Annotated in this window: 38 protein-coding genes and 8 pseudogenes; 25 read left to right on the top strand and 21 right to left on the bottom strand. The window is 58.6% G+C overall.

What is annotated here, in order from left to right; translation table 11 throughout:
* Nucleotides 1–191: 191 nt before the first annotated feature.
* The 4 genes from ACWGS9_RS28660 to ACWGS9_RS28675 form a co-directional block, all read right to left on the bottom strand.
* Entirely contained in the window at nt 192–656 is a 465-nt protein-coding gene (locus tag ACWGS9_RS28660) for a RidA family protein (protein WP_454508401.1), read from the bottom strand.
* Nucleotides 657–766: 110 nt separating this feature from the next.
* Nucleotides 767–1,999 (bottom strand): pyridoxal-phosphate dependent enzyme, encoded by a 1,233-nt coding sequence (locus ACWGS9_RS28665; protein WP_454508402.1) that lies wholly within the window; start codon nt 1,997–1,999, stop codon nt 767–769.
* Nucleotides 2,000–2,072: 73 nt separating this feature from the next.
* A complete protein-coding gene (locus ACWGS9_RS28670; RefSeq protein WP_454508403.1) occupies nt 2,073–3,212 on the bottom strand; it encodes a M20 family metallopeptidase in 1,140 nt (379 codons plus the stop codon).
* Nucleotides 3,213–3,236: 24 nt separating this feature from the next.
* Nucleotides 3,237–4,382: a M24 family metallopeptidase gene (locus ACWGS9_RS28675; protein ID WP_454508404.1), complete on the bottom strand. Its 1,146-nt coding sequence runs from the start codon at nt 4,380–4,382 to the stop codon at nt 3,237–3,239.
* Between the two features lie 1,119 nt (nt 4,383–5,501).
* Here ACWGS9_RS28675 and ACWGS9_RS28680 point away from each other — a divergent pair.
* From ACWGS9_RS28680 to ACWGS9_RS28705, 6 genes and pseudogenes are all read left to right on the top strand, one after another.
* Nucleotides 5,502–6,074: a helix-turn-helix domain-containing protein gene (locus tag ACWGS9_RS28680; protein ID WP_454508405.1), complete on the top strand. Its 573-nt coding sequence runs from the start codon at nt 5,502–5,504 to the stop codon at nt 6,072–6,074.
* A 370-nt stretch (nt 6,075–6,444) separates the two neighbouring features.
* Nucleotides 6,445–7,017 (top strand): annotated as a pseudogene (locus tag ACWGS9_RS28685) (plasmid pRiA4b ORF-3 family protein); the annotation flags it as partial.
* Between the two features lie 64 nt (nt 7,018–7,081).
* Nucleotides 7,082–7,315, top strand: a complete 234-nt coding sequence (locus ACWGS9_RS28690) for a hypothetical protein (RefSeq protein ID WP_454508406.1) — start codon at nt 7,082–7,084, stop codon at nt 7,313–7,315.
* An 86-nt stretch (nt 7,316–7,401) separates the two neighbouring features.
* Complete coding sequence (locus ACWGS9_RS28695; RefSeq protein ID WP_454508407.1) at nt 7,402–7,656, top strand: hypothetical protein; 255 nt, start codon at nt 7,402–7,404, stop codon at nt 7,654–7,656.
* Nucleotides 7,653–8,129: a hypothetical protein gene (locus ACWGS9_RS28700; RefSeq protein ID WP_454508408.1), complete on the top strand. Its 477-nt coding sequence runs from the start codon at nt 7,653–7,655 to the stop codon at nt 8,127–8,129. The genes ACWGS9_RS28695 and ACWGS9_RS28700 overlap by 4 nt, the downstream gene beginning before the upstream one ends.
* Nucleotides 8,130–8,145: 16 nt before the next feature.
* Nucleotides 8,146–8,454 (top strand): hypothetical protein, encoded by a 309-nt coding sequence (locus ACWGS9_RS28705; protein WP_454508437.1) that lies wholly within the window; start codon nt 8,146–8,148, stop codon nt 8,452–8,454.
* 24 nt (nt 8,455–8,478) lie between these two features.
* Here ACWGS9_RS28705 and ACWGS9_RS28710 read toward each other — a convergent pair.
* Nucleotides 8,479–8,900 (bottom strand): annotated as a pseudogene (locus ACWGS9_RS28710) (IS66 family transposase); the annotation flags it as partial.
* Between the two features lie 3 nt (nt 8,901–8,903).
* Complete coding sequence (locus tag ACWGS9_RS28715) at nt 8,904–9,194, bottom strand: hypothetical protein (protein WP_454508409.1); 291 nt, start codon at nt 9,192–9,194, stop codon at nt 8,904–8,906.
* On the opposite strand from ACWGS9_RS28715, the gene ACWGS9_RS28720 reads away from it, so the two are divergent.
* Nucleotides 9,184–10,083 carry an HNH endonuclease gene (locus ACWGS9_RS28720; protein WP_454508410.1) on the top strand — a complete coding sequence of 300 codons (900 nt, stop codon included), beginning with the start codon at nt 9,184–9,186 and terminating at the stop codon, nt 10,081–10,083. The two genes, ACWGS9_RS28715 and ACWGS9_RS28720, sit on opposite strands and share 11 nt — an antisense overlap.
* A gap of 74 nt (nt 10,084–10,157) precedes the next feature.
* Here the strand turns inward: ACWGS9_RS28720 and ACWGS9_RS28725 are convergent, their stop codons facing one another.
* Nucleotides 10,158–10,724 (bottom strand): T4SS efffector SepA family protein, encoded by a 567-nt coding sequence (locus ACWGS9_RS28725; protein ID WP_454508411.1) that lies wholly within the window; start codon nt 10,722–10,724, stop codon nt 10,158–10,160.
* A 430-nt stretch (nt 10,725–11,154) separates the two neighbouring features.
* Between ACWGS9_RS28725 and ACWGS9_RS28730 the strand changes: the two genes are divergently transcribed.
* Both ACWGS9_RS28730 and ACWGS9_RS28735 read left to right on the top strand, forming a co-directional pair.
* Complete coding sequence (locus ACWGS9_RS28730; RefSeq protein ID WP_454508412.1) at nt 11,155–12,141, top strand: hypothetical protein; 987 nt, start codon at nt 11,155–11,157, stop codon at nt 12,139–12,141.
* 8 nt (nt 12,142–12,149) lie between these two features.
* Nucleotides 12,150–14,165, top strand: a complete 2,016-nt coding sequence (locus ACWGS9_RS28735; protein ID WP_454508413.1) for an Eco57I restriction-modification methylase domain-containing protein — start codon at nt 12,150–12,152, stop codon at nt 14,163–14,165.
* A gap of 143 nt (nt 14,166–14,308) precedes the next feature.
* Here ACWGS9_RS28735 and ACWGS9_RS28740 read toward each other — a convergent pair whose 3' ends face one another.
* From ACWGS9_RS28740 to ACWGS9_RS28760, 5 genes and pseudogenes are all read right to left on the bottom strand, one after another.
* Nucleotides 14,309–14,971, bottom strand: a complete 663-nt coding sequence (locus tag ACWGS9_RS28740) for a hypothetical protein (protein ID WP_454508414.1) — start codon at nt 14,969–14,971, stop codon at nt 14,309–14,311.
* Nucleotides 14,955–17,918, bottom strand: coding sequence for an HsdM family class I SAM-dependent methyltransferase (locus ACWGS9_RS28745; protein WP_454508415.1), 2,964 nt, complete (start codon nt 17,916–17,918; stop codon nt 14,955–14,957). Before ACWGS9_RS28745 ends, ACWGS9_RS28740 begins: the two co-directional genes overlap by 17 nt.
* 116 nt (nt 17,919–18,034) lie before the next feature.
* Nucleotides 18,035–18,568 carry a MerR family transcriptional regulator gene (locus ACWGS9_RS28750; RefSeq protein ID WP_454508416.1) on the bottom strand — a complete coding sequence of 178 codons (534 nt, stop codon included), beginning with the start codon at nt 18,566–18,568 and terminating at the stop codon, nt 18,035–18,037.
* Between the two features lie 280 nt (nt 18,569–18,848).
* Nucleotides 18,849–19,481, bottom strand: a complete 633-nt coding sequence (gene scpB, locus ACWGS9_RS28755; protein ID WP_454508417.1) for an SMC-Scp complex subunit ScpB — start codon at nt 19,479–19,481, stop codon at nt 18,849–18,851.
* 3 nt (nt 19,482–19,484) lie between these two features.
* Nucleotides 19,485–20,439, bottom strand: a pseudogene (locus tag ACWGS9_RS28760) (DUF1403 family protein).
* A 1,210-nt stretch (nt 20,440–21,649) separates the two neighbouring features.
* Here ACWGS9_RS28760 and ACWGS9_RS28765 point away from each other — a divergent pair.
* From ACWGS9_RS28765 to tnpB, 3 genes are all read left to right on the top strand, one after another.
* A complete protein-coding gene (locus tag ACWGS9_RS28765; RefSeq protein ID WP_454508418.1) occupies nt 21,650–22,654 on the top strand; it encodes an IS110 family RNA-guided transposase in 1,005 nt (334 codons plus the stop codon).
* A gap of 95 nt (nt 22,655–22,749) precedes the next feature.
* A complete protein-coding gene (locus ACWGS9_RS28770; protein ID WP_454508419.1) occupies nt 22,750–23,040 on the top strand; it encodes a transposase in 291 nt (96 codons plus the stop codon).
* Nucleotides 23,037–23,246 carry an IS66 family insertion sequence element accessory protein TnpB gene (gene tnpB, locus ACWGS9_RS28775; RefSeq protein WP_454508420.1) on the top strand — a complete coding sequence of 70 codons (210 nt, stop codon included), beginning with the start codon at nt 23,037–23,039 and terminating at the stop codon, nt 23,244–23,246. Before ACWGS9_RS28770 ends, tnpB begins: the two co-directional genes overlap by 4 nt.
* 6 nt (nt 23,247–23,252) lie before the next feature.
* Here the strand turns inward: tnpB and ACWGS9_RS28780 are convergent, their stop codons facing one another.
* From ACWGS9_RS28780 to ACWGS9_RS28790, 3 genes and pseudogenes are all read right to left on the bottom strand, one after another.
* Entirely contained in the window at nt 23,253–24,872 is a 1,620-nt protein-coding gene (locus ACWGS9_RS28780; protein ID WP_454508421.1) for a recombinase family protein, read from the bottom strand.
* Nucleotides 24,832–25,371 (bottom strand): recombinase family protein, encoded by a 540-nt coding sequence (locus ACWGS9_RS28785; protein WP_454508436.1) that lies wholly within the window; start codon nt 25,369–25,371, stop codon nt 24,832–24,834. The genes ACWGS9_RS28780 and ACWGS9_RS28785 overlap by 41 nt, the downstream gene beginning before the upstream one ends.
* Nucleotides 25,268–26,242: pseudogene (locus ACWGS9_RS28790) on the bottom strand (recombinase family protein); the annotation flags it as partial. The gene ACWGS9_RS28785 and the pseudogene ACWGS9_RS28790, both read right to left, overlap by 104 nt.
* Before the next feature lie 133 nt (nt 26,243–26,375).
* Between ACWGS9_RS28790 and ACWGS9_RS28795 the strand changes: the two are divergent.
* The 9 genes and pseudogenes from ACWGS9_RS28795 to ACWGS9_RS28835 all read left to right on the top strand — a co-directional run bounded on the left by ACWGS9_RS28795 (nt 26,376) and on the right by ACWGS9_RS28835 (nt 33,441).
* Complete coding sequence (locus tag ACWGS9_RS28795; RefSeq protein ID WP_454508438.1) at nt 26,376–26,768, top strand: hypothetical protein; 393 nt, start codon at nt 26,376–26,378, stop codon at nt 26,766–26,768.
* Nucleotides 26,690–26,920: pseudogene (locus ACWGS9_RS28800) on the top strand (transposase domain-containing protein); the annotation flags it as partial. The gene ACWGS9_RS28795 and the pseudogene ACWGS9_RS28800, both read left to right, overlap by 79 nt.
* Complete coding sequence (locus ACWGS9_RS28805; RefSeq protein WP_454508422.1) at nt 26,872–27,156, top strand: hypothetical protein; 285 nt, start codon at nt 26,872–26,874, stop codon at nt 27,154–27,156. The pseudogene ACWGS9_RS28800 and the gene ACWGS9_RS28805, both read left to right, overlap by 49 nt.
* 613 nt (nt 27,157–27,769) lie before the next feature.
* Complete coding sequence (locus tag ACWGS9_RS28810; RefSeq protein WP_454508423.1) at nt 27,770–27,898, top strand: hypothetical protein; 129 nt, start codon at nt 27,770–27,772, stop codon at nt 27,896–27,898.
* A gap of 260 nt (nt 27,899–28,158) precedes the next feature.
* Nucleotides 28,159–29,466: a lysine N(6)-hydroxylase/L-ornithine N(5)-oxygenase family protein gene (locus ACWGS9_RS28815; protein WP_454508424.1), complete on the top strand. Its 1,308-nt coding sequence runs from the start codon at nt 28,159–28,161 to the stop codon at nt 29,464–29,466.
* Nucleotides 29,463–30,707 (top strand): MFS transporter, encoded by a 1,245-nt coding sequence (locus ACWGS9_RS28820; RefSeq protein WP_454508425.1) that lies wholly within the window; start codon nt 29,463–29,465, stop codon nt 30,705–30,707. The genes ACWGS9_RS28815 and ACWGS9_RS28820 overlap by 4 nt, the downstream gene beginning before the upstream one ends.
* A 21-nt stretch (nt 30,708–30,728) precedes the next feature.
* The gene (locus ACWGS9_RS28825) at nt 30,729–31,508 is read left to right on the top strand and encodes a phytanoyl-CoA dioxygenase family protein (RefSeq protein WP_454508426.1); all 780 of its coding nucleotides are present in this window, start codon (nt 30,729–30,731) and stop codon (nt 31,506–31,508) included.
* 21 nt (nt 31,509–31,529) lie between these two features.
* Nucleotides 31,530–31,859, top strand: a complete 330-nt coding sequence (locus tag ACWGS9_RS28830; RefSeq protein ID WP_454508427.1) for a cupin domain-containing protein — start codon at nt 31,530–31,532, stop codon at nt 31,857–31,859.
* Between the two features lies 1 nt (nt 31,860).
* A complete protein-coding gene (locus ACWGS9_RS28835; RefSeq protein ID WP_454508428.1) occupies nt 31,861–33,441 on the top strand; it encodes a class I tRNA ligase family protein in 1,581 nt (526 codons plus the stop codon).
* 160 nt (nt 33,442–33,601) lie between these two features.
* On the opposite strand, the pseudogene ACWGS9_RS28840 reads toward ACWGS9_RS28835, so the two are convergent.
* Nucleotides 33,602–33,799, bottom strand: a pseudogene (locus ACWGS9_RS28840) (hypothetical protein); the annotation flags it as partial.
* Nucleotides 33,800–33,877: 78 nt separating this feature from the next.
* Nucleotides 33,878–34,741, bottom strand: coding sequence for an IS66 family transposase (locus ACWGS9_RS28845; RefSeq protein ID WP_454508429.1), 864 nt, complete (start codon nt 34,739–34,741; stop codon nt 33,878–33,880).
* On the opposite strand from ACWGS9_RS28845, the gene ACWGS9_RS28850 reads away from it, so the two are divergent.
* Nucleotides 34,740–35,747 carry an IS110 family RNA-guided transposase gene (locus tag ACWGS9_RS28850; protein ID WP_454508430.1) on the top strand — a complete coding sequence of 336 codons (1,008 nt, stop codon included), beginning with the start codon at nt 34,740–34,742 and terminating at the stop codon, nt 35,745–35,747. The genes ACWGS9_RS28845 and ACWGS9_RS28850 overlap by 2 nt on opposite strands.
* 244 nt (nt 35,748–35,991) lie before the next feature.
* Here the strand turns inward: ACWGS9_RS28850 and ACWGS9_RS28855 are convergent.
* From ACWGS9_RS28855 to ACWGS9_RS28865, 3 genes and pseudogenes are all read right to left on the bottom strand, one after another.
* A pseudogene (locus tag ACWGS9_RS28855) lies at nt 35,992–36,120 on the bottom strand (IS66 family transposase); the annotation flags it as partial.
* A gap of 11 nt (nt 36,121–36,131) precedes the next feature.
* Nucleotides 36,132–36,450 (bottom strand): annotated as a pseudogene (locus tag ACWGS9_RS28860) (site-specific integrase); the annotation flags it as partial.
* A gap of 288 nt (nt 36,451–36,738) precedes the next feature.
* Nucleotides 36,739–37,161 carry a hypothetical protein gene (locus ACWGS9_RS28865; protein WP_454508431.1) on the bottom strand — a complete coding sequence of 141 codons (423 nt, stop codon included), beginning with the start codon at nt 37,159–37,161 and terminating at the stop codon, nt 36,739–36,741.
* 476 nt (nt 37,162–37,637) lie between these two features.
* On the opposite strand from ACWGS9_RS28865, the gene repA reads away from it, so the two are divergent.
* From repA to repC, 3 genes are all read left to right on the top strand, one after another.
* Nucleotides 37,638–38,882 (top strand): plasmid partitioning protein RepA, encoded by a 1,245-nt coding sequence (repA, locus tag ACWGS9_RS28870; protein ID WP_454508432.1) that lies wholly within the window; start codon nt 37,638–37,640, stop codon nt 38,880–38,882.
* 29 nt (nt 38,883–38,911) lie between these two features.
* Nucleotides 38,912–39,898, top strand: coding sequence for a plasmid partitioning protein RepB (repB, locus tag ACWGS9_RS28875; RefSeq protein ID WP_454508433.1), 987 nt, complete (start codon nt 38,912–38,914; stop codon nt 39,896–39,898).
* A 153-nt stretch (nt 39,899–40,051) separates the two neighbouring features.
* Entirely contained in the window at nt 40,052–41,251 is a 1,200-nt protein-coding gene (gene repC / locus ACWGS9_RS28880; RefSeq protein ID WP_454508434.1) for a plasmid replication protein RepC, read from the top strand.
* A gap of 456 nt (nt 41,252–41,707) precedes the next feature.
* On the opposite strand, the gene ACWGS9_RS28885 is transcribed toward repC, so the two are convergent.
* Nucleotides 41,708–42,456: site-specific integrase (locus tag ACWGS9_RS28885; RefSeq protein WP_454508435.1), on the bottom strand; the 749-nt coding region annotated here is incomplete at its 5' end.

The following is a 42,456-nucleotide window of genomic DNA, read 5'->3' on the forward strand; positions in this document are numbered from 1 at the left end:
TCCTGCAATGCCAAACCCGCGATCTTCCTCATTCAACAAGTCAGATCAACGGCTTGCGCATAGTTCACGGGCGACTATTTAGAGTAGCTGCTCTTGAACCCCTGGCTTATTGGCCCAACACTCATTGCGCTGTCGGTGCCAGTGGAAACGGCAGCAACCATGCCATCTGCGCGCGGCGTATGTCCTACTTTCTAGCTGATTTCTGCAAGCGCTTCGATTTCCACCGCCATCCCTGAAGGGAGGGCATGCGTGCCGGACGCAATCCGGATGTGCTTTCCGGCGTCACCCAAAATTTCGCAAAACAGGTCGGAAGCCGCGTTCAGCACCCGTGAGTGATTTCCGAAACTTGTTGTACAGCGCACCAGGCCGGCAATCCGAACCATCTGCCTTACCCTACCCAGGTCTCCGTCACATGCTTGGCGGAGTTGGCCCAATACATTGATGGCGCAAATCCTAGCGGCCTTCTTGCCATCCTCAAGAGTCAAATCGTGACCGACGACCCCTCTATATAGGAGTTGCCCATCTTTCCTGGGCCCTTGTCCGGCGACAAAGATCAAGGAGCCCGCACGGACGTAAGATAGGTAATTGCCTTGAGGCGGATTGACCGTCGGAATTGTTATCCCGAGGGCGGCCAATCGGGCATCAATCGGATTCATGTGACTTCGCACCTGACTCGGATCCAGTTCCCGCTATCGCCATCTCGGCCCCGCCAGAACGATCCACAACGTGCCCCGATACTCGCATCAGGAGACATCTACCTGCGCAGCTATCCCCAGCCGTCCAGTAATGCATCGAGCGCTTCCGTTCGGGCCGGTATCGACAATGCAGGCACACCAAGCGAAGCGACTTCCTGCGGCCATTTGATGCCAGCTGAGGTTAAGACAACGACCGTGATGGCGTCTGCAGGTATACGGCCTTCCGTAAGCAGGCGCCGTGCCGCAGCAAGCGGGACGCACGATGACGACTCCGCTATTAGACCGACAGAAGCATAAAGCCGCATGGCATCCTTGATCTCGGCATCGCTGGGGGAACATGCGAACCCCCCCGAACCCCGCACTGCCCGTAACGCGTGATCGCTGCAAACGCCCGCTCCGATCGAGATCGCCATCGTCTGCGCAGCTTCGATCTTTTCGACATGCTTGGAATCGGCTGCGAGCGCGCGCGCAAGTGGGTTCGCGCTTGCGGACTCACACCCCACAAGCCTTGGAATACGGTCGATAATGCCGAGCTCCCGCAGTTCGAGAAAACCCTTGTAAGTCCCATAGATATCGTCGCCGCTGCCAACCGGGATCAGCATATAGTCCGGCACGCGGCGGTGCATTGCGATCGCTATTTCGAATGCAATCGATTTGTAGCCTTGCAATCCGAACGGATTGCTGATCGGCGTCGGCAGCGAGCTTTTTGACGGATACCAACCCTTCTCCGTCACAAGATAAGAGAGGAGGTCAGCGCATGCGCGCCAGTCAGCGAAGACTGCGCGCCCATCATACGCCTTGACCATCTGACTGTAGATATCGGGCGTTTCATGTGGCAAGAATATGATGTTGCGCAAGCCGCCAGCCGACGCATAGGCCGAGGCCGAGGCACCGTGATTGCCGGTCGAGACCGCAGTTAAATGGCTGAAGCCGAATTCACGCGCCAAGCTTGTATTTACAGCGTTCAACCGATCTTTGAAGGACCAAGTTGGATTGGACGCTTCGTTCTTGATCAGGAGGTTTGGCATTCCGACCAAGGCATTCAGCCGCGAGTGACGCAAGAGGGGCGTGCCGCCTTCACCTAGCGTTACAAAATTGTCCGCGTTCTGAACCGCGAAAAATGGTGCGAATCTCGAAATATCTCCGCCCGAGCATTCAAAAGCGCTTGGTGGCACGTGTTTAATCGCTTCTCGGAGATCGACGTCTACGTCAAGCGGCGCGTGACAGGCATCGCAGGGGGTGAAGCGCGGCTTGAACGGATACTGTACGCCGCAGGATCGGCAAATGAGGATGCGGTCGACCATTTGAGTTTCTCAACGCGTTTGCCTAAGCTGACCAGCGATGCCCGAAGAGTTCCTCAGAGCTGTGCGAAGTCGCCTAGTATTTCTGCATGATTCTTCGGTAGATTTCTGAGGCTTTTTCAACCTCATCCAGATCAACATACTCGTCAACTGTATGTGCCTGAGCAGAACACCCGGGGCCCAGTACGATGCACTTTGCTCCGGCCAACTGGAGTTGGCTTGCGTCCGTGCCCCAAGGTGCTCCACGGAACGACCCACCTGTGCCTGCAATGTCACGGCACGCATCCGCAGCTACTTCTGCGATGCGCGATCCGATGGCCTCCTCAAGCGGAGGATCCTCGACAGCAGGAAGTATCGAACGCACCTGCAGGCCTTGATACTTCTGCCGTAAAGCGCTGAGAACCTTTTCCACCTCCGCGATCGCACCAGCCGGAGTCTCTTGTGGGACCAATCTGCGGTCCAGAAAAATCTCGCAGCGTGCGGGCACCGTACAAATATCGCTCCCACCTTGAATCAGGCTGATTGTTAACGACGGCGACCCAACTAGCGAGTGCTCGAAGCTCCCACGCAACTTGTCGCCGAGGCGTACAATCTCCGGAATAACGTTTGCCATGGCTGCTATTGCGTTCACGCCAAGCTCAGGTTTTGAGCTATGCGCTGCACGACCAACGGTTTCGATGCGCCAACGCACGGATCCCTTGTGCGCAACCACTATCTCAAGGTTGGTCGGCTCGCCCGCAACCGCGGCTTCGAAGCCGATCCCCGACTGTGCCAATGCTCGAGCCCCGGCCTTTTGATACTCCTCGTCAACGGTCCCGGCTACAAACACCGTAGCTCTCGGCTTATCTTTGCTCACGGTTACAAGAGCATGCAACATTGCAGCCAATGATGACTTCGTGTCGCAGGTTCCCCGCCCATACATGCGGCGGCCGTCTCGTTCCGCGGAAAATGGATCTCGCTGCCATCCCTCGGCCGGAACAGTGTCTAGATGGGCGTCGAAGAGAATGCGCTTATCCGGATCGGTGCCGCGCACCCAAGCGATAACGTTATCGCGTCCCTCGCTGACGGGCTGGAGCTTGAATTCAATTCCTTGGTCGCCACAAAATTTCGCGACGTAAGCAGCGACGGCTGCCTCACCGCTGCCCTTAAAAGAAAGGTTCGGATTGATACTTTCAACTCGAACCAACTCGGCAAGCAAATCCGACACATCGTACATGAGTAATCCCCCGATCTTATCCACTCAACCAGTGACGGGAATTGTCTCAGGCGCAGGAGTGCTCAAAAACTCGTAACCACTGTCGGTAACGGCGATTACTTCCTCAAGCTGAAAGCAGCCGAAAGGATGAACGATCCGGGGTTCAATATGCAAGACCATTCCAGGCTCGATTGTTGTAGAATCTTCTGATCGAATGGAGGGCGGCTCCGTTACATCAAGCCCGGACCCATGACCTATGCGCCCAGGACCCTTGAACGCGTTCTTCGCTATTTCAGAAATTGCAGCCAATGGAAGACCTGGCTTGACGGCCTCGATACACTTGCGCGTAACATCCCACACAACCTGGTAGGCTGACTTCTGCTTCTCGCTCGCGCGTCCTACAGCTGCCACGCGATTGTAGTCAGACCAGTATCCCCTGACGGTGACGCCCGCATCGCACCAAATTGTGTCTCCGACTTCGAGTTTGCGCTCTGTGGGTTCCATAGAAATTTTGTAGTAATTCCCCTCGCCGGAATTCAGAGGCAACCACTGCACCCTGTCTGCTCCGCCCTCTAACATAGCAATAGCCATGCGGCGCTGCAGGTCCCGCTCCGTCATTCCAGGCTGTGCAACAGACCAACCCTGACGGAATCCGTTCTCGTTGGCCGAACAAGCTTGCCGAATGTACTCAAGTTCTTTGTTGGATTTCGTCATTCTAGTCGCCCAAAGAATGGGCGAACCGTCGACAAAATCGACGTGAGGAACGAGCGTTTGCAGAGCGTTGAAGGATGTAACCGGCATACCCAATCGCATCTCACTGCCATAATCGACCCCGATCCGACTGCGATCAAGCTTAAGCTCTCTCACAATATCGGCGATGACGGGCAGGCCATCATCAGCAAATCCGTGCCAAGTACGAATGTCTTTAATCCAGGACGTATCGCGCGCAGTATATCCTTCACTTTCCGCAACGAGAATTACGGGTTCTTTTCCTTGCGGCAATATCGCAAACATTGGACGCGCATTGCTCACCCAATGCTGTGTACGGTGGCCCGTAAAATAGCGGCGATTGGCGTCACCCGTAAGCAAGAGCGCTTCGACATCATGCTCGCGCATTAGCCTCCAAGCACGCTGACACCGAGTCAGAAATTCATCCTTAGAAAAATCGGCAAGTGTCATGAGTTCTGACATAGTTGAGGTCCGGGTTAGAGTTACCGTTGCTAAGAGACGTGGGCGCCAAATGGCTTCCCAGGTTAGAGAATTGCAAAAAGATCAGGGCGCGAAGAATAGGCCACGTGGCCCTATCCCCACTTCACCAGCGATACGAGTTCCCGCGTGGAGCAGCTCAAGAACCGCAGCCAACAGGGAAACCGCCGTCAGTTAAATCCCATGCCTCGCTGTTTTCCTCGTACGAAAATAGCCTTCGTCGGACGAAAAGTCTTGCCTCACTAACGAAGTCGGTGTCAATAGCCCGAGGAGAATTTTTTCCAGGGGCTAACCGTCAGGCGGCTGGACGCCATGCTTGTCAGCCAGGAATAAACTCGCGGGGACATTTTGATAACCGCGAGGAGACGTGTTTCGGCGAGAGAGGCGGCTACAAGGCGCCAGCCTTCTCCAACCCTCGCCCCTGCAATCGGCGGCTGATCCAAGCTGAAAGCGCGCTTAATTACCGGTGGACAGCGAAGCTTTCTGACCTGCCGGTGCACTGACACTCAGCTTGACCGCCGATCGGACGCACATCGCAAATCCAGCACTCAAGAAGCGCCGTGGGGGCGCGAAGCGCTCAGCAGCGCCATGCCGCCTGATACGTGCTTAGTAGCTGTCGAGACGGCAACCAAAAGGGGTCAGCCGTCCCTGCCTGTCAGCATCTGGCGCTTGCGCCCGCCACGGGGCAATTGGGTCGAAGCGCGCGTTCCAGCCACGCCGAACCCTTCGGCAGGCAACCGGCGCGTCCATTATGGCCGCCCCTCTTCCACTATGTGCACACGCTGCGACACAGCTTCGCGCCGCCTTCCGGATAATCATCGAGTTCGCCCGGTTGGCGGTCGCGGATTATGGGGGCCGAGACCTTCGCCTTTCCGCGCTTACCTGCTACCGCAGTTGCACCCGGGATGGTCGCAAAACGCAAAACGGAAGGGAGACGCCTGACGCCGGCTCTTGCCATTGGCGGGTTTTTGTTCTGTACAAAGAAGAAGTCTTCAAAAAGGTAGAAGTGCGATGGCTCGAACGTTAAAGCCCAAGAACTTAAGTACCGTCAAACCGCCGGAGGACATAGATCCGTCCATAGACGCGTCGGTCCGGGATAACCTTTTGCCGCTCGGACTCGAAGCTGGAATAGGTGCCGAGGTGCGCCGGCTACGGAAATTGCGCGACTTGACGGTCACCGAACTAAGCGCAGCGGCCGGAGTTTCAATAGGGACGCTGTCGAAAATTGAGAACGGTACTATGGGTGCGTCGGTCACAACACTCTATGCGCTTGCACAGGCCTTAAATGTGCCGATTAGCCAGCTGTTCGTCGAAACCGAGGAGCGACGCGACTGTTCGTTCGTCAAAGCCGGCACAGGGGTTGAGATCGTCCGAGGTGGCACCAAAGCCGGACATCTCTACCAGTTGCTCGGCTGTGCGCTGGTGGGCGCCGTCGGCGTCGATCCCTATTTGGTCACGCTGAGCAACGACGCTGTACCCTATAGCGGGTTTCGCTATGCAGGTATTAGGTTCGTCTACATGCTTTCCGGAAAAGTCGTTTATCGACATGCCGACAGGACGTATGTCCTTGAACCGAATGACGCAATGGTGTTCGACGCCGGCGCGCGTCACGGCCCGGAACAGTTGCTGCAAACTCCGATACAGTATCTTTCCGTCAACATCTATAGTCGGGTTTAGGTCCTGCGTAACGGAGCCATACGGTTTTGCGCATCAGCCCCGGGCAAACCAGGCGATACTGGCTAATTTTCTTTCGGGTAGCCGGCCTCGTCCGATAACTTTCCGCTGAGAGGGGGACGGCGTCGCAAAAAGGTGCCAGCGTCATCGCTCATACCGGCCGGTACTTGGCGGCGCCGCAGTTGTACAAAACGGCGTTGATCGGTTTACCGTCCAGCCTCGGTCCTCCCCGATCCGTCACGCTTCAGGCAAAAAAGCCGCCTGGCCCTTGTCGGGGAGCATGAAAAAGCTGGGGGCGCCGCTGGCTTTCCGTTAGCTTGGCCGTCATGTCCTACGTTGCAGCGTCCGTCGTGTATCAGCTCAAGTTGAGCTTGCGCGGCATCTCACCGATGATCTGCGCCGGCTGCTCGTGCCGGCGGACCTAACGCTGTATGGACTACACCGCGTCGTCCAGATTGCGTTCGGCTGGGAGGGCTACCATCTCCATGCATTCAAGCTGCAGGGCCGCCGCTACGGCACGATGTGGGCGGGCGAGCGCCACCGTGACGCGGGGGGCGGCGAGATCATGCTCGCCGATCTCCAACTGCGCGTGCGCCAGCGCATCCACTACGAATATGATATCGGCGATCTGTGGGAGCACGAGATCCGGGTCGAGGCCAAGTTCGAACGCGATGGCGGCAAGGTCTACCCGGTCTGCATCGCCGGCGCGCGTGCCGGCCCACCCGAAGATATCGGCGGTCCGAGGGGCTATGAGGCGCTTCTCGATCGGGTCCGCTTCGGCGACATCGGCCGGCTGCTTCGCGCAGATGATGGAGAAGATGTCGACGAGGAATTCGAGGACGATGATGCACTAAGCGCCTTCGAACCCGAGCGCTTCAGCCGGCGCGAGGTGAACGCCGAACTGAAACGCGAACTGGTGGGCGCGGACAAGCACTCAGAGAGTTGACCTCATCCGACTGTCCGGTGACAGGCGACCGTCCGCGTGTTTCCATCTCAGAGAAGGAGGGGGCATGCGATTTACCATTCAACTCGTGACCGATCCCGGCGACGCGACGTTCCAGACGCGTGAGATCGTCAGCATTGATCGACTGGACGGGGTGCTGTCAAACGATGATCTTGGCCTGACGCTGGGCGAGGCGAAGGCGATGCTAGCCGCGCTCCAGGTGGCATCACGGAAACGCAGATCCTCGACCTCGCCCGTCGCGAGCGGCCCTGTCCGTGTTGCCACCGGCTCCGGCGGCTGAAGGACAAGCGCACAATCACCATGCGCACGTGCTTCGGCAAGCTCGCGCTGCCGAGCCCACGATATGGATGCTGCCGATGCCAAGCTGTGCCCGGCGTCATCGCGCCTGTCGTGGCCGCTCTACCTGAACGCGTTACGCCCGATCTTCTTGCGCTCGAGGCACGTTGGGCTTCGCTCGCGGCCTACGGTGTCGCCGCCGCACTGCTGGCCGACGTATTGCCGATCGGCGAGGCCGTGAACGCCTCGACGATCAGGAACGATGTGATGCGCGCCGCTGAGCGTCTCGAAGCTGAGCTCGGTCCCGAGCAGGCGATGTTCGCGAGCGGATGCCAGGCCGAGTGAACGAAATGCCGATCCCCGGCCCGCCGGTCACGATCGGCATCGACGGTGGCTATGTGCGCAGTTGGACCGATAGGCTGGCGAACTTCGAGGTGATTGTGGGCAAATCTGTGCCGGAGGAAGGACCGGTTCGCCGGTTCGGGTTCGTGACCGGCCACGACGAGAAGCCGAAGCGTCGGCTGCACGAGTTGCTGGTCAGCCAGGGCATCGCGATGAACCAGGAGGTGGCGTTCATGTCAGATGGCGGCGACAGCGTGCGCGACCTCCAGCTCTATATGCGTCCCAACGCAGATCATGTTCTTGACTATTTCCATATCGCCATGCGCATCACCGTGCTCCAACAGACCGCCGCTCAGCACCGCGGCCCCGGCGATTATAGAGGTGCCCGAAAGTGTGAGACGATATCTCTGGCACGGCAATCTCAGACGAGCGCTCAGCCTCGTCGAAGACCTCGACGACGGACTCGAGCGTCTTGACGATCCACCGCCCGAAGTGCGGAAGCTGCGACGCCACCTTGGCGAGTTCAGCGGCTACATCACCAACAATGCCGGATTCATCCCGAACTACGCCGAGCGACGCCGCTATGGCGAGTCGGTTTCGACCGCCTTCGTCGAATCAATAGTCAACCAGGTGATCGCCAAGCGTTTCGCCAAAAAACAGCAGACGCAATGGACGCCCCGTGGCGTCCATCTGCTCATGCAACTGCGAACCCGCGTCCTCGACGGCATCCTCGACAGCGATTTCAAGCGGTGGCGCAATGAGCGGCGATCGCCACCGAACGAGGCGAAAATGGCGGCGTGATACCCCCAGCTTTTTCATACTCCCCAGGTCGGTGATGTCGGCGTCTGTGGCGCGCTGCGGCAATTCGCTGAGGACGTGGCGCAAGTACGCCAAGGGCTCGAGGCGCGGCAGGTCAGCATCAGGCTGTATATGACGGCGCTGGCCCTGGCTCCATCCACGGTATCGCTGAACAGCCAGGATTTTCTGCCGGTGGCAAAGATTCTGATATCGCGTTCGAGAAGGTTGTTGTCGATCGGCATCCTGCCGTCTTCTTTGTATCGCGTCAGGTATTCCCACTGGTTCAGAGTGTAGGGCACCGCGTCGCCGATCTTGCTATCGGGCAAGACCTTCGGCGCGATGTGGTCGAGCCATGTCTTGAGGGCATTGAGGATGGGAACGCTGTGTTGCTGGCGAAAGCGGCGAATGCAATCGGCTTGTGTTTCGCCCTTGTCCGGCCTTTCGTTCCGCGCTTAGCCGTCTCTTCCGGTTCGTTGCGTCTGGCCGCCTCCTCGATCCGGCTCCAGTGCCGGCGCAAGGACCATCCACGCATGGCGATCGGCATCCCAGGAGGCAAACGGCACGGTGCGGGAATAGGGCGTCACCACCTCCAAATGATCATCAGGGCGCAGAAGATACTTTGAGACGATGGGATCAAAGACAAAGGCGTCGCGGTCTTTGAGGTCGGCATGGATTTGCGTCTGCGAAAGCTTGCCGCTTGCCGAAACAGTTCGCACGATGCAACGTCGCGCAATGGTCAGCATCTTCGTGGGCGTCACCGACAATGATTGGTTCGAGTATCTCTCGGCTCGTCAGGTCGAGGAGGTAAACTTTTGGGCTCCAAGTGGCCGTACCAATTTTCGCGCTTTGCAACCCGGCGAATTGTTCCTGTTTAAGCTGCATTCGCCCCAGAACTTCATTGTCGGCGGCGGAATCTTTTCCCACGCGTCGCTGCTTCCGCTCTCGATCGCTTGGGAGGCATTCGGCGAAAAGAATGGGGTTGATTCAGCTAAAGAGATGCGGCGCCGCATCGGTCGGTATCGAACCGGCGACCCCCGCGTGGATCCCACAATTGGCTGTCGCATCCTGACCAACCCGTTTTTCTGGGCCCGAGACAACTGGATTGCGGTGCCAGAGAGCTGGTCCCGCAATATTGTGGTCGGACGTGGCTACGACACGGACGAAGCAGATGGCGCCAAGCTTTGGGCTGCGGTGATGGATCGCGCCAGTCTCGCATTGCCTGCCTCGTCTGACCGCTACGGGACTCCGATTTTGGTTCGTCCGCGGCTGGGTCAAGGCGCATTCAGGATATTGGTCACAGACGCCTATGGTCGACGTTGCGCGGTCAGCGGCGAGAAAACCCTCCCCATACTTGATGTCGCTCACATTCGATCCTATGCGGAAGGCGGAGAGCACGAAGGTCCAAACGGTCTCCTGCTGCGAACTGATATCCATAAGCTGTTTGACCTGGGGTACGTAACAGTGGACACGGACCTGCGCTTTGTAGTGAGCGGCCGGCTCAAGGCAGACTTTGACAACGGCAAGCACTACTATGACCTGAACGGTACGACGCTGCAGTCGCCGATCCTGGCTTCAGCCCTTCCTTCGTCCAGCTCGCTGGAGTGGCATCGCCATAACAAGTTCCTGGGGTAGCTGAGCCTCCCTGGCTCGCATGTATCATCGTCTAACCTATGCTTTGTGCCAACTGCAGGCATTCCTCTTGGCCTTCAGCTCTTGGGAGGTGAGTTTAGAACGGCGGTTCGGCCTGGATGTTGAGCCTTCGGATTCTGGCGCCACCAAAACTCAACCGTAACGGGGATGCGCCACTTTTTGGCCAAGCGGTCGATCTCTTTCCATGCGTCGGAAGCGGACTGACCCTGCACCGAAATACCTAGGTCTGGGTGATACTTGAACCCCTCGTCCTCGAACTTGGCGGCTTTGGCAGGGATCCCCAATTCACGGACAAGCTTTTCACCGTCGAGGCCTTTTGACTTTAGTTGAGCAATCATCGTGATCAGAATCGATGACCATCTTGGGCTAGGGATCGCCTTTCCGTTGATGGTCGCCGACAACGGTTTCGTGAAAGCCAGACCGGGCGCTACGTCGAATTGCCTGGCACCTCCCTCTGAGACAATGGCTTCATGGGGCTCATGCTCACGCTCCAAGCCGAGCTGGTCCATCGCCTCCTTCACGACACGATCCAGCGTATCGGCGGGCGTTTTCGTGCCAAACCAACTTGCTATGAGCTTCAGATCGGCAAAGGTGGCATCGTTAATTCTCACTACGGGCATCATGGGACTCTTCTGCGGCTTCGATAGGAGATATGTTACATATCTGACTGCCAAATTGCAAGAGGGCATGTTACATATTCCCTTACGGCTGACGATTCACTTAAATTGCATCTTTCAGCGTTCGCTGAACGTGACAGTCCGGACGAAATGACGCCAATGTCAGCAACCTAAGTGTGCTGCATCAAGCAAGGTTAGGTTGAAATCCGCCCAACACGATGAGCGGGGAAGGGGCAGCCGTGCCCGATTCGCTATGCGATCATGCGAAACAACGCGGCCGCAACGGGCAGATCCTCGCGCGAAAATCAGGTACCGGCTCGCCGAGCAATATTTCGTGCTTTCGCGCCTCGCCGCCGGATGCGAGAAGATGGTGCGCGTTCTATGGTCGCCGATAATCACCCCGATATGATCGCCAGGTAGGGTAGCAGAGATCAATATGCCGACTTCCATCCACGATACTTTCGCCCGGCTTGTCACTCGCGACACCCGGCGCACCGAAGCAGAAATACAGGCAGATGTGCGTCAATTTATTCTCGATGCCCCATTCGAACTTGAAGAGGATGACCTATCCCTTGTCCAGCTGGAGTCGCAGTTGGGTGACCGTCGGCGAATCGACGTGGAAGTCGGGGCAACTGTCATCGAGGTTAAGCGCGACCTCCGCACCGAGCGTATAAAAAGAGAGGCGGAAGAGCAGCTTGCCGGCTATGTGGCATTGCGGGCTAAACAAACGGGTTTGCGATATGTCGGTATCCTGACCGACGGTACGGGCTGGTACTGCTATCATCTGGTCGATGAGGAATTGCGTCAGGTTTCAGACCTCAGCCTTGAAGCGAGCGAGATTGAGCAACTGGTCGTGTGGCTCGAGGGTGTCCTTGCGACCACCCACGGGCTTGTTCCTACAGCCGACGCAATCGAGGCCCGTCTCGGCTCTACCAGCAGCGCCTATGTGCTAGACAGGGCCACTCTCTCAGCCATCTACCAGCGCAACCGGGATGAGCCGAGTGTCATAATGAAGCGCACTCTCTGGGCGCGCCTTCTGACATCCGCCCTTGGTACCCAGTTTGAGGACAGCGACGACCTGTTCATCGAGCATACGCTGCTCGTAAACTCAGCCGAGATCATTGCTCATGCAGTTCTTGGCCTTCATCCAGAGACCATCACACCTGTTGCCCTTCTCGGTGGCGAACGATTTGACGAAAGCGGAATTTACGGTGTCGTTGAACCCGACTTCTTCGATTGGATCGTTGAGATCGAGGAGGGTCGCGTCTTTGTCCGCACACTGAGCCGCCGGCTCGCGCGCTTTGACTGGAGCGCCGTCGAGCAGGACGTCCTCAAAGTGCTGTATGAGAGCATTATAGGCGCAGAGACGCGCAAGCGCCTGGGCGAATACTATACCCAGACTGGCTCGCTCACATCGTTGTAGAAGAAACGGTGAGTGCGCCGCTAACGCAGCGTGTTCTCGATGCCGCGTGCGGGTCCGGAACGTTCCTTTTCCATGCCATCCGCCGCTATATAGCGGCAGCCGAGCGCGTGGGCATGACGGTATCGGAGCAGATCAACGGAGTGACGCGCCATGTCATCGGCATGGACCTGCATCCCGTTGCGGTCACATTGGCGCGTGTCACCTACCTCTTGGCGATCGGCCGAGACAGGCTAGTCAATCCGTACAGAGCGACGATCCAGATTCCCGTCTATCTTGGCGATTCCCTCCAGTGGCAGGAACAGTCGCGCGATCTTTGGAGCGCCGGCAATCTCACAATCCATGCAGATGATAATCGCGAGTTGGTCGCCTCCGAACTTCGATTTCCCGATGCGCTTCTGGACGATGCCGCTCGGTTCGATGAATTGGTCAATGAGCTGGCTAACCGAGCCGCGAACCGCCGCTCTGGTGCGGCAGTACCGTCACTGAATTCCGTCTTTCAGCGCTTGGCAGTTCCGCAGCAGCACCGAGCGGTGATTGAAGGAACATTTCGCACCATGTGCCGCCTCCATGACGAGGGGCGCGATCACATCTGGGGCTACTACGTCCGTAACCTCGCGAGACCAATGTGGCTCGCGCGTGAAGCCAATCGCGTGGATGTTCTCATCGGCAACCCACCCTGGTTAGCCTACCGAAACATGACGGCCGGTATGCAGGCCGCCTTCCGGCGCATGTCGGAAGAACGTGGCCTATGGGCCGGGGCAGAACTGGCAACTCAGCAAGACTTGGCTGGTCTTTTCGCGGTTCGAGCGTGCGAGCTTTATGTGCGTAATGGAGGCAACTTTGGCCTTGTGCTGCCAAACACTGCTATCGACCGCGACCACTACGGAGGATTTCGTTCGGGCCGTTATGGGGACGCAACGGTCGGCATGGCGATCGCTTTTTCGTCGCCTTGGGATTTGCGGCGGATCAGGCCCCACTTCTTTCCGCGAGCGTCAAGCGTGGTGTTCGGCTCCCGAGCAGACGGACGCCCGGTGTCTATGCCGGAAGAGGCGCAAATCTGGACGGGCCGCCTACCAACGTCGAATGCGCACTGGGAGCAAGCCAGTGCCGCCCTCTCTCGCAGTGACGGAAGACTGCGCCGCAGTGGCACGCTGAGCCGCTCGCCCTATGCGCCCGCGTTTTCGCAGGGCCCAAATTTCTCTCCACATTTCATGTTTAATGTGGAGCACCAACCGTCGACCACGCTGGGCATTCCTGCTGGACGTACTGCTATTCGATCCTGTCGTAGCATCCACGAGAAGCGGCCGTGGCGATTGCTGGATGGACTATCCGGAGTGGTTGAGTCCGAGTTTATTCGCCCCAGCTACAACGGAGATAGCGTATTTCCATACCGGGTTGCCGGATCCACTCTGGTCGTTCTCCCTTGCGGGCGAAATGGTCCACTCTCTGAGGATCAGATTGAACTGAGCCCAGGACTTCATCAATGGTGGGATCGTGCAAGCGCGCTCTGGGAAGAAAATAAGAGCACCGACGGCATGAGCCTGATGCAGCGAATTAACTATCAGTCGGGCTTAGCGAAGCAATTCCCGATACCGGCGATCAAAGTCGTTTACAATCGAGCTGGAATGCATCTTGTTGCTGCGAAGGTAACTGATAGACGGGCCGTTGTCGCGAATGGGCTCTATTGGGCGTCAGTGCGTACTGAAGTTGAAGCGGACTATCTCTGCACTATCCTAAATGCCCCTATCACAACCGACCTCGCCCGCCCATTGATGTCCTACGGCAAGGACGAGCGCGACATTCACAAACATGTTTGGGAACTGCCGATCCCTTCCTTCGACGAAACCAACCCTGTGCATCAGCGACTATCGGAACTCGGCGCGGGGGCCGAGCAAATCGCCGCGACCTTCGCCATCAACCCTGATCTGCACTTTGCGGCTACTCGCCGCCATATCCGACAGCTCATCGAAGGAACGCCGGCGGGGCGAGAAATCAACGACATTGTGTATGAATTGATCTCGTGAGGCCTGGTGCAGAAGCGCAGGTCGAGAACAATCCTTCTTTCGTCGTCCACTGCTCGAATATGCGAAGATGGAGCGGACTCAGGACCTGCTCGAGTGGAATTCGGGGTACACGACCCTGCGGGCCACAGCCCTGACACCAGTGGCTAAATTGCAGCGGCGGCGGGTACCATATTTACTAAAATGTGGCGGAGCTTAATCGGCGCTCCGTTGGCTTGCTGGAGGTGGCTTTCGTGGATTGACAGGGCATGCTCGTGGGAACCTGCCACTGCTAACGCTGCAGGTGCCCCGTACGTCTGCTGAAGTCGCTGATTGAGCATGTCGACGATTTGCTCGCCCGGGAGAGAAAGAGCGTAGCCGAGCATGAAGCCCCAGGCGTGACCCACTGCATATTGCCCGTTTGTAAAGCGAATGACGCCCTGTGTAACGTATCGGCCGTTAAGCTGATTGTAGGCACTCCCAGCGCCAACTCGTTTACATTCTACGCCAACATAGTCCTCTTCGTTTCCGAATTGGCGCAAGAACTTCAGTGTGATGTCGATTCGCCCCGCTATCTCCGCTCCCTCGGAGGACATGTCGTCGATTTCCACCTCGCCGGCCGCCTCCAGATTCGTAAGTCCCAGCTCGCGCTTGATCCGCTTCATGGCCTTTCTGACAATAATGGTTATGGGCACCTCAAGAAGCCCGGGAGTAAGGTACTGACGAGCCTCGCGCGCGCCTTTGCAAATGAGATCGATCACGGTGTCGATCTCATCATCCTCAAGTGAAAACGACGGAGTGCCTGCCGGCTTATCAACTGTGAGCCGCATGCGACGCCTTGAGCCAATGGTCGGCAAGAATGATGTCGGCATCATTGAGACCGGCCGTGCGGGTCCAGTACCTCGCCTCGGACGGCTTTACCACAAACAGACTATCACCAAGATAAAGCCGCAGATTGCGACGCTCATTAAGATAGGCGGGGAGTTCGGTCTTCATCCATCCCTTTAGCTGCGTTGCGAGCGCTTGGAGGTCGGCATCTTCTCCCTTCTTTATGGCCGGCTCGCGGGGCGGAGCGCCGCTTCCCATCCGAAACCGTACGGCTGTGAGCCCACCGGCCCCATCTGCCCAGTTGGCGCTGATCAATGATTTTGAAAAGACCGCGGCCTCCAAGTGCCTAGCGCCCTTCGTTCGCAGGTAGCTGTCGACGACGCTCGCGACCGCCGACGCGTAGGCGCACAGCGGTTCGCGGTTGGGCGGCTTCACAAATGCCCGACGGCGGTTCCTACCTTCAAAGATCATCATCCGGGCGCGCTCAATGCTGTCTCTAGCCAAAACCAGCTCGAACCGATCGAACTCGTAAAGGTCCGCGACGGCATTATCGAGGGCCTCCAAATGCACTAAGGACGGATCGTTTGCGGCAGTTATCTCGGCTTCAGCAACACGCTGCAAAGTCGACTCTTCTGCCTTCTGCAGGTCTGGTATGCGTAGCGAGAGCAAATCCTTCGGTTCTACCGTCGATCGTTCTAGACCCCACGCGCCTCCACCATAGGCAAGCTGAAACGTAGTGACGCACGAATTCAGTATGCCAGAAAGAATTGGTGCAAGTTTCGGATCATGGTCAGCAAAGGAGATGCCGTAGAAGCTTTCTGTGAAAAGCATATCCGAATCAGAAAGCGCGGCGCTGTACCGTCCTTCTTCGGCCCCGGCCTTGAAGCTCGCTTTCGGGCAAACCAGCAGCGGTCCACGATAGATGGTTTCGCCACGGACGCGATGCAGTGTCGGCTGCTCAAACAATGGCAACGACGCCACGTCGATCCTAAACGGCTCGTAGTCGTCGGGTGTGAGGGTCGTCAGCTGATAAAAATGCTCCGGCGGAAGGTTTGGTTTTCCCTCTACCTGGTAGCCTTGGCCCCGCCCAACGCTTGGAGCAATGCCAATCGCACCCAGAATCGTTCCGAACGTAGGAAATTCACGCTCGAGTCGTTCAATCAGCCAGCTATCGCGCACTGAACCGAAGGTGGCAGCCTTCAGCATCGCGGGGGTCCGGAGCACCCTCTTAAGGGGGATCGTGCGTAGTTCGCTTGGCCCGACCTGAAAGTGGCCGTTGCGGATAAAGTCCGGCGTCCACGGAATAGATCCCACGAGCAGTTGATCTGCGGCTGGCATCAATGAACACCTGGCGAACAACAGCAGGGCCGGGCCGGTTGCATCTGGAAACAGATATTCCTTGCGCAGCGCTGAAAGGTTAACCAATGCGGCCGGCTTCAAACGTCCTAGTAGCGCCGCCCGTGCTTCGACAGCATGATCATCTTTTGAGAAGAAGGGCGAAGCCTTCATCACCATGCCGAGTCGCCCTGTCTCCCCGGCGAGGTCCGTCGCGACATCGAGGAATGCCCAATCCGGGCTTCGGCGTGGTCGAAGCGTACGAACAGCGCCCTTCTTTCTCGGCTTGGCCTTCTTGCTCTTATCGAAAGTCCAGGGAGGATTTCCGACCACGGCGTCGAAAGGCTGCTCGAGCAACGCTGTCGGCAAATCGCCGCCGACTGTGTCAGCTTCGAACAATGTCGTCCCGATCAGCTTATCAAATTTGAGGTCTCCAATGTCGGTTACGGGCTCTTCATCGAACTCAAGAGCGGCAAGATACAGGCTGAAGGCGGCAATTCCGAGCGCGGATGGGTTGATGTCGATACCGAACAATTGATGGTAAAGAATATCACGGACGATTGATCGCGATGCCCTTTCATTTCCGCAACGGCGCCATACGAGGCGGCGGAATGCCTCAACCAAGAAGGCACCTGACCCACAAGTCGGATCAATGACTCGAGCGGTCGCGGTCAAATTCTCGAAAACGGGATCGAGGGTCAGGTGCACGAGTTCAACGGGCGTGTAGTGAAGTCCCTGCAAACGCGCCTTTTCCTCTGCGCTCGAGCGGGCAAACTGCTGATAGATAGAGCTGATCAGATTGACTGGAATTGCGTCGAACCGGAAGCGAAACAGGCGGCCTTGACCCTGATTTTCAGGAATCAGACTACGCCCTTCGATAAAGTCCCTGAGAAGTGAAAGATGTGCGTCACCGAGGCGCATGCGCTCAGCGCCGGGATCATCCATCGGGAACAGGTCCCCATTAAACGTCTCTCTCAACCAGTCAAAAAGCTCGAATGCGGTATCAGACGTCGCCATGATCGTCGAGAGATCGGCGGGCAGAGCAGCTGGCAAGAACGACTGAGCAACGCCGCGATCAAGCAAATACCAAGTAAAGATGCATCGGCCAATGAGACGTTGAGCCAAATCGCGCGCCGCCGCGACTTCCGCGGCGCCGTCGAGACGGACCGTCGAGTCCGTCGGCGGCAGTACTGTCAGTCCCTGTTCGAGCGCATTTATCTCACCAAGCAATTCGCGATCGACGCGGTACTGACGATCAATCTTCTTGCCGATGACGCTTGACCAGAATGCACCCGTTTCGGTCGCAAGGCGGCCGCACATGGCATCGAGAGCGCGCAACCGATCGTCGACGGCAAGGTCAAACCGCTCAAGCGGTGTCGCCGCAGAGCCTCCTTTCCCCTGTCGTGGCGATGCATAACAGTCGAAGAGACGGACTTCTGTAGGCGTGATGATCCACAGCAGTGGTGCAAGCCCGATGTTCCAAGCTGCCTCATGCCAGCGAGCGATATCACTTTCACTCGGGTTAGCATCGCCAGAATCTTTGAAGATGCCGGCGGCACTGTTCTGCGCCGTAAACACAGCATCTGCCTCAAGCCCGATCCTCTGGTCCTTCATCACGGCTCGCAGGCGAGCCGCTTCCGGATCATCAGGTGTCACCAGACCCGGAGCGGGCTGCCCCTCCGGCCCCAGATATCCAGTCGCCTGGAGCGCACGGATAAAAGCAGCGGAGCTCATGCGTTTCGCCGCTGCCGTGACGGCTTTGTTGAAGAAGTTCCTTTGATGCCCACGGTCATTCTATCGCTGCGAACCAGTCGGGCAGGAAATAACTCAAGCTGACCTGCCACGGCCGCCGGCGTAGGCATCCCGAATTCGGCGGTCAGAATCTTAAGATGGCCGTCCAACTGAAGTACAAGGCTCTCGCCTTCGTCCAGACGGTCCGCTCCAGCCTCAAGAATTTCCCAGCGGTCGATTCCGTATATAGCGATGGAGCTGCCCCAAAGGCGCAGGATGGAGACGCCGTCGAAGGACTCGCGAATACTCGCAAAAAGTTCACGGTGAGCATGAAGCTCCAAGTGAAAGCGATTCTTTAGAACGGCTGCCATGCGTAGCAGGAGCAATGTCTGCCAGCTGTACTGCGACGGTGATCCACGGCCGCGATGCTGAACATCAGCCGGGATCAACGCCCGTCGGTTTGTCCATTCACGAAGCTGATTGGTCGAAAGGCCGGTCAGCCGCGCAGCAGCGCTGGTAGTTACGAGCCTCAATGTTCGCCCCTTGCAAATCGGTACCATGCCCGATCTCGAACAAGAATGGGTATCATACCCTAACTCACCTGAGAAGAGAGCAATGAGAACAAAAGTAGGACAAAGCGCCATTGGCCAATGGCAAGGCCATCGCGGCGAGTGCCGTCTGATTAGAGTGGCCCGACAGGGTCGCCACAGCTAACAGGTCTGTCCGATGTGGATCTATTTCGGACAAAGCTCGTACAGCTCCACGGCTATTCGTCGGGCTCGACGTGCTCTTTGCCGGCGGCAAACTCCGGCATTATGTCACCGCCCAGCAACTTCTCTTCGACAGCAGCCCTTCGTCCTCGAGCGCTTCGAAATCCGGCAGCTGGCGCAGCGTGTCGAGCCCGAACTGCGACAGAAAGGTCTTGGTCGTCAGATAGGTGTAGGGCGCACCCGGCTGCGGGCTGCGCGGCCCCGAGGCGATCAGATCCTGCGCGCGCAGCACGCCGATCAGATCGCGCGACACCTCCTTGCCGAAGAAGCTCGACAGCTCGCCACGTGTTATCGGCTGGAAGTAGGCGATGCACATGAGGACAAGAGCCTCCGACTGCGACAGTTCTTTCGTCCCCTGCCCTGCGGCTGTCCCGAAGGCAGCGTGGATAACGTCGCCAAAGACCTTTTTGGTCCGGTGCTGCCAGCCGCCGGCGACCGACACCAGCTCGTAGGGGCGGCCGGCGAGCTCGGCGGGGATGACCAGGTCGAGATTGCAGTTTCTTCCCACCACTCGCGCGAGGACACTACGTGTCACCGGCTCGCTGGCCGCAAAAATGACCGCTTCGACGCGGCCCATCCACTCGCGCCAGCGCAGTTCTGGAGGCAGGTGCTCGAGCTCGGTGTCGAGCAGCGCCGGCTGCTCGTTTGGCTTGCGGCGGGCAGACGCTTGGCTCATCGGCTACAGCCCAAACAGCCGGAAGCTGGTGCGGCCCGACAACTCGCGCACGACATCGAGGTGTTGCAGGCGCTCGAACAGCCGCCGCGCCGCAAAGCGCGATAGGTTCTTGGTCGTCAGCGATCCGGCGACGGCATCTTCACTCAGAAGCAAAAAAATCACGTCGCCGGCGCCTTTGGCCCGCAGTTTCGGCGCCACCGCCAGGAGTTTTTCGGCGCGGCGCGACAGCTCGGCGGCCTGCCGGCAGGCGTCAGCCGCCGCTTGAACCAGCGCGACGCAGACCGCGCGCTCAAAACCTTTTTCGCCGGGTCGGGTGCGCCTGCCGCCGGCCTCTGTGCGGAAGGCCGGGCCAAAAGCTTGGGCCATCAACAGCGGCAGCGGCCGCGGCCAGCGCAGGCTTTGCGCCAGCACCAGATCAGCGAGCCACCAGGCCAAAAGCTCGGCGTCGGGCCGCATGGCGACGACGTACGCGGCAATCGCCGCGGCGGCGAATGGCGCCGGCCGTTGCGAGCCCGCCAGCTTTTCAATCTCCGTGCAGAGGTCGGCGAGCGCCGCGCCGTCCCAGGCGAGCCCCAGCATCTCCACGATCTTTTCAAGCCGATCGGCGGTGGCGGCTGGCGGCTGCGGCGCCAGTTGCCGCCAGGCGGCAAAAATGGCCCCGGCGGGTCCGGGATCGGCGCCAGCCGGGCGTAGGTGCCAGGCGTCGCGCAAGGCGGCTTCGTCCTCGGCGCGGCCGGCGAGCCGCATGCTGGCGACAGCACAACGAAGCGCCAGCCGCTGGCGCCACGCACCGGCCCAGGCAGGCTGCGCGCGTGCAAGCGTGTCGAGGGCCCCCAGGGCGGCGCCGGCCCGGAAGGCGGCGTCACCGTCGCTCGGCGCACCGGTGCTTGCGAGCGCCCAGGCGGGAACCGTCGGCGGCGCGGTGGGAGCTGGCGGTCGCGGGATCGAGGCGAATCATGCTTGCGAGGATAAGTTGCCCGTGCGCTTTGTGCCATCGATTTCCGCCCAAAACGCACAGCCTGTCGGCGTGGCAAAACGAATGATAATGTTGCAATATCAGTCGCTTCAACGTTCCGCAATTCGCTCTGGCGAGGCATCCGCGACCGCTGTCGGCTGACTGGAAGTCGTGGGATTCGTCGCCTTTTTGAACCGTTTCGTATCCTCGCGAATCCGCTCCACTCAGGGGGAAGCCGGCCATCGAGCGTGCTCACCACCGCCACCATCCTTCTGAACGCTGCGCCGGTTCTAAACTAAACGAGTTTGACGCGCATGGGCTGGGTCGGAGCGCTGACTGTCGACAAATGGTCTCGGTGGCGCTAATCGGTCTTGTCCTCGGTCGTAACCGCCGTCGCGGTTGCGTTCATCGAGGCCGCGCCAAGTGCAGCGCGCCAGGCCGTAAGCGCGTTTGAGCCAATAGATCCCAAGCTCACATGACGATGCTGAGGTAGGCGGTGTGCTAGGGCGGCATCGTTTGCTCTCAATTGGGGCGGAATCCAGAGGTGGGCGCGATTGCGTGACTCGGCTCGGTCAATCGAGCGTAGTCAACTCACATACGGTCGCCGCTTGAGACGGCTGCACCAATATCCCGCTTGCGGCGGCAGGGGCCAAGAAGGCGAGACCCGTCTTTGACACGGCATTCCAGCCAGCTGGGGTCTCGGTTCGCCTCCTGGATCCGCCGAGGCTGATCAGGCCTCGAGGGATGAGTGTATCGGTGTGATCTCGTCAGACAGCCAACGATGCGCCGGACTTCGCGCCCGGCTTGGATGGCTTCGCTGCGCCAGCGGCGCAACAGCCATCCGGGTCGGCATCGAGCTTCTTGACAGGATTACGTTCAAAGTCAGGGACCGTCGCAGCAATGAGCCACTTTGTCTGGCTCATCTGAATCACTGCGTGCTGTCCTGATTAAGTGCGGTAAGGGATTTGCTTGCATCAAAGGATGGTGACATGGGGCGCTCCTTAGGTCGCTGCTCAACAGCGCCGAGGGTGCCACACGCTCGCCGCCGCCCATAGCATCTACAGCGCTGTTGAGGGCGCACGCGAGCGGCTTCGCTACCGCCGAGCTACACCACATAGCGTAATCGCTCAGAGCCTAGCCTTCCGGGCGGCGGCTCTCCACACTGTCCCTTGTGAACCCTGGCCAGTGTGCCGAAGCTATGAGGAGAACCGCCATGAAGCATTATGCCGGACTGGATACCAGCCAGCAAACGACCTCACTCTGCATCGTTGATGAGGAGGGCAAAATTGTTGCTGAACGAAAGGTTGCATCGTCTCCAGACGCGATTGCGGATGCGCTGGAGCCTTTTGCAGTCACTCGCGCAGGACTTGAGACCGGTCCATTGTCGGTCTGGCTATGGAATGGATTGAAAGAGCGTGGCGTTCCCATCGTCTGCATGGATGCTCGCCACGCTAATGCAGCCTTGAAGATGATGCCCGCCAAGACGGACCGCAACGATGCCATCGGCCTGGCACAGATCATTCGTACGGGTTGGTGTAAGAGTGTTCATGTCAAGTCGACGGCAAGCCACGAGGCCCGGGCGCTCCTTGCCACCAGAAGCCAGCTCGTGCAAATCCGTTGCGACCTGGAGAACCAGATCAGAGGTGTGCTTCGCACCTTTGGCATCCTGTTCGGCAAACGCGTCGGTGGGTTCGCTAAGCGTGCCGAGGAAATCATCGACGGCGAGCTGCATGCGTCTCCCACAATCCAAGCTGTCGTGGAAGCATTGATGAGGGCGCGTGCTGGCATTCTTGAACAGATCCGTCTTCTCGATGCGAAGGTTCGCTCGATAGCGCGACAGAACGTTGTAGTGCGACGCCTGATGTCGGTACCCGGCGTGGGAGTTATCACTGCGCTCGGCTTCGCCGCGACCATTGATGATCCGACACGATTTAAACGATCGTCCAGTGCTGGAGCATATCTTGGCCTGACACCCCGCATCTATGCCTCGGGCGAAACGATGAGATCTGGACGCGTCTCGAAGCGGGGTGACGACTTCCTGCGGCGCAGCCTATATGAAGCGGCCAATGCGTTACTGACACGCATTCCGCAATTCTCTGCCTTGAAGAGTTGGGGCTTGCGCATTGCGCGACGTAGTGGCTATGGCAAAGCCAAAGGTACGCCTCCGGCGAAGGCCGCCTTGCGCGAACATGGCACGGTAGCGAGGCTGCGCTCTTAAGGTCGTCCTTACGAGCGTGGTTAGCAGCACAGCATGAGCCAGATGACGTTATTGACCGGGCCGGAGCGTCGTCGTCGTTGGAGTGAAGAGGATCAGTGCCGGATACTGGCCGCGGCATTCGCGCCCGGGTCACGGTTGCGGCGGTGGCGCGTCAGTATGATGTCGCGACCAGCCTGATCTATAAGTGGCGCCGCACGATGAGAGCCCGCGAGACGGGCTTTGCCGAAGTTGTCGTGGTTCCCGATGAGCCTGTCGCCGCTTCGAGGCCGGCGGCCCCTCCAGCGGTGATCGAGCTGGAGATCGCCGGCAAGGCGCGGCTGCGGATTCCGCTGACCACGCCGCCGACACTGGCGGCGGCGATGGTGAAGGCACTGGGCGTTTCATGATCCCGGTTCCGAGCCAGGTGCGGATCTGGTTGGCGGTCGGCCGGACCGATATGCGTCGCGGGATGCAGGGTCTCGCTCTGCAGGTTCAGGAGACGTTGGGCCGGGATCCGCATGCCGGCGATCTTTATGTTTTCCGCGGCCGCAGCGGCAATCTGATCAAGATTATCTGGCATGATGGGCTCGGCATGTCGCTGTATGCAAACTAACTGGCTTCATACTACAGCCCTTTCCTTGAGATCGTAGCATTTTGAGGAGTTGAGTCGGCGGATGGCGTCTGCCCGATGGGCAAGCTGGTTCCATCGGCTGGACTGTTTGGCTGGGACGTGCTCTAGCCGTTCATAGAGGTAGATATAGCCGTTGTAGGCATGTCTTTTCACGATGCCGTATTTCGCCCATCTGACCAGGGTACATTCGGTGATTCCGAGTTTTGCGCAGGCCTCTGCTTTTGTCAGCATTCCCCGCTCGCGCAGCCGGTCGTAGCGCGAGCGCAGACCATATTGCTTGACAAGATAGATGACGTGCAAGTCGGTGAACTGGGCGTCAGCCTTGCCGCGCCGCGCTGAGCCGCCGGGACGGATTCCCTTTGCATTCAGGATGTCGGCGATTTCAGCGCAGATATGATCGTCGAGAAGCTTGTCGACCAATTCGACCACCTCGGGCCGGGTCTTTACCTGCTGTGCGGAGGTTTTCGGGTTCTGGGTGGTCAATGTTTCGGTCCTTCCACCTCTGAAGCGAATGTGGATCCGGGTCTCTCCCTCGGCCTGGAACTTGAGCAATGTGACGTCTTCGACGAGATAGGCAAGGAGCCGCTTGCGTTCTCGGTTCGGCAAGGTGGGGTCGCACCAGACCGTATTGAAGTCGGCCGTCATGGCGATCAATCGATCACGGATTGCATCGTCGAGTGTCGCTCGGTCTTCGCGCAGAGCGCTCTCTCTTTCTTCTCGTAGATCAGCCAGCATGCGCAGTTTGTCGTTCCATTCGCGTTCAAGGGTGTCGGCAACCAGGCGGTTGTTCGGATCGACCAGCATAAACCGCCGCTGTGCAAGATCGGCATCGATTTGGGCGCGTTCGACGGCACGGAGCCGGAGTTTGTCCGCTTCGTCATAGCGCGCTTCGATCTCTTTTCGGATCTCCAGAGCTAACTCCACGGCGGCGGGCGTCATTTCCGCGGCGATCAGTTCACCGATCGCCGCGTCGACGGGCCAGCCTGCGATCGACTGGCAGTGAGGCTCACCCCGAGAGACGTAGGCGCGGGTGCAGACGTACCAAGTGTCCACCTGACCGCGCCGGGTGACGTAACGCGCCCGCATGTGGCAGCCACACCGCCCGCATATGACGCGCCCCTGCAGCAAAGCCGCGCCTTCGCGCGGTGGCGAGACGCGCGCGGTCTGGTAGCTTTGGCCATTGGCCTCGAGCGCCGTGAGGTTGTGCTGGAACTGCTCCCAACTGATATAGCCGGGATGAGCGTCCGGGATGCATGCGAGCCATTCATTGGGCTCACGTTTACGGACCTGTTTCTTTCCGTCGACGGTCCTGCGGTAAAGACGCTGGCCATAGGCATAGGCGCCCGCGTAGCGAGGATTGTGCAGCGTGCGTAAGGCCCCCGATGTGGTCAGGGGTTGGAAGACCACCCGCTTGCTGTTGCGGAACCGGGATGGGAAGAGCAGACCTTCGCTGGCAAACGCCTTGACGGTCTGCGTAGCCGACCCGACCCGCGAGAACGTCTCGAAGAAGTGGGTGATCATCTCCCGGATCTGAGCGTCTGGATCGAGGACCACATCGCCAACCTCATTATAGATGAAGCCGGTCGGGAAGGGGGCAACGATATTCACCGCGGCGTGCTTTGTTGAGAATGCCACCGCGCAACCGGGCTTTGATAACGTGCAACTCGGCCTCGCTCATCGTGCCCTTGAGGCCCAGCAGAAGCCGGTCATTGAAGTTGGCCGGGTCGTACACGCCATCTTCGTCGAGGATGAGTGTGTCGGCCAAAGCGCAGATTTCCAGCAGCCGATGCCAGTCCGCATTGTTTCTGGCGAGGCGGGATACTTCCAGGCCCATGACGATCCCCGCGCGCCCCATGCCGACATCGGACACCAAGTGCTGGAAGCCTTCGCGCCACGCCGCTGAAGCGCCGGATTCGCCCTGGTCGCTGTCGATGACGGTGATCTGGTCGTCGCGCCATCCAAGCCCGATCGCGCGACCACGAAGATCGTATTGACGCTTGGTGCTTTCGACGTTCTCCATGACCTGTCGCGCCTTTCTGTCCGAAGGCATTGATGGCGATATGGCTCTGGTTCCTCTCAAACTCATTCCAACCGATATAGCCTTCATGATGATCCTGGAGCAGCACTTCCCATGTTCCAAAAGGCTTTCCGTGGCCGTAGCTTTTGCGAGCCCTGCCATCGACGATCTCCGTTCGCCTCTCGCTTTTACCATAGACGTAGACCCCAGCGTAGAACGGGTTCTTCAGGATCGAAATAATGCTTCGATAGCGAACCGGCACCCAGTCGAAGGACACCGTTTTGCGCCCGTCAGAAGGACGGGGAAAATGGAATCTGTCAGCGGTGAGCGAAATCAGGACCTGACGAGCGCTGCCAAGCTCGCGAAAACGCGAAAAGATGAGGCGGATCGCTTCCTGTACCCGCAAATCGGGATCAAGCCCCAGCCCATAGTCGCGGTGCCAGATATAGCCGATCGGAACACTGAGCCGCAGTTCCCCCCGCCGCGCTTTGGCACGAGCCGCGTCAAGCATGCGCGTTCGCAAAATGCCGAGCTCAAACTCGCTGATGCTGCCCTTCATTCCCAACAACAATCGATCGTTAGGCCGACAAGGATCGTACACCCCATCGAGATCAATCACGCGTGCTTCAACCAGGCCGCACAGTTCCAGGAGATGGTGCCAATCCCGGCCGTTGCGGGAAAGGCGCGATGCGTCGAGGCAGAGCACTGCGCCAATTTTGCCCGTGCACAAGCCGCTCACCAGTCGTTCGAAACCAGGGCGATCGACAGCGCCACTGGCTGTCCGGCCAAGGTCATCGTCGATCACATCGACATCGCGGAAACCCCAGCGGCGCGCAACATCGACAAGTTCATATTGTCGCCGCTGGCTCTCCAGGTTGTTCTGGACCTGCCCCGGGGTCGATTGTCGAACGTAGACCACAGCCTTTCGCTTCAGCACAGTAGCGACGCCGGCCGCGGCCATCAGAACGGCCGCCAGCCTGGCGACAACGACGCTCCGTTCCGCATCGCTCAGGCCTCGCATCTGCGGCGTATCGAACGGCATGCTCAGTTGCTGGATCAGCATTGGTAATGTCGAGGGTGCTGGTAATGCCTTCATGGCGCGCCTCCTGGATGGCTGTGAGTCCATCCGTCGAAGTGTGCCTGAAACCGCGCTCAGTAAGCAGCCTATGAAGCTCTATGAGGTTAGTCACCGCAACGCGCGGTTCGCCCATCTCCATGCCGGCGCAAAACGCCCGGTCCAGCATCCATTCTGCAACCTGAATGACTTCGCCCGGCCGAACCTCTACCCGCACGATCGCACCACTGGCCCGATCCTCGCGACCTTCGTGCCGAAAACAGCCACCGTAAAATGGATGCCAGCGATAATGAAACTCTACTATCTGCCCGACATGGGCAGAATGACCCTGCGCTGGCTCTCGGCAGAAAGTCCTGGCTGTTCTGCGGTTCCGATCGCGGCGGACAGCGCGCTGCCGTTCTCTACAGCCTGATCGCCAGCGCCAAGTTGAATGACATCGACCCTCAGGCCTGGCTCGCCGACGTCCTCGCCCGACTGCCCGCCTATCCGGCCCATCGGATCGATGATTTGCTGCCGTGGAATTGGAGATCTGCAAAACTGCGGACCCAACCAGCGGCGGCCTGATCATGCAGCGCAACAAGGTGCATCACGTCTACACGGTCGAACGTGTCGCCAGGGACCTCGGCGTCAGCGAAGAGCTTATTCAGGAACTGGCCCTCGGTCTCGAGCCCGAGGATGGCGTCATCTGGGTCTACGGGGCCAACGATGACGACGGGATCTTGGCCTTCACGGATGAAGGCATCGAGGAGGTCGAACTCCTCCTCGAAGAGCATCATCGCATCTCCCCATCGAAAGCTTGACCCCAGCACCGCGGTGCTCAGGTGCTCATGGCCGGATACGCGCGTCTGCGGTCTTCACCGGATGGGTACAGCCAAAGTGGCCGTGGCGCGGAAGCTCACCGTGATCCTTCATGCCATGTGGATCTCTGGCGAATCGTTCCGCTGGTCCTCTCAAGATCCAAATGAGCTTGCATGATCGAAACCCACTTATGACTTGCTGAACTCTGCCAGATCGTCCGGTCAGGACGGTGGCGCAGTCATGACCGATCCCGCGAGTGCGAGTGCCGCTCATCAGGTAACCGCGAACACCACATTGGTCGACTGAGCCTATCCAACGCCATGAGGAGGCGGTCGAAATGCCGACCTCGAAGAGAACCATGAGCCTGACCAGCGATACAGACGGAGCCCAGCTTGACAAACGCGATTAGAGAACCTGTCGGGACGCGACCGCGGCGATGTCGGAAAGCCAACAAAAGCGGCACGGCCATTGCACACAAAAGTTGGCAGGTACGCGCGTTTCTTTCGTCCAGCAAGGTGCGCCTGAGATATTGCAAGTGGCACGCGAATTGCTGTGATGAGAAAGCAGTGCGGATGGTCCAGGAGTTACCGATGAAGCTTGCCCCGATTGATCCTAATGAACGCGCTGATGAGCTTTTTGCTTGGCGGCGCCAATGCGGCGAACATAAATGTCGCGGGTGCCACAAACTCTACCGAGCTGGCGAAGGCGATTATTGCAGCTTTCAAACAGAGAGCCGGCGCATGAGGCCGTGCTGGAGCTTTGGCGCAACCGGACAGTTTTTGCAGATCGGTCAGACAACGCGCGCCGTTCCAGGTGCTCCTCCGGGCCGAAGACTCTCGCCCGAGGAAAGAGTCGAGCTATCGCCTCGCGGTTCCAGAAAGCCGCTTCACGCGGGCGCTCGGAACGCTCGTGCTATGCAGCAAGAGCGTGACGTTCGTGAACGGCGCGACTGCCTTCGTACCTGAGAAAAACCGTACATAAGCGTCAAAGAGAATTTTGTGGACATGCAGGACGTCATCGGCATCGGGATCGGCCCGTTCAATCTCAGCCTGGCAGCACTGATTGAACCTACTCCGCTACGCGCATTATTCCTAGAGAAGCGCGAGGCATTTTGCTGGCATCCAGGCCTGGCGCTGCCGAACAGCCGCCTACAAGTGTCGCCACTCAAGGATTGCGTGACCCTGGTAGACCCTACTAGCCCCTATTCTTTCCTCAACTACCTAGCACTGCACGGGCGGCTCTACAGTTTCGTCAACAAACGCAACGCCTCGACCTCCCGGCAGGAGTTCACCGATTACTACCAGTGGGTTGCACGACGACTCCGCACGCTCCGCTTCAGCGAGGAAGTCGTCGATGTTATTCCCCTCAGGGACGGCTACCGCGTCAACACAAGTACAACTACATACCTCGCGCGCGCTGTTGTGATAGGAGTTGGCGTGGAGCCCAAGATCCCTGGGTGTGCCAGACGCTTGCTCTGTGACACCGTCTATCATGCGGCCGACTATCTCGAGCGCGAGTCCCCTTATCCTGACGAGGATGTGCTCGTCGTGGGAGGAGGTCAGAGCGGCGCTGAGATAGTTGAGCACATCCTTACTCGTCCCGTGGCCCCCCGGATTACGTGGGTAACGTCGCGCACGAACTTGTTTGCAATGGACGATAACAGCTTCGTAAACGAGGCTTACATGCCTGGTTACAGCCAGCGCTTTCACGCTCTGCCGCTTCGGCAACGCCGTGCCATGGTTGAGCGCGAGAAGCTAACAAGTGACGGCATCTCTGCTGAATTATGCAATCGCCTCTATGAAATGTTGTACGACCGAATTGTGGATGGCACGCTGGCCGACAGTTTTCGTTTGTTGTCCAGCGTAGTCGTGGGAGACATCACGCCCCACAACAAGCGTTGGCGAGTAGGTCTGAATGGGATCGCTACGCAGCGACATCACAGCATCTTAGTAGATCGCATAGTGCTCGCCACAGGCTTTCAGCCGCGCACCCCGCCCTTCTTGCAATCGCTCGTCCAGGGCGCGTGCATGGAGGATGGCCTGCCCGTGCTCGGCCCGGACTACGCGGTCCGCTTCAATCAGCGCATGCCGGGTCCGGTATATTTGCAGAACCAAAGCCGCCTGGTGCACGGATTGCAGAGCGTCAATCTATCACTGGTCGCGTACCGCAACAGCCTCATAATTAACAGCCTCCTTGGGCAGCCGTTCTATCTGAATATATCAGATCGGCAGATACTTGACGGTTATGAAACTTCAGACACTTCCGAGGTAGGCGCAACGGAATGCACACAGCACATGGCCGCGATCACATGAGCGAAGCATCGTTCTCATCTCTGCGCAGCCGTATTGTTGATGCCCCTGCGGACCAGCTATCTGTCAGGCTAGACTACCGTGCTTTTGGACCGTTTTTGGCCGCATCGATTGTCAATTCAGCAGCTTACGGCACAAGTTTCCTATTGCCGGACTACATGAAGGCGCTTGGTAAGGACAGTGAAGCCGCAGGTTTTATTATCTCCACCGGCATGGCTGCTACCATCGTGTGCTGTTGTTTGGCGGGCTGGGTGGCAAAGCGTATCGGCGTGATGCCGACGGTGGTCGCCGCCTCGGTAGTCATGGCACTAGCCATGCTGGTCTTTGCCGGCGCAGTGCTCGATGAGCGAGCGCCTTACGCCGGGGGTCTGCTGGTGGGCGCGGGATGGTCAGTGTTCTTCATCCTGTCGCCCCTGCAGATCATTCGCCATCTACGGCCCGCAGCACGTATTCAGTATTTGACTATCTTGTCCGGCTCACAAATGGCTGGGCTCGGTTTAGCGGTTCCACTCGGTCACTTGTTGGCAAAATGCACTGGCTCAATGGCCGTGGTGTACGCCGTGTTCGCGATAGCATGCGCTATCGCAGCCATTTGCGTAGAAGTTGCACGACGTGCCATGTTGAGCCTATCCGCGGCACCGATGCCGGATATCGAAATCACAGTGGCCGAGACCACTACCCTACTTCGAAAATGCACAGCTGCCCCCATCGGTATGATTGCAGTTTCCGCCTGCATTTTCTCAGGGCTATCCACATTTCAGAGCGTCTATTCAGCATCACGTCACCTGAACTCCGATTTGTTCTTTCTAGTGTTTACCGCTACTAGCGTGGCGCTGCGCTTCTCACTCGCTCACGTAATAGGCCGCGTGCCCGTTCACCGACTTGTGCTCACCCTCTTCCTAGCTACTGGTGCATCACTGGTATTGTTCATTGTCAATACTGGAAGCACCCCGCTCTACGTCGCGGCCACGGCACTCTTCGCTGCAGGTTATGGGCTAAGCTATTCCGTCCTGAACGGAATGGCCGTCAACCTTGCTGGAGACCACGGGGTGTCCGTGCCCGTTACCTCGCAGATCTTTTCGCTAGCATATTTCCTCGGGTTGTTCGGCTTTCCGTTACTCGGTGGCCAGTTGATCCGCGGATTTGGTCCCGACGTGATGTTGCTCACGTTATTAAGCGCGACCGCTCTTAACGCGGTGTTGGCAACCGTGCTTCGAGTAACCACAACAACTGGTCCCTTGTAATTTTACGAAAGGAGCTCGCACATGCTGACCGAAGCACAAAAAGCGAAATGGAAACAGGACGGGTATCTCCGCATCGAACGCTTCTTCGATGCGGCCACGAGCGACAGGATTTCTAATTTCGTTGAGGAAGTCGCGCGCCGGGATGTAAGCCCCGACAAGTGGATGATGTGGTTCGAGAAGACATCCGACAGCCGGAAGATTATTTCAAAGGCAGAGAACTTCTTGGATTATCATGACGCTCTACGCGAGGAGCTGCTGGCCGATGGCCGCATTCGTACGGCGGTCGAGACGCTACTCGATGAGAACGTGCGAATGCTAAAGGAACTTCTGATCTTCAAGTATCCTGATAGCGGCGGATACCGCCCACACCAGGACATCTATCATATTCCACACAAGATACCCGACCGCATGGTGCATGCTGTGGCAGCCATTGCCGTCGACGATTCAGATCCTGACAACGGCGGGCTTTTCTTCACGCCAGGTCGCCATAAGGAGGGAGTGTTTCCAATGGATGCCGGCGGCGTGATCAATCCAGAGGTCGCCGAGAGCTTCGTATGGGAGCCAGTGTCATGGAACGCCGGCGATGTGTTTATTTTCGACGACTATGCGCCCCACTACTCACTGCCAAACAAGAGCAATCGCTCCCGCCGCACCCTATATTTAGTATTCCAGCGCGCATCTACTGGTGGTCCAACACGTGCCGAATACAACCGCATGAAGCGCGCCTACAACCCACCAGAAGGCAAGCTGCCGGACCTTGACAATCTAAAAGTGCCCAACGGCATATTCTATCGCGATTGAGTGCCAACCTCGGAGACCGACATGTACACCAAGCAGGCCGATCATTCATTGATGCGAACGGAATATGGCGTTCTGGTCTGGCGCCTGTTGGAGCATCTGCCGGGTGGTCTCAGCCCCGAGTTCGGCGCCTCGGTCGTTGAGGTCGCACCGGGCGATGCGGTCGATCCGCACGCGCACCACGAGCACGAACTGTGGCTGCTGATCTCTGGTGATGGAGAGTTCGAAGCTGACGGTCAGGTGCGGCAGGTGAGCGAGATGACGTTGTGCTACATGTCACCGCACCAAAAGCACTCTATCCGTAACGCCAGTCTGGACAGTACGCTTAAGTTTCTATCTATTTGGTGGGATTGACATGCGCACTTATTTTGTTTGTCCCGCTCCCCCTTGCCCCAACGGCAAACTACATCTCGGTCACGTCGGTGGCGTATACTTACTCGCCGATATCTTTGTGCGCTTTCAGCATATGGCTGGCCATCGCGCGTACTATATCACGGGTTCGGATGAGCATGGTACGTATACGCTAGTAAAGGCACAAAAACTCGGACAACCCGTTAGCGAGGTCGCGCAGAAACACGTTCACGAAATCTTGGAGTGCTTGCGCGCGGTGCAAATCACGCCAGACGTGTTTGTGCGTACATCTAGCAAGATCCACAAAGAGAATGCGCTGGCGATTTTCCGCGAGTTGCAGGAGGCCGGCTATATCGATGTGCGTGAGGGGGTCCAACTCTATTGCGAACATTGCGACGAGCTCGTTGCCGACTCGCTGGCTGCTGGACGTTGTCCGGCGTGCTCTGCGGCTACCGACAGTAATTTGTGTGAGAACTGCGGCCTAGCTGTTCAGCACAACACAATACGCAACCCGCGGCACACCACGTGCGGCGGTAAACTAGTGCTAAGGCCTATCACTCAGGCCGTGTTCGACATGCACCGGTTGGCTCCGGCGCTGGACAAAGCTGTTGGACAAAGCGCCTGGCCCGAGGCCATTCGCGACAAGGCGCGCGCCTGGTTAGCCCGCGACGTGCATGATTTGCCGATGACGCGCCATTTCAGCCATGGTGTGGAGCTAAAACAGCCTGAAGCTTTGATCGGCCAAACCCTGCTTACATGGTTTGAGGGCCTGTGGTGTTTTGACACCGGCATTCGCGAGCAATGCGCCTACAGGAATTTGGACGCCAACGCAGCATTACACGACCCGAACACCCAACTTCTGTTTTTCATGGGGCAAGATAACCGCTTCTACTACACGGTAGGTGTAACCGGCGCCCTGCTCGCGCGCGGCTACCCAATTCCCACAAATCATTCCGTCCAGGATTTCTACAAGCTCGAAGGCAAAAAGTTTTCCACCAGTCGTGATCATGCCCTTTGGACCGACGAAGTGGCGCGCGAGGTAGGCCCCAGTGTACTTCGTTACGCGCTGGCGCGGGTGGCCAAGCCATTCGAGAGCGATAACAATGATTTCGATGTTGACAGGCTGATCATGGCAGCCTCACGCCTTCGGGTCTGGGAAGATGCATTACGCCACTATGCCCAGAACGCACACACCGTGGACAGTGAGGGTCTCTGCCCTACTCTACACAGCCTGGCTCAGCGTTACGCCGACGCAGTCGAGGCACTGCGTTTCTGGGATGCGCTTGATATCATCGACACGTACTTCGAGGTCGCCGACCTTGCGCGTGGTATTTGGAATGCCGCGCAGATCTCGTTCTTCCTGAGTCTCCTTTATCCCGTGGTACCTGAGCTAGCGATACGCTACGGTCAGCATTTCTTCGGCGCAACATGGCAGCCGTCCCTCAAGACATGTGCTGCAGCAGCTGCCCTGCCAATAATGGCGATGGACTTCCCGTATTTCAGCGCGCCAGTACCTGCTGGCTTCATCGCAGGGTACAATAAACGTTTTCGCACAGAACAGATTAGGCAGCCCGTCAAAATTTGAACACACAACCATCAATTCGCGTGCCTCCACACGCAGCTCCCTTGCTCAGGGCTTTGCCCCGTTCAACTACTCGGGTAGACACTTCGAACTACCGGAATTTCGGAGACCGGCGGGACGAAGATGAGGTTGGGCGCTGCCTGATGCGCGGCGATCACTTCGGTTATGGTCGTCGAGGTTGATGCCGGATGTCGATTTCGGCGTGCGGCGGCATTTTTTGCGCCACCTTGCCGTCATTCCGCCCCTGACGCGAGACATAGCGGGTGAGATTGTAGGCGAGGTTGGCCATGCCGATCTTCGTCCTGGCCCGGGCGATGCCGATCGTGCGGACGAACAGGGCCATGCGGGATTTTTGCTTCGCGGTACGCATACGACGAAGGCCGCATGATTGGCACAGGAGCGTGGGCGCGGCGGGCTCTATGATGGCGTTGCGTGAAGGTCAGGCGGCTTGCTGATCGGCGGGCTTGTCGGCTTCGCGCAGGCGCTTCCATCCCCAGGGCAGCAGTTCGTGCAGACGCGAGGCGGGAAGATCGACAATGCGGGCCAGGACTTCGGCAAGCCAGGCTTTCGGGTCGACGTCGTTGAGGCGTGCCGTGGTGATGAGGGTAAGCATGACGGCGGCGCGATCGGCACCGCGCTGGGAACCGGCGAACGTCCTGTTGCGCCTTCCCAGAGCAATGCCACGCGACGCTCTTTCGGCGGCGTTGTTGCTGAGGCAGATCCTGCCGTCGTCGATGAAGCGGGCGAAGTCGGCCCAGCGCTTGAGCATGTAGTTGATCGGCTTCAGGACCTCGGAAGAGCGCGAGAGGGTGTCGCGCTCGCGCAGCAACCAGGCGTGCATGTCGCCGAGAAGTGGTTTGCTCTTCTCCTGGCGCACGGCATGCCGCTCGTCAGCGCTGCGGCCGTTGATGGGCGCGCTCGCTCTCGAACAGCGCGTCGATGCGCCTGACCGCCTCCAGCGCGATCGGAGAGACCGGTTTGCCTCTCTTGCCCTCGCGGGCATTCTCCTCGATGTCGGCCAGTTCGAAGAAGCCTCGCCGCGCATGGCGAAGCAAAATGCCGGCGTGATCAGCAGCACCTTCTTGTGCGGGTCGAACAGCGGTTCGAAGCCATTGTAGCAGTCGGCCGGCGAAGGCAGCCAGATGCTTCTACGGTGCTCGCCACGTCGGTCGCTCGAGGCGTAGTAGATTGCCGCCGGTGGCGCAGGCCCGGCGAAGGGCCGATCGTCCCGCACGTAATGAGATGGACGGCCTCCGCGACCAGGCCGATCATTCAGGTGGGGGGAGAACGAGGAGATTATCATGACCGCTGTTACGATTGGGCTCGACACATCGAAGAGCTGGTTCCAGGTACATGGCGTCGACGAGGATGGACAGACAGTCCTTCGTCGCAAATTAGCTCGCAACAAGGTTCTCGCCTTTTTCGCCAACCTTCCACCATGCACGGTCGGACTTGAGGCGTGCGGGGGCTCACACTACTGGGCGCGGGAATTGGCCAGGCTCGGACACGCTCCACGCTTGATGCCGGCGCGTTATGTGCGGCCCTATGTGAAGACAAACAAGCATGATGCTGCGGATGCGGAAGCCTGTTGCGAAGCAGTCCAGCGGCCCGGGATGCGATTTGTGCCGTTGAAGAGCGTAGAGCAGCAGAGCATGCTCATGGTGCATCGCGTTCGCGATTTGCTGATCCGGCAAAGGACGGCGGCAGTGAATGCACTACGCGGCCATCTCTCAGAGTTTGGTATCATCCGACCGAAGGGCACGGCTAGTGCCCGGGAGCTGATGATCCTGGTCGCCACTGATGATCGCATTCCGGGGCTTGCGCGCGACGCACTCAACAGCCTAGTTCACCAAATCCGTGACATCGAACAAAAGATCGCAGCGTTCAATGATCAGATTCTGGCAATGGCAAAGGAGAATGAGGTCTGCCGCCGTCTGATGAGTGTACTCACCATCGGTCCCTTCGCGTCGACAGCGCTTTTGGCGACTGTCGGTGATCCGAGTTATTTCTCCTCGGGCCGACATTTTGCGGCATGGCTGGGTCTTGTGCCAAAGCAGCATTCCACAGCCGGGAAGGAGAAGCTCGGCGGCATCAGCAAGCGAGGCGACAGCTATGTCCGGAAGTTGCTGATCCACGGCGCCCGAGCGACAGTTCACAATATTAGAAGTGGTCGGGTAAAGGGAGCGTGGGTTGCCGGGCTGCTCGCTCGACGCCATTTCAATGTCGCAACCGTCGCGCTGGCAAACAAGACCGCGCGCATCGCCTGGGCGGTGATGACGACAGGGCAGAGCTACCGCGCAGCAAACTGACCCAGATTGCTGCCCCTAGTTTCGGCAATGCGAGGGCGATTGAAGTGTGATGGCAAACCGGTCGGACCGGGATCGACCAAACCCGTTGGACCTATCGGGCTACAATGCCCGTCAACGTAATTGGGTGTTGATCCGCGGATCTCATCGAGGTCAGCAGCAATAGCTGCACCAAAGACCGAATAGATAGCTGCAACCGAAAGCTTGCCAGATCACGAAAACGCACTTGCAGAAAGGAGGCCGTCCATAGATAGGTCCAGATGCGCCCGGTCGTGCACTTGCTTTTCGCCAGGATGTGGATGGTGGTGTCGTCGCCATGAAGGCGCTCGGCCGCGAGCACATGGCGCTCGATCAGCTGGAAGAGCGGCATGACGGCGAAGGCTTGGCTCAAACTGGCCCCGCATCGCCAATGGGCCGCTGTTCCGCCGCGTCGCCGGGCAAGGCAAAGCCGTTCGCCTTGATGAGATTGACACGAACCGATCGCACCGGCGCTGGGATTTGCGGGTCATCTCCGCAGAGGCGTGACCACGCTGCTTTGCACATGGCGCTCATCGACCTCAGCCGACGAGTCGAGACCGGCGCGCAACAAATGCCCTGTAAAGTTTTGACTGCGTTCGCCTTCCGACAGATCGCTCCGCATGCCGGCGGCGAGTGCGGTACGCTTGACCAGGCGCGCCACCTCCTGTTCGTTCAACCGATCGGAGCCGTCAGGCCTCTGAAAAGTCCTCCTCCCCTCGCCCGCTTGTTCGCTCGGATGAGGGGGCAGCTCTTGGGCGACGACAATACCTCATCGAGCACAGCGAGCGCTGTATCCAGACTATCGGGGGCGCTCTATAGTCAGGCACGATCATCAACTACGCTGTGGCACGACCACAAACTCCGGGTTTAGCTTTTCCAACCGATCCTTGGGCGAAGAAACCTGCTCCGGGACGCGCGCAGAGCATTGACCACGGGCTCCAATTGGGACTGTGCTGCAGCAGCGAGGTCGAAAATGTCATGCGGCTTGGCTTCCGATCCCGGTGGTAGAAGACTTCTTGGCAACGGTCTCGATCATCACGGCCCTACCCTCAACTTCACGCATCTCAAAGGGCGTCGGCGTCAGCGCGCCTGCAACGATGAAGGCAATCTCGCCGACGTTCTCGAACGCAAATTTCTGGAAACCTCGACCCGTCGCCTGAGATTCCGATGGCATCAGCTCAATCCGCACGCAACTTCTGGACGGGTTGATGAAGCCGAGCAGTTGAGGGTCATCGAGGAAATTATCGATGTCATGGCTTTCACGATGACTGATCTGGATCATCATGGCCGTGCCACCGCCGAACGACCATTGGAAATCGTAGCCGCCGGCGTTTTCCCGAAGATGGAGGCTCCGGTTGAAGATGTTCTTTGTAGCCTTTTCTATGGAGCAGCCATCCACGTATCCCCCTTGAAATCACTGGGGAAAAACCGAATATAGACTGCCGTCTATCTTTGGTCGCTGCCCGGCGATGCCGCAGTCGGGCGGTGCTCAAGAGCCTCGATCCGCCGACCGACGTGGATCTCGGACCTTACCTTCGCGGGCGAGTTACTGATCTTGCTGCATAGGTGCTGTCCTATCGGCCGGCTGGATCATCGCGCAGTCATTTAGTCCGATTTCTAAGCCGTCGCCATGTCGAGGAGCTTACCAGCACCGCATTGATGTTTCTTTCCAAACCGTATCGGAGTGGTCGCCAACTTCGATCCAAAGTTGGCTGGTCCATCCGTTATCTTCGCGTTTCCAGAGTCGAAATCGCGGTCGCGATTGGCGTTAATGTTTTGTTAACGTTAAATTTCTTGTGAGAGAACCAGAATCAGGCATAATGACGGCAATTCGGCGCTTTCGTCAAAAATGCCGTCATTTGAGGTTCCGACCAGATGAATGCTCCCGTCTCTGCCGCTGAGAAACCGCGATTTGACGACACCATTTCTGCCCAAGGTCGAGAAATCAGCCGCAAGCTGAACCTCCTTCGGCTGGAGACATTTCCTCCGGACGCCACGAAGACGCTGCGCGACTTCTCGCTTGCTGAAGCTGCATATTTCCTTGGGGTATCCACCAGCAACCTCAAGAAGCTGCACCTGGAAGGCAAGGCTGTCCAGCCAACGGTCCATGCAGGCGGGCGGAGAACGTATTCGGCCGAGCAACTATCGGAACTCCGTCACTGGCTAGATCGCCACGGCCGCTCCGAAAGCAAAAAATATGTCCCGTGTCGCAGACTTGGTGACAAGCTACAGGTAATCGCTGTGGTCAATTTCAAGGGCGGCTCCGGAAAGACAACAACCGCGGCCCACCTTGGCCAACACCTTGCGCTCACCGGACACCGCGTCCTTGCGATCGATCTCGATCCCCAGGCTTCGCTTTCCGCTCTTCACGGCGTGCAGCCAGAGCTTGACCGGTATCCTTCAATCTACGAGGCAATCCGCTATGACGATGAGCGCAAGCCTGTTGCGAGCGTGATACGGAAAACGAATTTCCCGGGCCTCGATCTCATTCCCGCCTCCCTAGAGCTGCAGGAGTACGAGTACGACACGCCACTGGCGATGCAGAACAAGGCTTCGCTGGACGGCAAAACCTTCTGGAACCGCATTGAAAGCGCCCTCCAGGAAGTCGACAGCGGCTACGATATAGTCGTTATCGACTGCCCTCCTCAGCTCGGCTACCTGACGCTCACGGCGTTGGCGGCCGCCACCTCGGTCCTCATCACGGTTCACCCGCAGATGCTCGACCTGATGTCAATGTCACAATTCCTGCTGATGCTGGGTGACCTGCTCAGAACGGTAAACCGGGCAGGTGGCGACGTCGACCTGGATTGGTTCCGTTACCTAGTTACCCGCTACGAGCCGACGGACGTTCCCCAAGCTCAGATGGTCGGTTTCATGCAATCGATCCTGGCGTCGCAGATGCTCCAAAACCAGATGCTGAAATCTACTGCGATCTCTGACGCCGGCTTGACGAAGCAGACCCTCTATGAGGTCGAGCGCTCCAGCATGACCAGGTCGACATATGACCGCGCGATGGAATCTATGGAAGCCGTAAATTCGGAAATCCGGAGCTTGATCCACACTGCGTGGGGCAGGCGGCCGAAAATAGACGGCAGTCTATATTCGGTTTTTCCGCAGTGATTTCAAAGGACGTATCCATAGGAACATAGATGGCCAGAAAGAACATCTTCAACCGAATCCTCGCCGAAGACGACGAAACGGACGTCGTCGCTGATGAGCGTTTCGCTGCGATGCCCAAGTTCGGTGCGGCGAAATCCATTTCCTCGTCTATTGACGAGCTAACAAAACAAGCGGCCTTGCTGGCTGACGGCGAGGCTATCATAGAGATCGATCCTGCCGTCGTTGACGTTTCCTTCGTCTCGGATCGGATGACGGTTGAGGACGAGCAGTATGTGGAGCTGGTCGAGGCGATCCGGATACGCGGGCAGGACACCCCGATCCTCGTCCGCCCGCATCCTACGGCTGAAGGCCGCTACATGGTGGTGTTTGGGCATCGTCGTCTGCGTGCAGCAAGTGAACTGGGGCGGAAAGTCCGCGCTGTTGTAAAGACGCTCGAGGATTTCGATCATGTCATCGCCCAGGGGCAGGAGAATTCCGCTCGGGCGAACCTGTCGTTCATCGAGAAGGTGGTTTTTGCGCAGCAGCTTGGTGAGCGCGGATTTAGCCGGGAGACAATACAGTCCGCGCTCTCAGTAGATTATCAGACGCTCTCGAAAATGATGACGATCCCAAAATCCGTCCCTTGGGAGATCATCGACTGCATTGGTGCCGCCAAGGGCATTGGCCGCGATCGCTGGCTCGAGCTGCGGAAACTGATCGATAATCCCCGTAACGCCGCCACCGCGAAGGAGTTCATTACCACAGACAGCTTCCTGTCCGAAGACACAGACGGTCGCTTCAACAAGCTGTTCGACGCCCTCCATAAGGACGGGAAGGCTGTCCGGAAGACGATTTCGAAGCCCGCAGCTATATCCTGGGCTCCTAGCGACAAACCAGTTAGCGTGACGAAGAAGATCGGTCCGAAGGACTACACGCTGAAGATTTCAAAGGCCGAAGCGAAACCCTTTGGCGAGTGGATTTCTGACAATCTGGACCGCCTCTTTGAGGCCTACAGGCAGTCGAAACAGGAGAACTGAAACCGCAAAAGAAAAAGGCCCCCGAACGATCTCTCGCGGAAGCCCTTCTCGTGTTCTAGCAAGCCGAGAATCTCATTTCCGCGAATCACTGTCAAGAGTTTTGAACGTCGATTCGGCGAGCGGACGTCTTTTGCCTGATTGAGGGCGAAGAAAATGGAAGTGGGAACGACGCCCTTTGGTGGGCGGCCGATGACACTTGCCTTGTTGCAGGCGAGGAATGCCACGCGCGAAGTCCCTGAAGGGGTAAGCGCGGACAAGTGGCAGCTGTATCGCTGGCTCTGCGAGGGCAAGACCATGATTGGCATCGGCGACCGCGCGCTGGCGGTGCTCAATGGGCTGCTGTCTTTCTATCCTGACAGCGACCTGAGCGAAGAAAATGGACTGATGGTCTTTCCCTCGAACGCTCAGCTGTCGTTGCGTGCTCATGGGATGGCCGGCGCGACGCTGAGACGGAATTTGGCAGCTCTAGTCGATTGCGGCCTCATCGTCCGCAGGGACAGTCCCAATGGCAAGCGATACGCCCGCAAGGGGAAGGACGGCGCTATCGATGAGGCCTTTGGCTTTTCGCTGGCGCCGCTACTGATGCGTGCCGAGGAGATCCGCTTGGCGGCCGAACGTGTTCGTGCCGAGACTAGGGCGCTGAAGCTGATGCGCGAACGCATCACCCTCCAGCGTCGGGATATCCACAAGCTGGTCGATGCGGCGATCGAGGAGCGCGTGCCGGGCGATTGGGGCACGATGTGGCGCCGGTTCAGGGCGGTCGTCGAGGCAATTCCACGGCGTGCAACCCTGGAGGAGCTGGAGCCGATCGTAGCGGACCTGGGGACGCTGCGTGAAGAAGTGGATATGACGCTGGAAAGCTTCATGAATTCCATGAATCCGAGCGGCAATGAGTCTCACAGTGAGCGGCAGCAATCTGATTCAAACACCGACTCTACTTTTGAATTTGAACCTGCTTTCGAGAAAAGCACGGCACGGGCACAGCCAACCCCTGACCGTAATGAGCTGCCGAAAGGCTATCCGCTTGGCCTTGCGCTGAAGGCGTGCCCGGACATTGTTGATTATGCCGCTGAGGGGATCGCCAACTGGCGCGATTTCATGATCACGGCGGCCCAGGTCCGCGGTTATCTTGGGGTTTCCCCATCGGCCTATGAGGAAGCTTGCCATGCAATGGGCCAGGAGACCGCCGCCGTGGTGATTGCCTGTATCCTTCAACGAACCCACCACATCAAGTCGGCAGGCGGGTATCTGCGGGTACTGACCGAAAAGGCGCGGGCAGGGCAGTTTTCGGTGGGGCCGATGTTGATGGCAGCGTTGCGAACGAACGGCGTGACGGTGAAGATGACGGGTTAGAATGTGGACGCATCGCACCAAAGCGCTGGGAGTTTGGCTTGGTGCGCGAGAAGATCGAAGAGGCCACCTCGCGCTTGGAGGCAGCTCCCGTCAGGCAAGAGTTTGCAAGGGCGCCTATAGCAAGAACGAGAAGGGCGAGCTGAAACCCGACGAAGCCAAAGGCAGTCGCAGCGTTCGCTAAGGTGATCAAGGCAGCTTCCAGGAGCAGGAAGGGCATGGAGTGCAGCTCGGTACGGTCGACACGAAAGCCGTCCGCAAAAAGCTCCATCTTACCCGGGCCGGCATGGCAGCGGCGAAAGAGGAGAGGAGGGGCTTTTTTGCGGCTGTCGTACTGCACTTAAGGCGCTTTTTTTCCCGACGCCTAAGGTCCCGCAGGGGCGATCCGCGATCACCGCCAGGCCTCTGCGCCAGCCTGTCTCCGGAATAGGCATCTGACTCCACAAACACCAAAGGCGCCTAGGTGATCAGCCGCGCCGCGCGCCCCAACTGCCGTTCCGCGTCGTTGTAGTAGTGCGAAGCCTGTTGGATCGAGCGATGCTGGGATTGCTGCATGGCCTCGGTCAGCGGAATGCCGCGGCGGCCGGTTTCGGTCAGAAAGCCCGAGCGCAGCCCGTGGGCGCTGAACAGCGTCGGGTCGAGACCGGCCTCAGTGGCGCGTCGCTTCAGGATCAGATTGACCGATTGGGGCGTCACGGCCCGTCTTTCGAGATGGCCCCAACGATCGATGCCACGAAACACGGCGCCATCGGCAATGGCGGCCCGCTCGAGCCATGCGCTCAGCGCCACCACCGGCCGGCCGACGAGCAGCACGAAGTCGTCCGAATCGGCCTCGGTGGTCTTGCTGCGGCCGAGCCGGATTTTCAGGCACGGCAGCTTTTCGCCGTCCGGATTCTTTGGGTCCGCCGGCACCGGCTGTTCCTCGACCAGCTGCTCGACCCGCAGCGACGCAACCTCGCTGCGGCGGCGGCCACCCGAGGCGAAGGCCATGAGCAAAAGCGCGCGGTCGCGGACGTCGACCAGTTTTTCGCCGGCGCATTCTATCAGGAGGGCGGACAAAATATCGGCGGTAACCGCCCGCTTGCTCTTGCGGCCGCGTGGCCGCGCGCTGGCGCGCACCGCCAGTTTTAGGGCGCTCTGCAGGCCCGGGGCGGCAAAATTTCCCCGCAGCCCGCGCCATCGGGTCAAGGTCGACCAGCTCGACAGCC

This window comes from Mesorhizobium sp. Arg314, assembly GCF_053714275.1.

What these genes read in the sequence shown, in the direction of transcription:
- ACWGS9_RS28660 (WP_454508401.1), bottom strand. Translation starts at nt 656, where the DNA reads ATGAATCCGATTGATGCCCGATTGGCCGCCCTCGGGATAACAATTCCG.
- ACWGS9_RS28665 (WP_454508402.1), bottom strand. Translation starts at nt 1,999, where the DNA reads ATGGTCGACCGCATCCTCATTTGCCGATCCTGCGGCGTACAGTATCCG.
- ACWGS9_RS28670 (WP_454508403.1), bottom strand. Translation starts at nt 3,212, where the DNA reads ATGTACGATGTGTCGGATTTGCTTGCCGAGTTGGTTCGAGTTGAAAGT.
- ACWGS9_RS28675 (WP_454508404.1), bottom strand. Translation starts at nt 4,382, where the DNA reads ATGTCAGAACTCATGACACTTGCCGATTTTTCTAAGGATGAATTTCTG.
- ACWGS9_RS28690 (WP_454508406.1), top strand. Translation starts at nt 7,082, where the DNA reads ATGCGATTTACCATTCAACTCGTGACCGATCCCGGCGACGCGACGTTC.
- ACWGS9_RS28720 (WP_454508410.1), top strand. Translation starts at nt 9,184, where the DNA reads ATGGTCAGCATCTTCGTGGGCGTCACCGACAATGATTGGTTCGAGTAT.
- ACWGS9_RS28715 (WP_454508409.1), bottom strand. Translation starts at nt 9,194, where the DNA reads ATGCTGACCATTGCGCGACGTTGCATCGTGCGAACTGTTTCGGCAAGC.
- ACWGS9_RS28725 (WP_454508411.1), bottom strand. Translation starts at nt 10,724, where the DNA reads ATGATGCCCGTAGTGAGAATTAACGATGCCACCTTTGCCGATCTGAAG.
- ACWGS9_RS28730 (WP_454508412.1), top strand. Translation starts at nt 11,155, where the DNA reads ATGCCGACTTCCATCCACGATACTTTCGCCCGGCTTGTCACTCGCGAC.
- ACWGS9_RS28740 (WP_454508414.1), bottom strand. Translation starts at nt 14,971, where the DNA reads ATGCGGCTCACAGTTGATAAGCCGGCAGGCACTCCGTCGTTTTCACTT.
- ACWGS9_RS28745 (WP_454508415.1), bottom strand. Translation starts at nt 17,918, where the DNA reads ATGAAGGACCAGAGGATCGGGCTTGAGGCAGATGCTGTGTTTACGGCG.
- scpB (WP_454508417.1), bottom strand. Translation starts at nt 19,481, where the DNA reads ATGAGCCAAGCGTCTGCCCGCCGCAAGCCAAACGAGCAGCCGGCGCTG.
- ACWGS9_RS28765 (WP_454508418.1), top strand. Translation starts at nt 21,650, where the DNA reads ATGAAGCATTATGCCGGACTGGATACCAGCCAGCAAACGACCTCACTC.
- tnpB (WP_454508420.1), top strand. Translation starts at nt 23,037, where the DNA reads ATGATCCCGGTTCCGAGCCAGGTGCGGATCTGGTTGGCGGTCGGCCGG.
- ACWGS9_RS28785 (WP_454508436.1), bottom strand. Translation starts at nt 25,371, where the DNA reads ATGAAGGCTATATCGGTTGGAATGAGTTTGAGAGGAACCAGAGCCATA.
- ACWGS9_RS28795 (WP_454508438.1), top strand. Translation starts at nt 26,376, where the DNA reads ATGGCGCGCCTCCTGGATGGCTGTGAGTCCATCCGTCGAAGTGTGCCT.
- ACWGS9_RS28810 (WP_454508423.1), top strand. Translation starts at nt 27,770, where the DNA reads ATGAACGCGCTGATGAGCTTTTTGCTTGGCGGCGCCAATGCGGCGAAC.
- ACWGS9_RS28815 (WP_454508424.1), top strand. Translation starts at nt 28,159, where the DNA reads ATGCAGGACGTCATCGGCATCGGGATCGGCCCGTTCAATCTCAGCCTG.
- ACWGS9_RS28820 (WP_454508425.1), top strand. Translation starts at nt 29,463, where the DNA reads ATGAGCGAAGCATCGTTCTCATCTCTGCGCAGCCGTATTGTTGATGCC.
- ACWGS9_RS28825 (WP_454508426.1), top strand. Translation starts at nt 30,729, where the DNA reads ATGCTGACCGAAGCACAAAAAGCGAAATGGAAACAGGACGGGTATCTC.
- ACWGS9_RS28830 (WP_454508427.1), top strand. Translation starts at nt 31,530, where the DNA reads ATGTACACCAAGCAGGCCGATCATTCATTGATGCGAACGGAATATGGC.
- ACWGS9_RS28835 (WP_454508428.1), top strand. Translation starts at nt 31,861, where the DNA reads ATGCGCACTTATTTTGTTTGTCCCGCTCCCCCTTGCCCCAACGGCAAA.
- ACWGS9_RS28850 (WP_454508430.1), top strand. Translation starts at nt 34,740, where the DNA reads ATGACCGCTGTTACGATTGGGCTCGACACATCGAAGAGCTGGTTCCAG.
- ACWGS9_RS28845 (WP_454508429.1), bottom strand. Translation starts at nt 34,741, where the DNA reads ATGATAATCTCCTCGTTCTCCCCCCACCTGAATGATCGGCCTGGTCGC.
- repA (WP_454508432.1), top strand. Translation starts at nt 37,638, where the DNA reads ATGAATGCTCCCGTCTCTGCCGCTGAGAAACCGCGATTTGACGACACC.
- repB (WP_454508433.1), top strand. Translation starts at nt 38,912, where the DNA reads ATGGCCAGAAAGAACATCTTCAACCGAATCCTCGCCGAAGACGACGAA.
- repC (WP_454508434.1), top strand. Translation starts at nt 40,052, where the DNA reads ATGGAAGTGGGAACGACGCCCTTTGGTGGGCGGCCGATGACACTTGCC.